The 57671-nt window shown below is 43.3% G+C and carries 46 protein-coding genes, 1 tRNA gene and 1 other RNA gene (1 of these 48 running past the window's edge); 39 read left to right on the top strand and 9 right to left on the bottom strand.

The genetic code is table 11. The features are described 5' to 3' along the window. The 6 genes from ACI2IW_RS06050 to ACI2IW_RS06025 form a co-directional block, all read left to right on the top strand. Nucleotides 1-1144, top strand: partial view of an AMP-binding protein gene (locus tag ACI2IW_RS06050; protein WP_404693318.1) — the 3' portion only. It extends 557 nt beyond the left edge of the window; only the last 1144 of its 1701 coding nucleotides appear in the window; the start codon falls outside the window, past its left edge; the stop codon is at nucleotides 1142-1144. A 239-nt stretch (nucleotides 1145-1383) separates the two neighbouring features. Continuing rightward, complete coding sequence (locus ACI2IW_RS06045; RefSeq protein WP_404693032.1) at nucleotides 1384-2994, top strand: carboxyl transferase domain-containing protein; 1611 nt, start codon at nucleotides 1384-1386, stop codon at nucleotides 2992-2994. 165 nt (nucleotides 2995-3159) lie between these two features. Continuing rightward, a complete protein-coding gene (locus ACI2IW_RS06040) occupies nucleotides 3160-3969 on the top strand; it encodes an enoyl-CoA hydratase/isomerase family protein (RefSeq protein WP_404693031.1) in 810 nt (269 codons plus the stop codon). Between the two features lie 77 nt (nucleotides 3970-4046). After that, nucleotides 4047-6143, top strand: a complete 2097-nt coding sequence (locus ACI2IW_RS06035) for an acetyl-CoA carboxylase biotin carboxylase subunit (protein WP_404693030.1) — start codon at nucleotides 4047-4049, stop codon at nucleotides 6141-6143. A gap of 45 nt (nucleotides 6144-6188) precedes the next feature. Continuing rightward, entirely contained in the window at nucleotides 6189-7109 is a 921-nt protein-coding gene (locus tag ACI2IW_RS06030; protein WP_404693029.1) for a hydroxymethylglutaryl-CoA lyase, read from the top strand. Between the two features lie 41 nt (nucleotides 7110-7150). After that, nucleotides 7151-8338 (top strand): isovaleryl-CoA dehydrogenase, encoded by a 1188-nt coding sequence (locus ACI2IW_RS06025; protein WP_404693028.1) that lies wholly within the window; start codon nucleotides 7151-7153, stop codon nucleotides 8336-8338. A gap of 123 nt (nucleotides 8339-8461) precedes the next feature. Here ACI2IW_RS06025 and ACI2IW_RS06020 read toward each other — a convergent pair whose 3' ends face one another. After that, a complete protein-coding gene (locus tag ACI2IW_RS06020; RefSeq protein WP_404693027.1) occupies nucleotides 8462-9190 on the bottom strand; it encodes a pantothenate kinase in 729 nt (242 codons plus the stop codon). Between the two features lie 59 nt (nucleotides 9191-9249). Further along, nucleotides 9250-10239: a biotin--[acetyl-CoA-carboxylase] ligase gene (locus ACI2IW_RS06015; RefSeq protein WP_404693026.1), complete on the bottom strand. Its 990-nt coding sequence runs from the start codon at nucleotides 10237-10239 to the stop codon at nucleotides 9250-9252. Nucleotides 10240-10414: 175 nt separating this feature from the next. On the opposite strand from ACI2IW_RS06015, the gene ACI2IW_RS06010 reads away from it, so the two are divergent. From ACI2IW_RS06010 to ACI2IW_RS05975, 8 genes are all read left to right on the top strand, one after another. Further along, a complete protein-coding gene (locus ACI2IW_RS06010; RefSeq protein ID WP_379544928.1) occupies nucleotides 10415-11218 on the top strand; it encodes a sulfite exporter TauE/SafE family protein in 804 nt (267 codons plus the stop codon). A 51-nt stretch (nucleotides 11219-11269) separates the two neighbouring features. Then, complete coding sequence (locus ACI2IW_RS06005; RefSeq protein ID WP_404693025.1) at nucleotides 11270-12211, top strand: hypothetical protein; 942 nt, start codon at nucleotides 11270-11272, stop codon at nucleotides 12209-12211. 66 nt (nucleotides 12212-12277) lie between these two features. Then, nucleotides 12278-16222 (top strand): AAA family ATPase, encoded by a 3945-nt coding sequence (locus ACI2IW_RS06000; RefSeq protein ID WP_404693024.1) that lies wholly within the window; start codon nucleotides 12278-12280, stop codon nucleotides 16220-16222. A 215-nt stretch (nucleotides 16223-16437) separates the two neighbouring features. Then, nucleotides 16438-17454 (top strand): cell division protein ZipA C-terminal FtsZ-binding domain-containing protein, encoded by a 1017-nt coding sequence (locus tag ACI2IW_RS05995; RefSeq protein WP_404693023.1) that lies wholly within the window; start codon nucleotides 16438-16440, stop codon nucleotides 17452-17454. Between the two features lie 370 nt (nucleotides 17455-17824). Continuing rightward, nucleotides 17825-19816 (top strand): NAD-dependent DNA ligase LigA, encoded by a 1992-nt coding sequence (gene ligA / locus ACI2IW_RS05990; RefSeq protein ID WP_404693317.1) that lies wholly within the window; start codon nucleotides 17825-17827, stop codon nucleotides 19814-19816. Between the two features lie 3 nt (nucleotides 19817-19819). Further along, nucleotides 19820-20131, top strand: coding sequence for a hypothetical protein (locus ACI2IW_RS05985; RefSeq protein ID WP_404693022.1), 312 nt, complete (start codon nucleotides 19820-19822; stop codon nucleotides 20129-20131). Nucleotides 20132-20135: 4 nt separating this feature from the next. Continuing rightward, nucleotides 20136-20960: a hypothetical protein gene (locus tag ACI2IW_RS05980; protein WP_404693021.1), complete on the top strand. Its 825-nt coding sequence runs from the start codon at nucleotides 20136-20138 to the stop codon at nucleotides 20958-20960. 37 nt (nucleotides 20961-20997) lie between these two features. Further along, nucleotides 20998-21450: a hypothetical protein gene (locus ACI2IW_RS05975; RefSeq protein WP_404693020.1), complete on the top strand. Its 453-nt coding sequence runs from the start codon at nucleotides 20998-21000 to the stop codon at nucleotides 21448-21450. Nucleotides 21451-21500: 50 nt separating this feature from the next. Here the strand turns inward: ACI2IW_RS05975 and ACI2IW_RS05970 are convergent, their stop codons facing one another. From ACI2IW_RS05970 to ACI2IW_RS05960, 3 genes are all read right to left on the bottom strand, one after another. Beyond that, complete coding sequence (locus ACI2IW_RS05970; RefSeq protein WP_404693019.1) at nucleotides 21501-22064, bottom strand: hypothetical protein; 564 nt, start codon at nucleotides 22062-22064, stop codon at nucleotides 21501-21503. A 427-nt stretch (nucleotides 22065-22491) separates the two neighbouring features. Further along, on the bottom strand, nucleotides 22492-22902 hold the full coding sequence (locus tag ACI2IW_RS05965; protein WP_134292608.1) for a hypothetical protein: 411 nt from the start codon (nucleotides 22900-22902) through the stop codon (nucleotides 22492-22494). Nucleotides 22903-23230: 328 nt separating this feature from the next. After that, complete coding sequence (locus tag ACI2IW_RS05960) at nucleotides 23231-25690, bottom strand: YgiQ family radical SAM protein (RefSeq protein WP_404693018.1); 2460 nt, start codon at nucleotides 25688-25690, stop codon at nucleotides 23231-23233. Between the two features lie 612 nt (nucleotides 25691-26302). Between ACI2IW_RS05960 and ACI2IW_RS05955 the strand changes: the two genes are divergently transcribed. Beyond that, nucleotides 26303-27589, top strand: coding sequence for an ammonium transporter (locus ACI2IW_RS05955; RefSeq protein ID WP_404693316.1), 1287 nt, complete (start codon nucleotides 26303-26305; stop codon nucleotides 27587-27589). Between the two features lie 10 nt (nucleotides 27590-27599). Continuing rightward, the gene (locus ACI2IW_RS05950; protein WP_404693017.1) at nucleotides 27600-28241 is read left to right on the top strand and encodes a hypothetical protein; all 642 of its coding nucleotides are present in this window, start codon (nucleotides 27600-27602) and stop codon (nucleotides 28239-28241) included. 168 nt (nucleotides 28242-28409) lie between these two features. On the opposite strand, the gene ACI2IW_RS05945 is transcribed toward ACI2IW_RS05950, so the two are convergent. Beyond that, a complete protein-coding gene (locus ACI2IW_RS05945; protein ID WP_404693016.1) occupies nucleotides 28410-29174 on the bottom strand; it encodes a hypothetical protein in 765 nt (254 codons plus the stop codon). 162 nt (nucleotides 29175-29336) lie between these two features. Then, on the bottom strand, nucleotides 29337-29804 hold the full coding sequence (locus ACI2IW_RS05940) for an Lrp/AsnC family transcriptional regulator (protein WP_404693015.1): 468 nt from the start codon (nucleotides 29802-29804) through the stop codon (nucleotides 29337-29339). Between the two features lie 242 nt (nucleotides 29805-30046). Here ACI2IW_RS05940 and rarD point away from each other — a divergent pair, with 242 nt between their 5' ends. After that, nucleotides 30047-31069, top strand: coding sequence for an EamA family transporter RarD (gene rarD / locus ACI2IW_RS05935; RefSeq protein ID WP_404693014.1), 1023 nt, complete (start codon nucleotides 30047-30049; stop codon nucleotides 31067-31069). Between the two features lie 140 nt (nucleotides 31070-31209). On the opposite strand, the gene smpB is transcribed toward rarD, so the two are convergent. Beyond that, entirely contained in the window at nucleotides 31210-31686 is a 477-nt protein-coding gene (gene smpB / locus ACI2IW_RS05930) for an SsrA-binding protein SmpB (RefSeq protein WP_057758370.1), read from the bottom strand. 251 nt (nucleotides 31687-31937) lie between these two features. Between smpB and coaD the strand changes: the two genes are divergently transcribed. The 19 genes from coaD to ACI2IW_RS05835 all read left to right on the top strand — a co-directional run bounded on the left by coaD (nucleotide 31938) and on the right by ACI2IW_RS05835 (nucleotide 52026). Then, complete coding sequence (gene coaD, locus ACI2IW_RS05925) at nucleotides 31938-32456, top strand: pantetheine-phosphate adenylyltransferase (RefSeq protein WP_102078894.1); 519 nt, start codon at nucleotides 31938-31940, stop codon at nucleotides 32454-32456. Between the two features lie 267 nt (nucleotides 32457-32723). Then, complete coding sequence (locus ACI2IW_RS05920; protein WP_021814308.1) at nucleotides 32724-32972, top strand: YfhL family 4Fe-4S dicluster ferredoxin; 249 nt, start codon at nucleotides 32724-32726, stop codon at nucleotides 32970-32972. A 55-nt stretch (nucleotides 32973-33027) separates the two neighbouring features. Further along, nucleotides 33028-34353 (top strand): adenosylmethionine--8-amino-7-oxononanoate transaminase, encoded by a 1326-nt coding sequence (gene bioA / locus ACI2IW_RS05915; protein ID WP_404693013.1) that lies wholly within the window; start codon nucleotides 33028-33030, stop codon nucleotides 34351-34353. Further along, entirely contained in the window at nucleotides 34350-35066 is a 717-nt protein-coding gene (gene bioD, locus ACI2IW_RS05910) for a dethiobiotin synthase (RefSeq protein ID WP_404693012.1), read from the top strand. Before bioA ends, bioD begins: the two co-directional genes overlap by 4 nt. Nucleotides 35067-35140: 74 nt before the next feature. Then, nucleotides 35141-35507: RNase P RNA component class A (gene rnpB, locus ACI2IW_RS05905), an RNA gene on the top strand. Nucleotides 35508-35628: 121 nt separating this feature from the next. Further along, a tRNA-Met gene (locus ACI2IW_RS05900) sits at nucleotides 35629-35705 on the top strand. A 225-nt stretch (nucleotides 35706-35930) separates the two neighbouring features. Further along, entirely contained in the window at nucleotides 35931-36743 is an 813-nt protein-coding gene (locus ACI2IW_RS05895) for an ABC transporter permease (protein WP_404693011.1), read from the top strand. Between the two features lie 46 nt (nucleotides 36744-36789). After that, a complete protein-coding gene (locus ACI2IW_RS05890) occupies nucleotides 36790-37461 on the top strand; it encodes an ABC transporter ATP-binding protein (RefSeq protein WP_201568459.1) in 672 nt (223 codons plus the stop codon). Continuing rightward, nucleotides 37430-38545 (top strand): capsule biosynthesis protein, encoded by a 1116-nt coding sequence (locus tag ACI2IW_RS05885; protein ID WP_404693010.1) that lies wholly within the window; start codon nucleotides 37430-37432, stop codon nucleotides 38543-38545. The genes ACI2IW_RS05890 and ACI2IW_RS05885 overlap by 32 nt, the downstream gene beginning before the upstream one ends. A 55-nt stretch (nucleotides 38546-38600) precedes the next feature. Further along, nucleotides 38601-40373: a polysaccharide biosynthesis/export family protein gene (locus tag ACI2IW_RS05880; RefSeq protein WP_404693009.1), complete on the top strand. Its 1773-nt coding sequence runs from the start codon at nucleotides 38601-38603 to the stop codon at nucleotides 40371-40373. A gap of 75 nt (nucleotides 40374-40448) precedes the next feature. Next, entirely contained in the window at nucleotides 40449-42986 is a 2538-nt protein-coding gene (locus ACI2IW_RS05875) for a capsular polysaccharide biosynthesis protein (RefSeq protein WP_404693008.1), read from the top strand. Nucleotides 42987-43131: 145 nt separating this feature from the next. Then, entirely contained in the window at nucleotides 43132-44373 is a 1242-nt protein-coding gene (locus ACI2IW_RS05870) for a capsule biosynthesis protein (RefSeq protein WP_404693007.1), read from the top strand. Between the two features lie 363 nt (nucleotides 44374-44736). After that, entirely contained in the window at nucleotides 44737-46536 is a 1800-nt protein-coding gene (gene lepA / locus ACI2IW_RS05865) for a translation elongation factor 4 (RefSeq protein ID WP_101204270.1), read from the top strand. Nucleotides 46537-46631: 95 nt separating this feature from the next. After that, the gene (gene lepB, locus ACI2IW_RS05860; protein ID WP_404693006.1) at nucleotides 46632-47534 is read left to right on the top strand and encodes a signal peptidase I; all 903 of its coding nucleotides are present in this window, start codon (nucleotides 46632-46634) and stop codon (nucleotides 47532-47534) included. 191 nt (nucleotides 47535-47725) lie between these two features. Beyond that, nucleotides 47726-48118, top strand: coding sequence for a DUF4845 domain-containing protein (locus ACI2IW_RS05855; RefSeq protein ID WP_404693005.1), 393 nt, complete (start codon nucleotides 47726-47728; stop codon nucleotides 48116-48118). 102 nt (nucleotides 48119-48220) lie between these two features. Beyond that, nucleotides 48221-49018 (top strand): ribonuclease III, encoded by a 798-nt coding sequence (gene rnc / locus ACI2IW_RS05850; RefSeq protein WP_057758394.1) that lies wholly within the window; start codon nucleotides 48221-48223, stop codon nucleotides 49016-49018. Between the two features lie 196 nt (nucleotides 49019-49214). Continuing rightward, the gene (gene era, locus ACI2IW_RS05845; RefSeq protein ID WP_404693004.1) at nucleotides 49215-50330 is read left to right on the top strand and encodes a GTPase Era; all 1116 of its coding nucleotides are present in this window, start codon (nucleotides 49215-49217) and stop codon (nucleotides 50328-50330) included. 63 nt (nucleotides 50331-50393) lie between these two features. Continuing rightward, entirely contained in the window at nucleotides 50394-51185 is a 792-nt protein-coding gene (locus ACI2IW_RS05840) for a DNA repair protein RecO (protein ID WP_404693003.1), read from the top strand. 67 nt (nucleotides 51186-51252) lie between these two features. Continuing rightward, nucleotides 51253-52026: a pyridoxine 5'-phosphate synthase gene (locus tag ACI2IW_RS05835; protein WP_404693002.1), complete on the top strand. Its 774-nt coding sequence runs from the start codon at nucleotides 51253-51255 to the stop codon at nucleotides 52024-52026. Nucleotides 52027-52046: 20 nt separating this feature from the next. Here ACI2IW_RS05835 and ACI2IW_RS05830 read toward each other — a convergent pair whose 3' ends face one another. Further along, complete coding sequence (locus ACI2IW_RS05830; RefSeq protein ID WP_404693001.1) at nucleotides 52047-52775, bottom strand: prepilin-type N-terminal cleavage/methylation domain-containing protein; 729 nt, start codon at nucleotides 52773-52775, stop codon at nucleotides 52047-52049. A 584-nt stretch (nucleotides 52776-53359) separates the two neighbouring features. Here ACI2IW_RS05830 and ACI2IW_RS05825 point away from each other — a divergent pair. The 3 genes from ACI2IW_RS05825 to mscL all read left to right on the top strand — a co-directional run bounded on the left by ACI2IW_RS05825 (nucleotide 53360) and on the right by mscL (nucleotide 57570). Beyond that, the gene (locus ACI2IW_RS05825; protein WP_404693000.1) at nucleotides 53360-54634 is read left to right on the top strand and encodes an OmpA family protein; all 1275 of its coding nucleotides are present in this window, start codon (nucleotides 53360-53362) and stop codon (nucleotides 54632-54634) included. 349 nt (nucleotides 54635-54983) lie between these two features. Beyond that, nucleotides 54984-56834: a translational GTPase TypA gene (gene typA / locus ACI2IW_RS05820; RefSeq protein WP_057758402.1), complete on the top strand. Its 1851-nt coding sequence runs from the start codon at nucleotides 54984-54986 to the stop codon at nucleotides 56832-56834. Between the two features lie 280 nt (nucleotides 56835-57114). Beyond that, complete coding sequence (gene mscL / locus ACI2IW_RS05815) at nucleotides 57115-57570, top strand: large conductance mechanosensitive channel protein MscL (protein WP_261870450.1); 456 nt, start codon at nucleotides 57115-57117, stop codon at nucleotides 57568-57570. The last annotated feature ends 101 nt before the right edge of the window (nucleotides 57571-57671 follow it).

Below are 57671 nucleotides of genomic sequence, written 5' to 3'. Positions count from 1 at the left end.
ATTCTCTGCGTGGATGAGCGAGGGCGATGCCAATGATCCGCGTGTTGCCGAGCGTCAAGCCCAGCTTAAAAACACCGATGCTATCAATGTACAGTTCACCAGTGGTACGACAGGTACACCAAAAGGTGCAACCTTAAGTCATCGCAATATCTTAAATAATGGCTATTTCATCGGTGAGGCCATGAACCTCACTGAAGAGGATAGGCTGTGTATTCCAGTACCTCTGTATCATTGCTTTGGTATGGTGCTTGGTAATCTAGCGATTCTCACGCATGGCGGTTGTATCGTATATCCAAACGACGGCTTTGAGCCATTGACCGTCTTACAGGCAGTCGAAGAAGAGAAGTGTACAGGTCTACACGGCGTGCCAACGATGTTTATCGCCGAGCTTGACCATCCTGAATTTGAAAATTTTGATTTGTCTACCTTACGTACTGGCATCATGGCTGGCTCTAGCTGTCCGATTGAGGTCATGCGCCGTGTCATCGATAAGATGCATATGAGCGAAGTCACTATTGCTTATGGTATGACAGAGACCAGTCCTGTATCTTGCCAGACCAATGAGCACACACCACTTGATAAACAGGTCTCGACAGTAGGACTGGTGCAGCCTGCGCTTGAGGTCAAAGTCGTCGATACAGAAACAGGTGAAATTGTCCCGTTAGGTGAGACAGGTGAGTTGCTTACACGAGGCTATTCCGTGATGAAAGGCTATTGGGGCAGTCGTTTTAAAACGCGTGAGGCGATCCAAGATGGTTGGATGCATACGGGTGACTTGGCCACAATGGATGAAGACGGCTATGTCAAAATCGTCGGCCGTAGTAAAGATATGGTGATTCGCGGCGGCGAAAATATCTATCCAGTAGAAATTGAAAATTATCTCTATCGTCATCCAAAGATTCGTGATGTGCAAATCGTGGGTATACCCGACGAGCGTTATGGTGAAGTACTGGCAGCGTGGATTATTCCGAAAGAGCCTGGCTGCTTGACCGAACAAGAAGTACGCGAGTTCTGTAGTGAGCATATCGCTCATTATAAAGTGCCGACTTACTATCGCTTTGTGACTGAATATCCAATGACTATCACTGGAAAAATTCAAAAATATAAAATCATTGAGCAAATGAAAGAAGAGTTGGGTTTGTAGTAAGCTTACTTATCTGCTCTAAAAAACAAAAGACTAACCATATTCATTTCACTATAAAAGTATTACAGCGTTAACCTCGCTTGAAGTATCACACATACATCTGCACTCGGTTGCCTTGTACTACTTTTAAATTGAATCGACTATATGTGAGCAACGCTTAAAAATAGTAGTTAGTATAATTTATATAAAAAGCTACTCACATCTACGTATCTATCTATGTATAAGAAAAAAGGGATATCATGAGCGCTATCATAACCAGTAAACTGAGTCCAAACTCAAGCGATTTTCAGCAAAACAGTGCCGCGATGCAAGAGATAGTCGATGACCTGTATGTACACTTGCGTAAAGTTGCCCAAGGTGGCTCAGAGCGCGCACGAGCCAAGCATTTAGCGCGTGGCAAGTTGTTACCACGTGAGCGCGTCGAGCGTTTATTGGATGTAGGTACACCGTTCCTAGAAGTGGCACCAATGGCCGCACATGATATGTATGGCGAAGAGATTCCAGCGGCTGGCGTAATTGCAGGTATTGGTCGTATCAATGGCATCGAATGTATGATTGTCTGTAATGATGCCACGGTAAAAGGCGGCACGTACTACCCAATGACGGTCAAAAAACACCTACGAGCTCAAGAGATTGCGCAAGAAAACCATCTACCATGCGTTTATCTGGTTGATTCAGGTGGGGCTAATTTACCGAACCAAGATGATGTATTCCCTGATAAAGAGCATTTCGGCCGTATCTTTTTTAATCAAGCCAATCTCAGTGCGGCAGGTATTCCGCAGATTGCTGTGGTCATGGGCAGCTGTACGGCTGGCGGTGCGTATGTGCCTGCCATGAGCGATGAGTCTATTATCGTCAAAGAGCAAGGTACGATCTTTTTGGGTGGTCCGCCACTAGTCAAAGCAGCAACTGGTGAAGAGGTCACGGCAGAAGACTTGGGTGGTGGCGATGTACATACCCGACTGTCAGGTGTAGTCGATCATCTAGCGCAGAATGATACCCACGCGTTATCGATTGCCCGTAATATCGTCAGTCACCTAAATCGCCCTGCAAAAAATATTCCTAATCAAATCACACCGCGTCCGCCACGTTACGATGCCAAAGAACTCTATGGTGTGATTCCAACGGACAAGCGCAAGCCATTTGATATCAGAGAAATCATCGCGCGTGTCGTTGATGATAGTGCCTTTGATGAGTTCAAATCACGCTTTGGTACGACATTGGTTTGTGGATTTGCTCATATCGAAGGGATGCCTGTTGGTATTATCGCCAACAACGGTATCTTGTTCAGTGAATCAGCACAAAAAGGTACGCACTTCATTGAGCTGTGCTGTAAGCGCAAAATCCCATTAGTATTTCTCCAGAACATTACTGGCTTTATGGTGGGTCGCAAATACGAAAACGAAGGGATCGCTCGTCATGGCGCCAAGATGGTAATGGCAGTGGCCAATGCAAAAGTGCCAAAATTCACGGTCATCGTCGGTGGTTCGTTTGGCGCTGGTAACTACGGTATGTGTGGTCGCGCTTACAGCCCGCGTTTCTTATGGATGTGGCCAAATGCCCGTATTTCTGTCATGGGCGGTGAGCAGGCAGCGTCAGTACTGGCAACGGTCAAACGTGATAATTTCGATCGTAAGGGTGAAGCGTGGAGTGATGAAGACGAAGCCGCATTTAAAGCGCCGATTCGCGAGATGTATGAAGAGCAAGGTCATCCGTATTATGCTACCGCACGTATGTGGGATGACGGCGTAATTGACCCTGCTGATACGCGTAATGTATTAGCATTAGGATTAAGCGCTGCGTATAACGCGCCGATTGAAGAGACAAAGTTTGGTGTCTTTAGAATGTAAGCATTCTAAGGTGTTCTCATAATAAGCGACTACTGCGTTAACCTCATTTGAAGTACGATTTGTACATCTACGCTTAGTCTTTGCACTTGGTTTCCTTGTATTAATATTATTATGGATTGACCAAGAGTTTGTTTAAATATTTATATAAAAAATATAGAGAAAGTTATGCAAAAAGACAGTGATAAAAATTATAAAAGCCTATTGGTTAACGTTGAGCAGCACGTGGCGACAGTGACATTAAACCGCCCTGAGATACGTAATGCCTTTAACGATGAAATGATTGCTGAGCTAACCGATGCATTCAGTACGCTTGGTGCTGATGATGAGGTACGTGTCATTGTGCTAGCCGCTGCTGGCAAAGCGTTTTGTGCAGGTGCTGACCTCAATTGGATGCGTGCCATGGCAGATTATAGCTATGAAGAGAATCTAGCGGATGCTGATAAATTGGCGCAAATGCTTAAGACTATTTATGAATGTCCTAAGCCGACAGTTGCGGCTATTCAAGGCGATGTGTACGCAGGTGGCATGGGTCTGGTCGCTGCTTGTGACGTAGCCATCGCTGTTAAAATTGCTAACTTTTGCCTGAGCGAAGTGCGTTTAGGGTTGGCACCTGCCACTATCAGTCCTTATGTTATCCGAGCGCTAGGCGCTAGAGCATCGCAGCGTTATTTTTTAAGTGCTGAAGTATTTGATGCCAAAAAGGCACGTCAGCTTGGTTTTATCCATGAGCGTGTTAGCGAAGAGTGGCTAAGCGATGAAGTGGCTGCGTTCTGTAATAAGGTCGTCAAAAATAGCCCTGACGCGGTAAAAACCTGCAAACAGCTATTACACGATGTCGCTGGTGCACCTATTACAGATGAGCTGATTGGTGACACGGTCAAAGGTATTGCTGATATCCGCTCATCAAGACAAGGCAAAGAGGGTGTACAAGCATTTTTGCAAAAGCGTAAACCTGATTGGCTGACAGTAGACTAACTAGTAGCAGAACAATGATAGGCAAATGGGTAAATAGACAAGACGTCAAATAATAACGACAAGACACAGGGATAGTTATGTTTTCTAAAATTCTAATCGCCAACCGTGGTGAAATTGCTTGCCGAGTGGCCGCGACTGCTAAGCGTCTTGGCGTCATTACCGTTGCTGTTTATTCTGATGCGGATCGTGAGGCCAAGCATGTGGCTGTCTGTGATGAGGCTATCTATTTGGGTGGTTCGGCACCGAAAGACAGTTATCTAAAAGGCGATGCTATTATTGCTATCGCTAAGCAAACGGGTGCTCAGGCGATTCACCCAGGATATGGGTTTTTAAGCGAAAATGCAGACTTTGCGCAGGCTTGCCAAGATGCTGGCTTGGTGTTTATTGGCCCATCGGCGGATGCTATTCGTGCTATGGGCGGCAAGTCTGAGTCTAAGCGCTTGATGGAATCGGCTGGCGTGCCGCTGATACCGGGCTATCATGGTGATAACCAAGATGCACAGTTTTTGCAACAGCAGGCAGATGACATTGGCTATCCTGTCTTGATCAAAGCCAGTGCAGGTGGCGGCGGTAAAGGCATGCGTATCGTTGAAAAAAGTAGCGATTTTATTGATTTGTTAGACTCATGTCGTCGTGAAGCGATTACCAGTTTTGGCAATGATCAAGTGTTGGTCGAAAAATATGCGCTAAAACCACGTCATATCGAAATCCAAGTATTCGGTGATACGCATGGTAATTATGTGCACCTGTTTGAACGTGATTGCTCAGTACAGCGTCGCCATCAAAAAGTACTAGAAGAAGCGCCAGCGCCAGGTGTCGATACTGCCATGCGTGAAGCGATGGGCACAGCGGCAATCGAAGCTGCACGTGCAGTTGATTACGTGGGTGCAGGTACGGTCGAGTTTATCGTTGAGCAGCGTGAAGACTCTATGAATTTTTATTTCATGGAAATGAACACGCGCTTGCAGGTTGAGCATCCAGTCAGTGAAGCCATTACGGGTGTCGATTTGGTTGAGTGGCAGCTGTTGGTTGCTGCAGGTCAGCCATTGCCAAAATCGCAAGATGATCTAGCTATTAATGGTCATGCTATTGAGGCGCGTATCTGTGCTGAAAACCCTGACAATAACTTCTTGCCAGCGACAGGAACTTTATTCACTTATCAAAAGCCTGAGCATAGTACCTTTAACATTACTGATGTACGTATCGATGATGGCGTACGTGAGGGTGATGTGATCAGTCCTTTTTACGACTCTATGATTGCCAAGCTTATCGTCCATGCGCCTACGCGCGAGCAAGCGTTGGCGAGACTAGATCGTGCATTGGCACAGACGCGTATCGTTGGTCTACCAAATAACGTGGCATTCTTACGTTATATTCTAAATACCGAGTCATTTAGCCAAGCCAATCTTGATACGGCATTGATAGAGCGTGAGCAGGATAAGCTTTTTGATCAGCATCCTCTTGAACTATCGACACTTGTGGTGACAGCTATTGCGCAGCAGCTTGCAAGCGAGGCGACCATGCAGGGCTCAGATCCATTTAGCAAGCTAACGGGTTTCCGTGCTTATAGCGATTATACTCGTTCATTTAACTTGGTTTATGATGAGCAGGCTTATAGCGCTCGCATCAGTAATTGGCATAGTGCGAGTTGTGCTGATAGCAAAAAAGGCGGCGATAATCTCAGTAGTTTTACAATCGTCATTGGTAAAAAAGTCGCGAATACGCAGGATGATAGCAATATCAATGTGGCTGCTCAGACCGAAACGGTTTATGAAGGTCAGATCAGCTATGACAGCAGTGACGCGCACAATCATACCTTGTGGTTAGAAGGTGCACGTATCAGTGCCCAAAGCTGGGTAAATAACGAGACAGTCTACGTATTCACAGATAGCGGACGTGATGAAATTAGGCTTGTCGACGTAATGGCACATGTGGGAGAAGACACAGCAGCAGTTGGCAGTTTAAAGTCACCAATGCCAGGACAAGTGGTTGCATTCAAAGTAGCTGTTGGCGATACTGTGAAAAAAGGCGAGCCACTTGCCGTCATCGAAGCCATGAAAATCGAACATACCATTACCGCACCGACGGATGGAGTGGTAGCAGAGCTATTATTTGCAGCAGGTGACTTGGTCGCTGATGGTGATGAGCTATTGCGCATCGATGCTGAAGGTTGATAAAGGCTGACAATTAGCAGCCGAGTAATAAGAAGGATGACAAGTATGAGCCATTCGTATCCAAGCCATGTCACCATCGTTGATGTCAGTCCGCGTGATGGACTACAAAACGAATCCATGACGGTGCCGACTGAGGTTAAGCAAACGCTTATCAATGATTTGATTGTGGCGGGTGTCAAAAAACTAGAAGCGACCAGTTTTGTTTCGCCAAAGTGGGTGCCACAAATGGGCGATAACAGGGCGTTGCTCGACGCACTAGCACCGACGCGGCAAACGGACGTCTGCTACTCGGTACTGGTACCCAATATGCGCGGCTTTGAAAATGCTATTTTGCATTGCCCAGATGAAATCGTCATCTTTGGCTCAGCCAGCGAAACCTTTAGTCAAAAAAATATCAATTGTAGTATCGATGAGAGTATCGAACGTTTTGCACCAGTGGCTGCGGCAACAAAAGCACAAGGCATCAAGGTACGCGGCGTGATCTCTTGTACGGTTGGCTGTCCCTATGAAGGCGAGATTGACCCTAGCCAAGTAGCGTATGTCACCAAGCGATTGATTGAGATTGGTTCAGAGCAAATTGGTATTGCAGATACGATCGGTATGGGTACGCCGCTCAAAGTACAACGAGCGTTGCAAGCTGCACTTGAGTATGCTGATATCTCTATGCTATCGGGTCATTTTCATGATACTTATGGTCAAGCGCTCAGCAATACTTTGGCTGCCTTGCAGATGGGTGTGAGTGAGTTTGATACCTCTGTCGCTGGCTTGGGCGGTTGTCCTTATGCTAAAGGCGCAACGGGCAATGTCGCGACCGAAGATGTGGTGTATATGCTGCATGGCATGGGTATTAGCACGGGTATCGATTTGGATAAATTGGTCGTGGCAGGCGAGCGTATCAGCGAGTTCTTAAAGCGTCCTAACGGCTCAAACGTCGCACGTGCTCTAATCAATAAACGTCAGTCTTAAAAATTATCGTAAAAATTAAATACTAAAAACAAGGAATGGTTATGAGTTTACCTGGATTAAATTTTCAACTTGGCGAAGATATTGACGCCCTACGTGATGTCGTACAGCAGTTTGCAGCAAACGAGATCGCTCCACGTGCTGCTGAGATTGATAGCAGCGATGAATTCCCAATGGATTTATGGCAGAAGATGGGTGACCTCGGTCTACATGGTATTACCGTTCCTGAAGAATACGGCGGCTCTAACATGGGTTATGTCGCCCATATGGTTGCGATGGAAGAGATTAGCCGAGCTTCGGCATCGGTAGCGCTTAGCTATGGCGCACACTCAAACCTATGTATTAACCAAATCAAACGTAATGGCTCTGAGGAACAAAAGCAGAAATATCTGCCAAAACTAATCAGCGGCGAGTTCATCGGTGCCTTGGCAATGAGTGAGACAGGCGCTGGTTCAGATGTGGTCAGTATGAAGCTCAAAGCCGAAGAAAAAGCTGGCAGCTATGTGTTGAACGGTAGCAAAATGTGGATCACCAATGGTCCTGATGCTGACGTGATGGTGGTCTATGCCAAGACCAATCCTGAATTGGGTGCAAAAGGCATGACGGCCTTTATCGTTGAAAAAGGTATGGAAGGCTTTGGTACAGCGCAAAAGCTAGACAAGCTCGGCATGCGTGGTAGCCATACTGGTGAGATGACCTTTAATAATGTAAAAGTACCAAGCGAAAATATCTTGGGCGGTCTAAATGAGGGCGTTAAGGTACTGATGAGTGGCCTAGATTACGAGCGCGCTGTACTGGCTGCAGGTCCTATTGGCATCATGCAAGCGGTGATGGACAATGTTGTGCCTTATATCCATGATCGTAAACAGTTTGGTCAAGCGATCGGTGAGTTCCAGCTTATCCAAGGTAAAGTTGCGGACATGTATACGATACTGCAAGCAGGTCGTAGCTTCTTATATACCGTTGGCAAGAATTTGGACATGTTGGACGCGCGCGGTGCGGGTCATAGTCGAGAAGTGCGCAAAGATTGCGCCAGTGTGATTCTATGGTGTGCCGAAAAGGCCACATGGATGGCAGGCGAAGGTATTCAAATATTTGGCGGCAACGGCTATACCAATGAGTATCCACTTGGTCGCTACTGGCGCGATGCTAAGCTGTATGAAATTGGCGCAGGTACCAGTGAAATCCGCCGTATGCTAGTTGGTCGTGAGCTGTTTAACGAGACCAAATAAGAAAGTATTAGGGCAATAACTAGCAATACGTTAGCTATTTTCTGATAGTAAAATAAAAAAGCAGCACGCTTAAAACGTGCTGCTTTTTTTATATCAACGTCAAACCGAATTATCTATAAGCGGTTAAGACTTATTGCGATAATCAAAATATCTTGCCAAACCATTTAATAATAAATCATCACGTAAGCGCACTGGGCGATTAACATGCTGGGAGATAATGGCTGCATCTCCACCTGTCATAATCAATTCAAAGTTGGGGTGACGATGGCTAATCTCATTGATCGCGCCGACGATAGAGAGCAAGATACCGCGATGTACTGCATCTTGAGTGGTCAAGCCTTGACTGACGCTATCAAAAGTACCGTTCGAGATGGTGATTTGCTTAGTACCAGAGAACAGTGACTCACGTTGCAGGTAGGTACTGGGGAAAATATAACCGCCCAGATGCTCAGCATGATCAATCAAATCAATGGTCACCGCTGTGCCACAACCAATCACACACTGGCGTTTTTTCTTATCGACCGCACCCAGCATCTGTAGCCAACGATCACAGCCGAGCTGCTGATCATTGTAAGCACTTTTCATCAGCGCGTGCGCCGCATCGACATGGACAAACTCAAACGGAATATTCAAACGACTGAGCGTCTCTGATACTTTGGCATTGAGATTGTCACCCAATACTGATGAGATACCAATAAAGTCAGGCGCATAACGCTCAAAGCGATCCGTCAGACCCATAAGTAATTCGGCAGGCGCTTGCAGGTGCTGCTTAGCATCATGCGCGACTATTTGTCCGATATCATCGGTTAGCCAGTATTTTAGGCGGGTATTTCCAAGATCAAGCCAGAGCATAAAAGTCCCTTTATATAGTGCTCGTTAATGATGGTGTTCATCAATATAGTTGTCTAAGCCTAATAAATAACGTCGATGCGTCCAGTAAAAAGCGTAGAAATCTTACCGCTATCTTGGCGCAATTGCAAACAGCCATGTGTGTCGACACCGCAAGCGATTCCCGTTATGACTTTTTCTTCGTTATTATAGTCTTGCGTGACGCGTAAGCGCAGACCTGACAGTGCATCCATCGTCGCGAACTGCTCCAAAAAACTATCTAAGTAATAAGTATGACCCGTTGGCTGCTCTGTGCCCAAATGCTCAAAGCGTGTCATCGCCGCCATCAATGCTTTGCACATCTGCTGATAGAGCATTGGTAGGTCTGATAGGCTCGCAGATCGTGTCTCTAAAGGCAGCCTCTCATTAATATCTTGTAAGCTAACCGCTTGGTAGCTCATGCCCTCAGAAGTTTGCGTGGTGAGCTTTGGTGCTGCCTGTACGTTTAAGCCAATGCCTAGCACCACACCGACCAGCCTGCCAGCTTTAGTCACTGGCTCTATCAAAATCCCAGCCAGTTTATTAAAGGGTAGGGTACGCTGATTTGCTACATTACTATTCAATACGGAATCTAATACTGAGCTGTCCGTTATAGATTGTTCTTTAGGTAGCTCTTCAGATTGGCTCTGAGCTTGCTGATAAAACCCCAAGTCATTTGCCCATTTCACCCCAATTGGAGTAAGTCCCTGCGCTTGCAGTTGCTCGTTCAGTGTTTGAATGATAGGCATCTTCGCCAGCTCAAGACCAATGATGAGCGATAGCAAGCCACTGATTGGCATATGCACAGGATGATATAGCGACAGATAGACATTACCACGTGGTGATTGCCACGAGCGTCCGTGCTGTCCTCGACCTGCGCTTTGGGCTTCCGCGGTTAAAACGTGTACGGTGGCGACATCTAACGACCCGTTTTGCAAGGCTTCTATCAGCTCGCTATTGGTCGAGGCACTACTAGCCACATGACGGTGATTGAGCTCGGATAAATAGGTAGAAAAACTAGTGAGTGGCGGCATAAGTTTAGTCGATGTGGTTAAAGGAAACTTTGATATACTGAGCGATTGTTGCGGTCAGACAGTACCGAGTAAACAGCATAAAGGTCGCGTTGAGATTTGGCAAATACAATTAAGCACGCCTAAGCGCTAGTAAGTACTATAGTGCCAGTCAGTATTATAAAAGGTTCGTTCTATGATGTTATATGTGTGGTTTGTGATTGCAGGCGCGTTTGCAGGTGTTAGCGCGGGCTTGTTTGGCGTCGGCGGTGGCATGATTATCGTGCCCGCCTTGGTCTGGATTTTTACCGCTTATGACTTTTCGCCAGAAGTAATCACCCATTTGGCCATTGGGACGTCACTGGCGACCATCGTTGTGACCTCGATCAGCTCACTGACCGCACATAACAAGCGCGGCGGCGTGCGCTGGGAAGTATGGCGCAAGATGGCGCTTGGATTGGTCATCGGTAGTTTGGTCGGTGCTGGTATCGCGGATATGATTGATGGACAAGCACTACAGGCTATTATTGGTTTCGGTGCGCTATTGGTCGCTCTAAAAATGCTGTTCTTTTCGAATAAAGAGCAGGTGGGCAAACCGTTACCATCGGCCGGTGTCCAGTTTGGTGCAGGTACTGGCATTGGTATGGCGTCCTCTATTTTTGGCATTGGCGGCGGCAGCTTGACCGTGCCGTTCTTGAACTGGGCAGGGCTTCCGATGAAACAATCGGTCGGCACGTCAGCAGCATGCGGTCTACCAATTGCCTTGGCTGGAGCAGCAGGCTTTGCTTGGTTCGGTCAAGACGTGGTCAACCTACCTGAGGGCACAATAGGATTTGTCCATGTCACAGGATTCTTGTTTATTTCAGTCGCCAGTTTTGCAATGGCAAAAGTGGGCGCCAAGCTCGCTCATATCTTACCTGCGCTGATGCTTAAGCGCGCATTTGGCGTATTATTGATATTTGCTGGAGGACAGTTGTTATTGAGTGGATTGGGTGTTTTATAGCAATAATGAGTTTTTATAAAATTAGTAAGCAAACCGTGAGACATTATTAGTATGAAAGCTGCAGAAAAATACCGCCGTGTTTTCGGCTCAATGAATCATCTAAAAGACCAGCTATCATGGACGACTGGTCTCTCTAATATGGTAGAGTTTTTGGCATGGGAGCCGCAGCGTATTTTAGGCATCACTAAAAAGCAATACGTACGCCAAATCATTGAATGGGCGGCTCACCCAGAGTTAAAGGACAGAAATATAGAAGAGATTGAGCAATCAGTCATCAAAAAGCTCAATACAAAAATGAATGAAACTGAGCAGCTAGAGACGTATTCAACGCAGACGATGGGTATCTGTAATGCGAGAGAAGCCGTGCGCCGCGTAACATTCTTTTCTGAAGACTATCTTAATAAAGAATTCGATATTTTTTTGAGTTTGTGCAGTGATGTTTATCTGAACTTATTTTATCAGCAATTTATTAGCTTCGAGCCAAGTGGGTCATGGTCGACACATGGTAATAGCGGTATGTTTGAAAACAGTACAGAGCTAAAAGCAATGTATATGGACAACCTAGCCTATAACCATCAGGCGAATGTGCTGATAGCCAATGAGTTAAAACTCGCTGGTCGGAAAAACCCAGACCCAATCCTAAAGTACTGCTTGATGTATGAGCAATTATTAGAAAAAGGCTTTATCGATAAAGGGGCAAAGTTTTTGCTGTTATTTATCGGTGGTGACGCGCTAAAGCAAAACAAGCAAATGCTCGTAGATCGGGAGCTGGCTCTGTGTCATAAACGGCCAAGGAAGTATCAGCATTTGCTAAGACCAGAGCTGTTAGAGATAGTCGATCATTTAGAAGTGGCAAGTATCTCTTGGTCAGCCTTTATCGAGTTTAATAATCGCTACTTAGCAGAAAATAGCGTCTGCCAAGTGGAGCAAAAACTGCTACGAGGGTTCCATCAAAGCCTTGAATCAAAATCGTTTATGCAGTTAGCAGTTTAACCCTAAAAACCCACTACAATTTCAGGTAGAATAGCCGCCTGTTTTTGCTAAGTTTATTGACTCTTCATGCGTTTAAAATCTCTAAAGCTGGCAGGCTTCAAATCCTTTGCCAATCCAACCACTTTTACTTTTCGTCATGGTATCACCGCCATCGTCGGGCCGAACGGCTGTGGCAAATCGAATGTGATTGATGCTATCCGCTGGGTGCTAGGCGAAACCTCTGCCAAGCAGTTACGCGGCGGGGCGATGAGTGATGTTATCTTTGCCGGTACGCAAGATAAAACAGCCAAAAGCGTCGCCAGTGTCGAGCTAACCTTCGAGCATACCCAAGATGAGCAGACTGGTATTCGCCACGAGTTTAACTTGTACCAAGAGCTATCGGTTCGCCGTCAGGTAAATAAGGATGGCCGCTCAGATTATTTTATCAATGGTACGCGTTGCCGTCGCCGTGATGTGGTCGATGTGTTTTTAGGTACAGGGCTGGGTGCACGTAGCTATGCGGTGATTGAGCAAGGCATGATTGGGCGCATTGTTGAGTCTAGCCCCGTACAGCTGCGTGAATTTATCGAAGAAGCCGCAGGGGTGTCTCGTTATCAAGCGCGCCGTGAAGAAACGCAAAAGAAGTTAGAGAAAACAAAAGACAATTTAGCGCGTCTGCACGATATGCAAAGCGAATTACTACGCCAACAGAAAACACTGTCTAAACAGGCAGCTAGCGCGCAGCGTTACGAAGAGTTGGCATTAACACTAGCTGATATCGAACAGCAGCTCGCCATTCAACAGCTGTATCAAGCCAAGCAAACGCATCAACAGCAGAAAGTAGCGCATGAGCGTAGTGCTGCTGAAGTATCGACGCTACAGGCCGATTATGACACGCTCAAAGCTCAGCAAGATAAGCTCATTGCTCGCATCAATCAAGAGCAATGGCTCAAAGACGATGCCCAAAGCGCTCACTATCAGCAGCAGCTCGGCTATCAACAAGCGGAACATCAATTGAGCGATGCTAAGTCACAGCTGACTACTATCGAGCAGCAACTGTCTGGCTTGGCTCAGCAGCGTGTGCAATCACTCGCTGATATCGAACGGCTCAACGCTGAACAAGCTGAGCAGAATCAAGCGCTAGAAACGTTACGTCCGCAGCTGACTGAGCTAACAGATAAACGCGACAACTATAAGCGTAATGAGCAGCCACTACAGCGCGCGTGGCATGAAGCGCAAAACAATCTGTCACGCTTACAAGATAAAACCCGTTCGCTTGAGCAGCAGCAGGCCATTAACGCTCAAGCACAGAAACGCCATCAGCAAAGCTATGATAAATGGCAGTGCCGCGAGCAAAACTGGCAAAACCTGTGGCAACAATTACAGCAGTCTATAGCGCCATCTGCATCTGACAGTACTGATGTGAGTAAGACGGATGGTGTGCAAGATTTAAGTCAACTGCTAGAACAGCAAGTCACTGAGCTAAACATACAGTTGCAGCAGGTTGAGCGTCAACGCGATGCCGTCGATGAACGCTTGTCCGAGATACAACCGCAAGCGCATAGTTTGCAGCAGAGACTAAACGCACAGCAGAGCGAGTTGAGCGATTATGAAAAGCGTCATGCGCTGTTAGCAGGCGAATACGATACCCTGCATCAGATATTGCATCCAAAACCTACACAACAGCAATCAGCAAATACAAAAGCTACCGTGACAGATAAGACGGATAGCGATGGCATGCATCATCAGCCGTTGGCGATTGCAACATTGCGTGAGCAGATTGAGCTAAGTACGAAAGGGCAGGAGTATGCGCCGCTACTCGATAGTATCTTGGCATTATGGCTAGACAGCCATGTGCTGGCTGCTAATCAACAAGCCAATCAAATCAAGCAATCAAACGTTAATAACGCTAACGGTATTTCTCAAAGTGCTGATAGCTTGTGGCAAGCGCTTGAGCATGACGTTGCAGATTTACTGACTTATCAAACGGCACAAAATACGTCTTCCACTGCAAAGGATAAAGCTCTAGTAGAGACGGGTCATAGCTTATGGTTGCCCGCGGCGCAAAGTAATATTAGCGACCAAGAGTTTGTCAGCGAATTGCCAGACAATTTGATTGATAAAGTATTGCCATTATCGCAGTTGATTAAACAGCCTGCATTAGCGCTTTGGCAGCAATGTTATATATATACAGCGCAGCTTGAAACCATTGAACAGCATGAAATTGACTCACTTACTGATGTATTAAAGTCATTACCACCGTTCGCTATTTTGCTTACCACAGATGGTTGGCTGATCAGTCGTCATGGAACGATTAATTTAAGCAAATTCGCTGGTGCACAGGATGAGAAGAGTGATAGCAATAGCCAATTCCTCACACAGCGTCTGCAACAGCGTACGCGTATACAAGCGTTAGAAGACTTACTTGATGAGTTTGAAACCAAAATACAAGATCAGCAAAAGTCTATCGCCAAAAATCAGCGTGACTATGATGCGTTAATGGTTAGCTTAGAAGAAACGCGCGCGCAAGCTGAGCAGTTAACCCGTGATAAGCATAAATACCAGCAGCAACTGACGATCGAGCGAGCCAATGCCGAGCGTTTACAAGCGGATAGCCAACGCCTAAACGCTGATAAAGCAACGCTTGAGCAAGAAAAGCAAGAACTGGCGCAAGAGCAGCAGACGCTTGAGCAAGAACAGCAGTACATCGAAAGCGAGATCGCCACGCTCACGCCGCAAATAGCAGAGGCACGGGCGACAACTCAGCAATTGCAAGCTGAGCGCAGCGAGCTAAACCGCGCGCGTCAAGCTGATGAGGATGCCTGGCAAGCATTGCAGCTGCGTATTCAGCAATACGAGATGCGTTTAGAACATAGTGTTAGCAGTCTGGCTCGTGCAACTGAACAACATGATAAATCGTTAGAGAATGAGCAAAGTTTACAGACGCGTCACGAGCAGCAGCAGGCCAAGTTGCCAGAGCTACAAGCAGCGCTACAGTCTGCACAGGTAACGCGCGATGAGCAGCAAGTGCTATTGAACGAGCGTGATACTGCGCTAACAGCACTAAAACAAACGTACGCTGAGCAGCAGACAGCATTTGATACATTGCAAAATATGTTACAAACGCAGCAAAGCGAGTTTGCCCATCATGCTACTGAGTTGGCATTAAGCGCGGCACGGTTAGAGGATGCTAGCGCACACACGCAGAGCGCTTTAGATGCTTATTATCGTGTAAGTCATAAATATAAAGCGCAAGCTGAGCAACCTCAACAAAGCATGAGCGTCTCAAACCTGCTAGCAGATTTCATCGCTCATAATCGCCGCGTCCGTCCAGACAAAATCGCTGAGCTAGAGTCCGAGCGAGCCAAGTTGACCCAGCAGTTGAGCAAGATTGGGCCAGTCAATTTGGCAGCGGTCGCAGAGTTGGCCGAAGTGAACGAACGACTAGAGCCACTCGCACAGCAGACGGCAGATATCGCAGCCAGTATGCAGACATTGACTGAAGCGATTGCCTCTATTGATGAGACGACCAAGACACTGTTTATGCAGACGCTTGATGAGGTCAATAATGAGCTGGCCAATTTATTTGCCAAAGTCTTTGGCGGTGGACAGGCTAGCCTGACGTTGAACACTGACGAGATGCCAGCCAATACGCCAAAGTCGGAACAATGGCGCGCAGGGCTTACCTTAATGGCGCAGCCGAAGGGTAAACGTAATAGTCGCTTAGCGGTATTATCGGGTGGTGAAAAAACCCTTACCGCGCTGAGTTTGATTTTTGCGATATTTAAGCAGCATCCTGCACCGTTCTGTGTGCTTGATGAGGTAGATGCACCGCTTGATGATGCCAACGTTGCGCGCTTCACCAGTCTCATTCATGAGCTAGCAGATGATTTACAGTTTATCTTTATCAGCCATAATAAATTAACGATGCAAATTGCTGATGAGCTAAAGGGTATTACCATGCCAAGTGCAGGCATTTCTACACTAGTCAGTGTGTCGCTCGACGAAGCCGCGCGTTACGTAGAGAGCTAAGCGTGAAATAGCCGGCATTAAAAGTGCTATGAGAATCAGCGCGATGCAAATATAATCAATCAATTGGCATAAATGCAAATAAGCTTGACCTCAGTCCAGCATACTGGTTATAAAGTACACAATGTGGTGACGATATAGGTCAGCCATGCTAGAATATTGCCATTTATGCTCGTTTGTGTATTCCCTTTTGTTATATATACTAGGATGTATTTATCATGACCGTTATTCAGTTTATATTGATTGCCATTGCCGCGTTTATCGTGCTCGCAGGGCTGTTTATGGTCATTCGTAGCTTTAAGCGCCGCGGTGCTACCGAAGCTGCTGCGGTCAATTATGATAAAAATGGTATTCCGATCATACCGCGTCACGAGCGCAATATCGTCGATCAGCCAGATCTTGATGATACGGTCGCAGGCGAGACGAGCATCGGTCCAGATCGTAGCTACTTGGATGCCGTTGTTGAAGAAGAGCCACTGACGCAAGCGCATACCAACGTTGACGCTCAACTAACGGCTGAGCGTGACCATGTAGCAGCTGACGATCATGACGTCATCGATGAAGCAGACTACGCGCGCTGGCAAGAAGAGCAACGCCGTGTCGATAGTGCTGAGTTTGTAGAAGTCGCCGATCAGATGCATATCGAGCAAGAGCCTGATGCGTTCTCTAGCCTAATGTCAGCGACCGATAGCCTGATGCCAACCATCGATACCGCAGAAGAGCCAAGCTTCGATGATAACAGCCCGATACTGGATCAGCATCTATCAGAGTCAGGTGATGATGCGCAAAACGGTCCGTTGATTAATGCCAAAGACAATATCAATATCACCATCTTGCCGCACCAATATCGTGACCGTCCAGCGGCGATTATCCGTGGTCGTGACTTGTTAGCGTTGATTGATAAATACGGTCTACGCTATGGCGCGATGAATATGTTCCATCGCTACGAGCAAAAAGACGGCACAGGTATGTTGTGGTTTAGCATGATGGGCATCACCGATAGTGGTATCGCACCATTTGATCCGCATAGTGTCGCGACCAACACCTATAACGGTGTCGTCGTGTTCTTGTCATTGCCGCATCCACAAGCCGTGCGCAGCTTCGATAGCATGATGAGCATTGCTTATATGATGGCAAGTGACCTTGACGCGATTATGCTTGATGAAGAGAACGAACCAATCACGCCTGAATACAAGCAGCAGCTGCGTAATCAAGTTCGTGATTATGAGGGTTAGCAGCGCGAAGGCTAAGCTAAGAAAGTTAAAAGCTGCTTAATAGCAGAAATCATAAAAAAGGCAAATAGCGATTAACGTTATTTGCCTTTTTTAATGGGCTGTAGTTTCTGCAAAGTGCTAACCACAGTAGACTGAGCAAGCCTGATATGGTATTTGATTTATATAGGATTGACTATACCGAGCTTCCTACAAACTTGTTATCATATCGACATCTTGAATTGCAAAAAAGACGCCAACTATGACTGACTCTATCTCATCAAATAATTCTAAAAACCTATCTGCTCAAGTAGAAAACCAAGCACCTGCCAAATCTAATGTACCTAGTTCGACCGACAGTAGTACCAATAATAGTGCAGAGATTGTCTCAAAAATGCGTGCGCTTATTGAAGCGATTAAGACGCATAACTATGCCTATTATGTGCTCGACAATCCAATTTTAGAAGACAGCGAGTACGATCAATTGCGTCGATCGTTGCTTGAGATCGAAGAAGAATATCCAGATCTGGTGCAGCCAGATAGCCCAATCAATCAAGTCGGCGATATGCCGTTATCGGCCTTTACCCAAGTCACGCATGATATTCCGATGCTGTCGCTAGGCAATGTCTTTGAATATGATGATTTGCGCGATTTTATGCGCCGTGTCAACGATCGTCTCAGCGACTCACAGCAAAACCCTGAATACGAGATGGAGCTAAAGCTCGATGGACTGGCTGTCTCACTGAAGTATGAGCACGGAAAATTTGTCCAAGCAGTCACGCGCGGTGATGGGCAGACAGGTGAAGATATTACTCAAAATGCCAAGACCATTCGTAATTTGCCACTATGGATAGCCGATGCTGCTGATATCGAGCTGTTAGAAGTGCGCGGTGAAGTGTTGATGCCCAAGGCAGGCTTTGAGCGTCTTAATCGATTGGCAGAAGAGAAAGAAGGTAAAACTTTTGCCAATCCGCGCAATGCCGCCGCTGGTAGCTTACGTCAGTTAGATCCAGCGATAGCAGCCAGTCGTCCATTGGCATTCTATGGCTATTCGGTCAATCAAGGTTTGCCAGATACTATCGATACCCAATCAGGGGCGCTGGCATGGCTTACCGAGCTTGGATTTACCGTCAGCGCCGTAGAAGTGGTGGCAAATCCACGCGCCGCGCAGACCTATTATGAGTCAGTGATAGAAGGACGTAGCGATCTGCCATTTGAAATCGATGGCATGGTGATTAAGGTCAACAGCCTTGCGTTACAGCAGCAACTTGGCTACCTATCACGTGAGCCACGCTGGGCGACTGCCTATAAATTCCCTGCCGAAACGGTAATGACACGTCTCAATGATATCGAATGGCAAGTTGGCCGTACGGGTCAAATCACACCAGTCGGCAAGCTCGAACCTGTAAAAGTTGGCGGCGTCACCGTCAGCAATGTCACCTTGCATAATTTTGGCGAGATTCAGCGGTTAGATGTGCGCGCAGGCGATACGGTCAGCGTTCATCGGGCAGGCGATGTCATCCCAAAAGTCACTCGTGTCTGGCACGATCAGCGCCCAGCCGATAGCGAGCCAGTCACACTACCCTCTACTTGCCCTGTCTGCGACTCTCCTGTCGTCTTGCCAGAAGACGAAGCATTGGCACGCTGTACGGGTGGACTGTTTTGCCCAGCGCAGCAGCAAGAAGCGCTTATTCACTTTGTCTCGCGTCGTGCCATGGATATCGATGGACTTGGCGCAAGTTGGTTGATTAGCTTCTTTGAGCATGGTCTGGTCAAGACTGTCGCTGATATCTATCAGTTGCACAATCATGCGGATGAGATGGTCACCTTTGAGAAATTGGGTGAAAAATCGGTACAAAATATCATCAACGCTATCGAAGCCAGCAAACAGACAACATTGGCTCGCTTTATTTACGCACTAGGTATTCGCGGTGTCGGTGAAGGCACAGCACAGAACTTTGCCCAGCAATTTGGTGACTTAGACAGCCTGATGTCGGCCAGTATTGAGACCTTGATAAAAACGCCAGATGTCGGAGAAATCACTGCCGAGCTGACCTACAAATTCTTCCGTGCACCGCATAATATCGAAGTCATCACCGCACTACGTGAAGCTGGCGTGCATTGGGATAAGGTCGAGCAAATCGCATCAGAAGGGCTGCCACTCGATGGGCAAACATGGGTTATCACGGGTGCGCTCGATAGCATGGCGCGTGATGAAGCCAAAGCCAAACTACAAGCGTTGGGTGCAAAAGTCTCGGGCAGCATCTCGGCAAAAACCACCGCGCTACTGGCAGGGGATAAGGCTGGCTCTAAACTGACCAAAGCAGAAAAATTGGGCGTTAAGATAGTAGGTGAGGAAGAGTTTTTGGCGATGGTTGGGGAATAGGGTATGAATATTGATGACATGGAAGGTCTGGACGAAGAAACTCGCAAAAAAGTTGAAGAGTTGCTGAAAGTGTCACGTGAGAAGGATGGAGATGTAGAGTATATATCTTCTAGATTTCATATATTTCATGAAACTCGAGAATTGGATGGCTATAACATAGGAATAAATGCGTTAAAAGATATACGAATAACGGATGAGGATTATGAACTTGCACAACGCTATATAGTTGGTGATTATTTTTTTGTAAAGAGGGATAGAGAGTTAGCTTTTGAGGCGTTAAAAAATATTCGAGATATAGCAGGCGAGAGATTATAACTTTGTGTTTCTTGCGATTGCTAAATCATATATAACAAAAGTTTTTTTTGAAGATATTTCTTTTAGAGATATTTCTAAGGCTAAATTTGTATTAAATTTATGTAAAAATACGCATTCTTATGAAGTAAATTGCTATAGAAAAATATGTGAGTTCTTGGAGGATTCTAGTTTTGAGGAAATAGGGAGTAGATGCTTAGAATTAATAGAATGGACTCTAACAATAGTAAGTGTACTGAAAATAAATTTTGGAGAAGAAGTTAAGGAGAGGAAGAACCCCGAGAGAAAGCTTGCTCACTATACAAACACCAGTGTTGCTAACCTTTTATTAGAAAAAAATAAAGGTAGTATTCTGTCAAGTTTTTTTCGTCTTAATACTATTAATAATGTCAATGATCCAAGCGAAGGTCATTTATTAGTTAACTACCTAGAAGGTATAAAAGAAAACTATTTTTATGCTCCAGATTTTGATAAGAGCTTACATGCTTTTGTTAGCTGCTTCACTTTCAATCATGACAGTCTTAACCAATTTCGTCTATATGGTAAGGAAGCCGACAAAGAAGCTTCAGGTGTTAGCCTTGTATTTGAAAAAGAATTCTTTCAATCAGATAATTCTTTAGAGGGTTTATCCTTTTTATCGCTCAAAAACAATAGTCAAAATTCAGACGAAACTATCTTTCCATTAGAATTGAATCAGCAATTGAATGCAGAAAAGAGTGTTGATGGTAAGTTTAGAATTAATAAACAGCCAGTTATGAGATGTGTGTACATCGACCCAACTTCTGACTATATTCAATTAGCTCATCGCAATCGACTAACATTTTTTTCGTGAATTTGGTGATGAAACGATAGCAGTAAAAGATAAAATATTGAGTAAGGCTGAACATGAATGGGAAAATTATAAAAAATATATAGATGAGAAAACTATTGATTTTAGTGATGCTTTTCGTGCTCTAAAAAATAATTATGAATTGATAATAGAGGAAAAAAAAGGGATAACAAATAGTGACTTGGAATCATCCAATAAAATTGATACTTTGATAAACGAAATTCTTCTACCGTTAAAGTACTTAATCAAGCACTCTGCTTTTCAGGAAGAGCAAGAGTGCCGCATGATATATGTAACTTCTTTGAATGCACCTGAAGTTAAGATGGTAAATAAGAAGTTTTTATTTATTGAGTATGAAGCAGATGTAAAAGAAAGCCTTGATAAAGTTTATATTGCACCTGCCGCGCGAGATTATCAAATGTATTTAGCTTGGCTACTTAGAGATAAAGATATTAAAATCGAACTTTCTAACAATCCTTACCGTCAAACTTAATATCTTTTAGTAGCATGTGTGATACAGGCCAAAACACACGCTATTAACTTCTACTCCGCCATCTCACCATGCGCCTTTGCGTCACCTTTCTTACCATCTGGCTGAATCACGATAGGCAGCACCAGTCCTTTGGCAAAGTCATCAGACAGCACATAGTCATAGCGACTGGCAGCGACATCGGGCGTGGTATGAATGATAAGCGTCATCTCATTACCATCGGTTAGCTCATGTGAGACATAGGTTTCGCTCAGCTGATCCAAGGCTTTCGATAGTGCTTCATTACTTGCCATGCTCACCGTCAGATTATGCTGAGCGGTTGCAGCGTCCACTTTGAAGTAATCTGCATAGTCTCGGACGTTTTGACTATCGATCGCAAACGGGTACTTATAGTTGGTAGGGTCAGCAGGCTTTTCACCACTATCTACCAGTGACCAGTCGATGGTGTCGGCTGCTGGTGCGGATGGATCTGCTGCTGTCTCCGCATTTTGCTCAGTGGCCTCGACGGAATCGGTAGCGTTATCGCAGCCTGTCAGCGCCCACATACTTGCCGTTGCAATTACCATCATATTTATCAGACGCTTTGCCATCGAGTTACCCTTTTGATTGTTGGTCATGATTGATTTGCTATTTTGACAGCTTTCTTTGTGCTTCTCTAGCGAAATACATCAGATGGTAAGTTTTGATATAGTCTAATCCTCTATAAAAGAATGATAGCGTTAGCCTCGCTTGCAGTATCACAGTTATATCTGCACTCGGCTGCCTTATACCACTTTTAAATTGAATCAACTATATAGTCAAGTCTATATAAATCCGCTATATCGTCATCCTCGCTAAGCATACTAATGTATAACTTGCACTCGGTTTCTTTGTGTCGAAATTATATTGAACTGACTATACAACTATCTATCTGATACTATTTTTTATAGCCGTCTTTATACACGTATCAAACAAACACGCATAAAAAAGCAGCCACTATATAATGACTGCTTTTTGTCTATTACAACTATTTGTCTATTACGATATGAGCGTATCTCTAACTGATTAGATTTGGCAATTTACTTGGTATTCCTTACCGTCAGCCCATTTCATCGCAAAGATACCTTTGTCACCTTTCATGTGCCATGCATAGACGACTTCTGGGTTTGAATCATTTACATAGCTTGCAACTTCGCCTTTCACTTTACCGTTTAGGATGATTGGCTGCTCAGCCCATTTTACTTTTGGCAAGGTAGCGTTGAGCATCACTTGTTCTTTGTTGATAGATTGCTTTGCCATGATTTTGCTGTCATCGGTACAGGTGTATGGTGCTGGTGCCATACGATCATAGGCAGCGGTTACTTTCTCTGGAACTGGCGTATCAGTTGCATCTGGGGTAGTTGGTGCGGTAGTGGCACAAGCGCTCAATAGGGCAAGGACTGGTAGGGTAGTCGCAATTTTAGTTATCATTTTCATAGTGCTCTCCAAAGCTTTTCGCTGATGTCATTTACTTGTTCTTAATGATGCGTTTAGCATATGAGGGTTATAGTAGCGAAAACGAACCATTTCAATGTTAGAAATTGTTCGTTACCTGTTAGCTTCGTTACCCAACCGCTGTCTAATGTAACTTGTAATCTGCGACATGCTGAAAAGTAAGCCGTATTAATTCTGAGATGCGCAACTATAAAATCAGCGCATAAAAAAGCGTCTATCAACGAGTGGCTGATAGACGCTTTTTTGTTTTACTTAACACGCTCTATATTGAGCATGCACTTTTATACTATAAACACTACCTGCTATGACACTACTTGGTTTTACGTGGTGGCAGACCAGTATGCTGAGTCTGGAAATTGCCTTTGCTAACTTTCTTCTTACTGTTTTTACCGACAGCATTTTTACCTGCTGCACCTTTAGCTGACACACTGTTGTTTGACGAGCCATTACTGCGCTTCACTGAGTCATTGCCAACACGGCTATTCTTTTTGCGCGCTGATTGATAAGTATCTTGCGCGGCATCACGCCCTTCTAAACTGGCGTTAAATGGTGGAATCAAACAACCACGGTTTTTACCAATCAAGTCACTACGACCCATGTCTTGTAAGGCTTTACGTAGTAGTACCCAGTTTTTTGGATCATGATAGCGTAAGAACGCTTTATGCAATTTGCGCTGCTTGCCAGACTTGACGATATCCATGTCACCTTCATCACGGCTGACCTTATGTAGCGGATCTTTATGCGTATGGTACATGGTGGTCGCGGTCGCCATTGGACTTGGATAAAACGCCTGTACTTGGTCAGCACGGTAGCCATTACTTTTGAGCCAAAGCGCAAGGTTCATCATATCTTCATCTTTGGTTCCCGGATGGGCAGCGATAAAGTAAGGAATCAGATATTGCTCTTTACCTGCTTCTTGGCTGAATTGCTCGAACATGGCTTTAAATTGATCATAGCTGCCCATGCCAGGTTTCATCATCTTCGATAGCACGCCTTCTTCAGAGTGCTCAGGCGCAATCTTGAGGTAACCACCGACGTGATGACTGACCAATTCTTTCACATATTCAGGATCTTTTACTGCCAAGTCATAACGTAAGCCTGAAGCAATCAGGATTTTTTTCACGCCTTTGATATCACGTGCCTTGCGATATAGCTTGGTCAAATTACTGTGATCGGTAATCAGGTTTTCACAGACATCAGGATAGACACAAGATGGCTTACGGCAGTTCTTCTCAATGGTCTCATCTTTACAGCTGAGGCGATACATATTGGCAGTCGGGCCACCAAGGTCAGATATCACTCCAGTAAAGTTCGGTGCGGTATCGCGAATCGCTTCTACTTCACGCAAGATTGAATCTTCTGAACGGCTCTGGATAATACGGCCTTCATGCTCAGTGATCGAACAGAATGTACAACCACCAAAACAGCCGCGCATGATATTGACCGAAAATTTAATCATGTCATAAGCAGGGATACGCGCATCGCCATAGCTTGGATGCGGCAGGCGTGCATATGGCAAATCAAACACATAATCCATCTCTTCAGTTGAGAGTGGCACTGGTGGCGGATTGAGCCAAACGTCGATAGAGGTATGCGAGTTACCAGCACCGCTACTATGACGCTGTACGAGCGCACGGGCATTACCTGGATTGGTCTCTAGATGCAGGATACGACTCGCATGAGCATAAAGCACAGGGTCAGATTTGACATGCTCATAGTCAGGTAAACGAATGACGGTTTTTTCACGTGGTGGCATTTTTAGCTTATGCTTACGTGCGGTCATTGGCTTATCAAAGCCGCGCATTTGCACCACTTGCGTTTCTTCGTCGACTTGCTCAGCGTTGATAACTTTATTGGCAACTGGTTCTGCGACAAAGCCTTTATACTGCGACGACATTGATGACATGGCTTGGCCAACAGGCGAGTCCGATGGTTTGCTCTGCTCAATTGAACAGCTATCAACGTCTTCGGTCATCACATAAGGGTTGATGATTGGATCGACACGGCCGACGGTATCGACATCATTACTCGCAACCTCAGTCATATCTTCTTGCCAGTGGCGACGAGTCGGGGTCAATAAGTAAGCAGTACCGCGCAATTTGCTCATTTGCTCAAAGCTATAGCCTTTAGACAGACCATGTACCACATCGACGATCGCACGCTCAGCATTACCATACAGTAAGACATCAGCACGCGCATCCAGTAAGATACTACGGCGCACTTTGTCTGACCAATAATCATAATGAGCAATACGGCGTAAGCTACCTTCGATACCGCCTAAAATAATAGGCACATCAGGATAGGCTTCACGGCAGCGCTGGCTATAGACGATAGCTGCGCGGTCAGGGCGTTTGTTTGCCACGTTGCCTGGAGAGTAGGCATCATCGCTACGGATTTTGCGATCGGCGGTATAGCGGTTGATCATGCTGTCCATGTTGCCCGCGGTCACACCGTACGCATAGACAGGTTTGCCCAGTTCCATAAAGGCGTCTTTGCTCTTCCAATCTGGCTGAGCGATGATACCAACACGGAAACCTTGCGACTCTAATAGACGACCGATAATCGCCATACCAAAGCTTGGATGATCGACATAGGCATCACCTGAGATGATAATGACATCACAAGCATCCCAGCCCAGATCGTCCATCTCTTTGCGGCTCATCGGTAGATAAGGCGCTGGCTCGTAGCAGCTCGCCCAGTGTTTGTCATAATCATAAAGTGGCTTGGTGCCTTGTTTAAAGGCAGTGCGGGCGATGGTATCGGCAGACATGGGCGGACCTGTTAATTAGAAAAATGGCACTAAAAACACAGCCCTTATTACCCAATGATAATAAAGGCGAATTTAAAAGCGCTCATTTTAACATGAATCGCCTTCACTATGCGACCTATTCTATGAGGGACGATTGCCGATAAGTTATTGATAGCGCGAGATAAACTGCTCATGCAAAGTAAGCTATCCGCACAGCAAAATAATGGCAAAAACAGTCTAGACAGAACAGTCACATTATCAGTTCAATCAAACTTACTTCCAACAATCATTCTTTATCTTAGTTCAACTTTTAACCACGTCCACGCAAGCATAATTATCAAAATACCGACTTAGCTGATACTGGTCATTTGTTTTCTTATATTTATGACTTTCTTTAATTTCTAATAGTGGATTTTGGCACAAGTTTTGCTCCACCCCTGTTAGGGCTTATTTGTGTGCATCAATGAGTAAAAATAGTGCACAGATAACATTTGAACGGATAGATAAGTGTTTGGAGATAAAATGAGAACATCCTCTGGTGGACTGGACACGATAAAGACATTATTAAAACTATTAAAATCATTAAAACTATTGCTAAGCAATAGGCTGGTGCTAAGTACATTATCGTTTGCAATGATGGGTAGCGCCCAAGCCGCTGAGACTGACACATTGACCGTGGCGCAGCTGCTCGAATATCAAAATATCGCTTGGATTATCTGGGGCGGGGTATTGGTGTTCTTTATGCAGGCAGGTTTTGCGCTACTTGAGAGCGGTTCAGTACGCGCAAAGAATGCGGTAAACGTGATGATGAAAAATTATACTGACATGTGTATCGGCGGTCTGGCGTTCTACTTGGTTGGTTTTGGGCTGATGATGGGTACCAATCACTCCGGATTTGTCGGCACGGATCACTTTATGCCAGTCGCCTTATCTAATATGGATTGGGCACTGATGTTCTTTCAGATGATGTTTGCAGCGACAGCGGTGACGATTGCTAGTGGTGCAATGGCAGAGCGCGTTTCCTTTATAGGTTATGCAGTGGCGGCATGTTTGATTTGTTTGTTTATCTATCCTGTGTTTGCCAGTTGGGTGTGGGGTGGTTACTTCGGCGGGACAGGCTGGCTAGCTGAGCTTGGTTTTATTGATTTTGCTGGTTCTACTGTCGTGCATTCTATCGGTGGCTGGTTGGCCTTGGCAGGTATCTTGGTCATTGGTCCAAGGTTAGGCCGCTTCGCACCTGATGGTACGCCAAGACTCATCGCAGGGCATAACATGACGTTGTTAGCGCTTGGTGGATTTATCTTATGGTTCGGCTGGTTCGGCTTCAATGCTGGATCGACATTGTCTATCACTGGCAATATTGGTTTGATCGCAGTCAATACTTTTGTCGCAGCAGTCAGTGCGGTGGTGAGCTACATGCTGATCTCTCGATCGCTTAATAAAGCTATTTTGCTGAGCGATAGTGTCAATGCCAGTTTGATTGGTTTGGTATCTATTACCGCAGGCTGTGCGACCACAACACCTATATTTGCCATTCTCATCGGTGCGGTTGCTTCCGTGGTTTATATCTTATCGTCGCAAGCGTTATTAAAATTCAAAGTAGACGATGTAGTCTCGGCAGTGGCAGTACATGGCTTTGGCGGGGCATGGGGTACGCTCGCTGCAGGATTGTTTTATACAGGAGATTTGTTTAACTTATCACGGCTTGGTGTACAAGCGCTGGGTGTCGGCGTGGCGTTAGGCTGGGGATTGGGATTGGGTCTAGTGATGTATAAGCTGATCGATTTAAGCTTTGGGTTAAAAGCTAGCCGCTTACATGAGCAGCGCGGCCTTGATTATACCGAGCACGCAGAGCTTGGTTACCCTGAATTTCAAAAGCAAATGTTTGATTCCAAGAGTTTAACCGAGCGGCATTTATAGGAGAGAGCTGATGAATATTGATACTCAATCCGTAGACCAAGCTGTGACTGCGATGGCAGAGGTGCTTGCCGACTATCTACACCCTGAAGAGGTGCGGCTGCTCAAATCACAGTGGCAGCGATATTCGACAGTCTCTGTGAAAATGATGCAGCAGTGCGTCTTAGATGCGACACGGCGCTATCCTGAGCTGCAAGCTTATAAGTCTGATATTAGGAAAGGCTTTTGGGCTACGTTGCAAGCGGATAGTCAGCAGACAGTCGAGGCTGATAATCACAATGGTTATAATAGCCATAATGAAACAGTCAAAGCGTCAGTCCCTGTCTCTGAGTTGGTTTTGGCGTTTTATACTGTCATAGAAGCGCTGCGCAGTCAGCTATCAGAAACAGAAAGTCGCAACTTATTTCTGACCATGCACCAAACTGTTTCGCAAGAGCGCACCTTCAAAGGGCATAGTCTTAACATCAGTCAATTTTTGGAAAGCAATCGCCCGTCCGTACCTGATAACGAGCACCTATTAAATAATTTGATGCAGCTGGCTTATGTGTGTTTATGCGATGTTGCAGGTCCTGTCGAAGCAGATGAGATGATGTTTCGAGCGGCAGAAACAGCGAAACAAAACCACTCGAAAATATTGGTCGAGAAGTTATTTTAAAATATTAAGCTGGCACGTTACGATTGAGAATAGAATACCTTTCGATAACGTGCCTTATATAAAGGAGCTTTTATAACGTAGATTTCATAATGTAGCTTTCATGACATAGCTTTCATAACGTACCTTGAAACTTGATACTAGGCGATGAGCGGTCTAATAGTTAACTATCTAGTCCAATAACTGAAGCGGGAAAGTAACCACGTCAAAGGCGAGGGCAAAGGGTAGTAAGACCAGTTTTTGTACGCCATTTGGACCGCTACGAGTGACGACATCCTGCTGAGTTTGTGTATAAAAACTCACCGTATATGGTTTAGTCAGTGCGCGATAGTTTGACTGAATCAAACCTAAGTTACTAACTTGCGGATAGATAGCGCCTTTGACAGGAACGCTAAAACAAAAGCGCTGAGCATTGATACGTTGATCACTCGCTGAGGTGCACTCTTTACCATTATTTTGCAAAAAGAACTGATAGTCTGAACGCCCAAACTCATCTTTTAATTTAGCATAAGACAATTTCATCTCACCTTGGAAGTACCCATCATTATTGGGTACATGAAAGCTCATGTCGTTATCCACTTGAATGTTTTTTTGAGACAGATTACTCAGTAAGTTCACCATTTCTGTCCCACCTTGGGTGAGAACGTAGCTGTTCTTCTCTCCTACGATAACCATTGACGCGTTTGGCATTTTTGGTAACGCCTGCGCAGGACGACCAAAAGCAACAATTTGATCTTCAGACAGTATTTGCTTTGTTGTGTTCGTGGTGACATGTCCACTATTGTCTAACAATGAGCTGGTCGCACAGCCTGAGCTGGCTAGTACCGTAGCAAACAGAGCGCCTGCTATTGCCGTTTTTGAATTTAATGGTTTTGGGTTTAACGATTTTAGTAACTCTTGCATATTCTTCTGAGTAGCATTTGTGTGGTCAGTCATGATTAGGCTTCCTTGTCTAAAAAATGGGCTTACGAAATGAGTGATTAAAGCTTAATTTCCATCAAATATTTGGTGATATCGTACAGGGTTTAGAGGCAACTTAGCTACTCATCATCCATTGTCATATGATAGGCAACTTCAGCTTAGACTGATTAATTATAATTAATCTAGCGTGATTTTGGTTCCACTCTTAGTAAAGTTCATCACAAACTGGCTTTTGAAATTGCGTACGTTATTTTCGTAAGTCAGTAAGCTGCGAGTGAACTGATGATAGTCGCTCATATTCTTGGCATTGACCATCAACATAAAATCAAAATCGCCCGATACTTCATAGCAGCTCATGATTCGTGATTGCGCATCCATCAGGCGCTCAAATCGATGCTGCATTGAGGTATTAGAGCGCTCCATTTCTATCATTACCACTGCTGTCAGACCGTAGCCCACTTTGTCAGGATTGACGATGGCGACTTGTTTGGTAATCACGTCACTATCTATCAGCGCCTGTATACGTCGCTGCACCGTCGCAATAGATACATGCACCCGCTCTGCGACAGTTTTAAGCGGTAATGTCGCATCATCTTGTAGCAAGTTCAAGATAGCTTTATCAATATTATCTAAAGTATGGCTCATATCAGGACATCCTTAACAGCAGAGTTTTCTATTGTTTTTTATAAATATTATCACTAACAATACTAATATAAGAAAATAATGATTTATACGATAATTATTTGAAATTTTTATTCATCAATGAACTTATATAGAGATAATATATCAAAGCATCCTAGTAAAATAGACCATACCAATTAGAGCCACTTTAAAATAAGAGCTAGCAATTGGTTTTTTATAATCTATTAATAGCTACGGTGCTTATCATGTCTATCTCAATGCTCTCCAATGTATTCGCTAATACGCTAGCAACGACTGTTGCACGTTTGCCACTACCTGCGATTTGGACGACAGGTAGCGCACAACAACGCACTCTAATACTAGGAGTGTCTTTTGCCATATTATCCAATGTGCTATTTGGCGTACTCTATGCGTATAGCAGTTTTTTGTCGCCATTATCAGGGACGCAAGTTTTTATCTGGCGCATGCTCGCGATGTGGGCAGCGTTGGTCGGATACCTGATGGTAAGTGGGCGTCTGGGATTGCACATTGATAAATTGAAAGTGTTAAAAGGCGCTAAGCAGTGGGCTTGGCTGCTATTACCTACACCGATATTCCTTAGCCAGTTTTGGTTATTTATGTGGGCGCCAGTTAATGGGCAAGGTGTGCAAACCGCGATGGGATACTTCTTATTCCCGTTAATGATGGTGGTGTTTGGTTGTGTCCTCTTTGGCGAAAAACTAAGCCGTTTGCAATGGTTGGCAGTGGCCTTTGCCGCACTGGGCGTTGGTAGCGAAGTTATCCGTACGCAAAGTGTCTCTTGGGCGACGCTATGGGTATGCGGTACGTATCCTGTTTACTACATTTTACGCCGACTACAGGGTATCGGTGCAGTAACTGGTTTATTGGTTGATTTAACGATATTTGCGCCCTTTGCGCTGGCTTACTTGTTCTTCTTTGCCCCAAGCAGTTTGGTATTGGTTAGCGGCTCTGGGTTCTTTATCATAATGCTAATAGGTTTGGGTGTGCTCAGTGTCTTGGCGATGAAGACTAATATTGATGCCAGTCAAATGCTACCAGTCAACGTGTATGGAATGATGAGCTATTTGGAACCTGCGTTGCTATTTATCTTGGCAGTAACTGTACTAGGCAACCCATTTGAGTCAGCGATGATCTATAGCTATGGTATGATTTGGTTAGGTATTGCGTGTTTGATTGCTCATGGTGTTAGGCAATTACGTCAGGCTAGTAGAAAGACAGCAGCGTCTCTAGAAGAGCAAATGGCATAGTAGAATGGATTGCTAAATGCTTGTATGAGTTGTTATTGGTAGCTAAAGCTGGACGGTAATATTTATAGATATCGTAGACAACAAAAAAGGACGGCTCAGTAAACATTGAGTCGTCCTTTTTTATATAGATTAAATAACGCTTAATCTAAATGCTGTTTGAAACCGCGCTGCTTATCACGTTCCCAGTCACGATCTTTTAGCGTTTTACGTTTGTCATGTTGCTTTTTACCCAGTGCTAGGCCAATTTGGCATTTCACCAATGAGTTTTTCCAGTAACAAGACAGCGGTACACAAGCGTAGCCTTTCTGGTTGATTGCCCCAGATAGTTTTTCGATCTCACGACGGTTCAGCAGCAGTTTACGGGTACGAATACTGTCTGGACTAACGTGTGTTGAGCTTGATAGCAATGGCTGAATGTGCGCACCAAACAAGAAGGCTTCATTGTTGCGGAATATGACGTACGCTTCAGTAATCGTCATTTTTCCTGCGCGAATGGCTTTGACTTCCCAGCCTTGTAATGCCAGTCCTGCCTCAAAGGTTTCTTCGATAAAATACTCATGACGCGCCTTTTTATTGGCGCAAATCTGATTATCTGGCTTTTTTGATTTTTTTGACATAATTTCTCCATAAGGATGACCTAAAAAACAGGCTCCTTATTTAATCAGTCCCACTAATTCCTCATCCTAATCCAATAACTAGTATTGTTTTTTATTTCGATTATGAGATGGATGAGTCGAACTGCCTATTGTATCAAAGCCTCTGATGAAAAGGTAAATCGGCTGTTAGGACAAATGTAGCAGATAAGTATTAAGTTTGAGCAAAATTTGCTAGCATATGGCCTAATATCACCGATTATATCAGTCATGCTATGAGCCACTCTATTTCTCCCAATTCCTCAAAGCTACATACCAAAATTCTATACCCTGGTACCTTTGATCCTATTACTAATGGTCATGTAGATTTGGTCACACGCGCCGTCAAGCTATTTGATGAGGTTGTTATCGCGGTTGCCTCAGGCCATCATAAAAAACCCTTGTTCAATTTTGAAGAGCGCGTTGCTTTGGTCGAAACCGTATTTGCAGATTTACCGCAGGTATCTGTCATTGGTTTTGAAGGGCTGCTTGTTGACTTTATGCGTGAGAAAAATGCCACGGCAGTTTTGCGTGGCTTGCGTGCAATGTCAGATTTTGAGTACGAGTTTCAGCTAGCCAATATGAATCGTGAGCTTGATGAAAACTTTGAGGCAGTATTTTTGACCCCATCTCAAAATTACTCATTTATCTCATCTACCATGATTCGCGAAATTGCTAAGCTTGGCGGTGACGTCAATAAATTCGTTCCACCTTGTGTTTTGCAAGCATTCGACAAAAAGTTAAATATTAAATAAAAAATGTTGCATCAAAGATATGCTGCTAGCACTTGCTAAAATAGCAAGGAGCAGCCATATAGGAATAGGGCATGTCCCTATTTTAAAAATAGTGATAAAAATTAGATAAATCGCAGGCAAACAAGAAAAATAGTGCAGACAATATCGAGATATTGAGCAGTTATTTGTCCCCGTTTGTCAAAGATTTAGCCATTTTTAGCCCATTTATTGATAAACGTTTGAATTAGGGACAAGCCCTAATACGAGTAAAAATATAAGGAACAGTTCATGGCACTATTAATCACTGATGAGTGCATCAACTGTGATGTGTGCGAGCCTGCTTGCCCCAATGAAGCCATCTCAGAAGGGGATGATATCTATGTCATCGACCCTGATCTATGTACAGAATGTGTCGGACATTTTGACGAGCCACAATGCGTTGTGATTTGTCCAGTCGACTGTATTCCTCACGATCCCAATCATGTTGAGACTGAAAGCGACCTGCTATCTAAATACAAACGTATTACGGGTCAATAAAGTATTTATAAGTGATTGATGACGTTTGGTTTTACAACGTTTTAGGGACAACACGATGACCATGGAAACAATAACCACGCAATCTATCCAAGTTACAAACGACTTTGATCAGCAACACCTTTGGCACCCATATGCCAGCCTGCCACCCACTTATTCTAATATCGTAATCGATCGCGCTGAAGGTATTTATATCATCACCGAAGATGGCACGCGCCTGATAGACGGTATGTCGTCATGGTGGGCGAGCGTACATGGTTACAACCATCCAAAACTGAATGACGCACTGACCCAGCAATTGGGTAAAATGGCGCATGTCATGTTTGGTGGGTTAACCCATCAGCCAGCGATAGATTTGGGTAAAAAGCTACTAGATATTGTACCTGCTGGACTTGATGCAATTTTTTATGCTGACAGTGGCAGTATTGCGGTAGAAGTAGCACTGAAAATGGCGCTGCAATATCAAGTGGCTGCCAAGCGTCCAAACAAGCAGCAGTTTGCATCAACCCATTCAGGGTATTATGGAGACACATGGCATGCCATGAGTGTCTGTGATCCTGTTAATGGTATGCACAGCCTATATGGCAAGCAATTACCGATGCAGCATTTTGTCCCTGCGCCGCCACTTGGCTTTGATCGCGCATTGACAGTAGATAAGCGTGAATCATTAGCTCAGTTTTTTGTAGAGCATGGCGAGCAGCTGGCAGGTTTTATTATTGAGCCAATTATTCAGGGCGCAGGCGGGATGCGTTTTTATAGTCCTGAATATCTACAATTGCTGCGTCAACTATGTGATGAGCATGATGTACTATTGATTGCGGATGAAATCGCCACTGGTTTTGGGCGTAGTGGTAAATTATTTGCGTGTGAACATGCAGCTATTAGCCCTGATATCATGACCATTGGCAAGGCGCTAACGGGTGGCTATATGACTTTTGCTGCAACGCTATGTACCCGCAAAATTGCCGATACCATCCATAATAGTGACTATCCAGCGTTGATGCATGGCCCAACTTTTATGGGCAATCCACTGGCTTGTGCAGTTGCGTGTGCATCGATTGATTTGATTATGTCTTATGATATCGAAGCGCGTACCGCAAACATGCAGAATATTATGGAACAGCAGTTAGCGCCTGCTGCGTTATTAGACGGTGTTGCCGAGGTGCGCTGCTTGGGTGCAGTCGCTGTAATTGAGCTGGACGAAGCGGTCGATATGCCCATTTTTCAGTCTTTGTTGATTGATAATGGTATCTGGGTCAGACCATTTGGGAAGCTAGTGTATATTATGCCGCCATACGTGATTACTGATGATGAGCTAACTACCTTATGCCAATCACTGCTAAAAGTAGTGCGTACGTATTTAGAAAACCGAGGTCAATCATGAGTGTTTTATTTGTTTCTGGTATCGATACCGATATCGGTAAAACTTATGCTACTGGACTGCTTGCAAAAGCACTTATGCAGCAAGGCTTAAATGTCATTACTCAAAAGCTAGTACAGACGGGCGTATCGATAAATCCAAATAATGGTGAGATGAATATCGCTGATGATATCATTACTCATCGTCAATTAATGGACATTTCTTTACAGCCATGTGACCTCGATTTTACGACTTGTGCTCATCGTTATAAGAAGCCAGCGTCTCCTCATTTGGCTACTAAATTATCAGGGGAAACACTTGATCCTGATATGATTACTAACGCCACCAAGCGATTGCAGGTACAGTATGATGCGATACTACTAGAAGGTGCAGGTGGCTTACTTGTTCCGATTACAGAGAATCTACTGATATTAGATTATATTGCCGAGCAAGGCTATCCTATTGTCTTGGTCACGTCTGGTCGATTGGGCAGCATCAATCACACTTTACTGAGTTTAGAAGCTATAAAATCGCGTGGATTAATAGTACATAGTGTAATTTATAATCATATTCATGATGATGCTGAGCAAACGGATACTGAGATCGCAAATAGCACTATTGACTTTCTACGAAAATATTTGGACAATCATTATCCCGCAGCGCATTGGTTACAGATACCGTATTTGAAGGACAAAGTGGTCGGTAATATTGAAATACTACCAGAAAATTTTGTTTAGCTTATTTGTATTGTCTTTAAAAATAAATCCAAAAGACATGCGCAGGCAGTCATAAGTTTGCTATACTAGCGCGCTTGGTAGACTAGGCGATCGCCGCTGCACACTGGCAACAGATGAGCAGGGGAGGAAAGTCCGGGCTACATAGGGCAGCGTGCCAGCTAACGGCTGGGCAGGGTAACTTGACGACCAGTGCAGCAGAGAGTAGACCGCCTTTAGTATCTTAGGGTACTATCGGTAAGGGTGAAAGGGTGTGGTAAGAGCGCACCGCGTGGCTGGTAACAGTTCACGGCATGGTAAACTCCACGCGTAGCAAGACCAAATAGGCATCGGTATGGCGCGGCCCGCGTTCGATGCGGGTAGGTTGCTTGAGCGTATTAGCGATGATACGCCTAGAGGAATGATCGTCCACGACAGAACCCGGCTTATCGGTTTACCAAACCTTTTTTATTGTTTGTTGTAGTAATAGTTGCAATTAATCTGAATTAAATTCGTTTTTTTGCAAAAAATGCTTATTAGGGGTTGACGGCAGTCAACAGCTTGGGCATAATGTGCAGCCTAAAACGGCGATGTAGCTCAGCTGGTTAGAGCGCATGACTCATAATCGTGAGGTCAAGAGTTCAAGTCTCTTCATCGCCACCATATATAGCAGTACTAAAAAACCAATCTATCGAGATTGGTTTTTTTTTGCTCGAAATAAATGGTCTTATAAACTAGGAGCAACTGATAGATAGCGTTTTAGATGTGATTTACTTACAGGTTTCTTACTAAATCATAGGTTTATCTGTCTGTATATAGATTAAATCTTGTAACTTATGTCGCGCTTACTTATCATAGGGGCTGTTTTCGGTAAAGTCCTGTAACGCCATGTCTGTACAACTACCTCCTTATCGTCCTATCAAGCATCGCAGCGGCCTTAAAGTCATGGGTGCAGCCTTTCATGCTTTGCTAATGCGTGAATTACAGACTCGCTTCGGTGGATATCGTTTAGGTTATCTTTGGGCACCGCTTGAAGTTATATTCCAAATAGCTATTATTTTGATACTTGTCGGCAATTTCCGTGAAAGAATAGTGCCAGGAATGGATATAATGTTGTTTCTGGTAGTTGGAATGGTCCCTTTTCGCATGTTTCAAAGAATCGCAACAAGAGCATTAGGAGCTGCTCAGGCAAACAAAGGGTTGTTAATGTATCGTTCGATTCGGCATATCGATGTCATTATTGCGCGCTCATTTCTAGAATTGATGATCTATTTTGTTACGTCAGTATTATTATTATTTGTGCTTTTTTTCTTCAACATATACGCTAACTTAGAGAATATTCATATTGTATTATTTTGTTGGGTAACTCTTTTTATATTTAGTTTTGGTGTTGCTTTAATCATGATGGTCATTGGTTATTATGGTGGCGAAATTAGTAAAATAATTACTATATTTTTTACGATACTGTACTTTACTTCTGGTATTGTGTATCCGATTCATATTATCCCTGAACCTTATTTTAGCTATTTGTTGTACAATCCTTTCATTCATAACATCGAACTAATCAGGCATGCTTTTGCCCCAAATTATCCTGCCTACCACATTGATATAATATATTTCCTGAAATGGATGTTTGCAGTCAATTTCTTAGGGTTGCTACTTTACAAGTTTGCTGAGCGAGATATGATCCGTTCAAAATAATAGAATAGTTATCATTTAAGCAATGCTAACACTAATAGGTAATGTGATGATTGAAGTTAGAAATGTCTCTAAGTCATTTATGACAAAGAAAGGGCGTCACTATTTGTTTAAAGACCTTAATCTTACAATTGGTGATAGACAGAGTGTCGGCTTATTGGGACGTAATGGCGCTGGTAAATCAACATTACTACGCATTATCTGTGGACTTGATGAACCGGATCATGGAGATATTATCACTGACTCGACTATTTCATGGCCTGTCGGAGTCGCAGGTGGTTTTCAAGGTAGTCTAACAGGTCGTCAAAATGTCCGTTTTGTTTGTCGCTTATATTCAAGTGGCCCTTATATTGATGAAAAAATTCGTTTTGTCGAAGAGTTTGCTGATATTGGTAACTACTTTGATATGCCAGTTAAAAGCTATTCATCAGGAATGAGAGCCCGCTTAACGTTTGGTTTAAGCTTGGCCTTTGATTTTGATTACTATATGCTCGATGAAGCAGGTGCCGTTGGTGATGCAGCATTCCGTAAGCGTAGTGAAGAGATTTTAGCGGCCCGCCGCGCACAAGCAGGATTTTTAATAGTGTCGCACAATATTGGTGATATCAAACGAAACTGCGATATTGGTATTGTACTAATGGATCAAACAGCACACGTGTTTGACGATACAACAGAAGCGATTGAGGTTTATGAAAAGCATATCCACAAAGCAAAAAAGTAAGATAATTAACTTCTCGCTGTTTATTGGCTTGGTCATCCTTCCTTGGTTGCTCGTTATATACTATGTAATGACACTGGCGCATCCGCGTTTCGTTTCGACTGCTGATGTGGTAGTGAAACAAGTCAGTGATTCGAACATGCCATCCGGTGGTGGATTATCAGCGCTATTGGGCGTAAATAGTACCAGTAAAGAAGATGCAACTTATTTGACAGAGTATATTTTGTCGAATGATATGGTGAAGCGACTCGATAATAAGTTTAAGTTCCGAGACGCTTACTATGTTGACGGTTCAGACCCTATTTATGAAATCGATCCTGATGCGACGCAAGAAGATCTACTTGAGTACTTCAAAAAACGGGTTCACATTGATCTCGATGAGCAGAGCTATGTGCTTTCGGTATCAACAGAAGGTTTTGACTCAAAGTATGCTTTTGAGCTGAACAAAGCTATCTTAGGAGAGTCTGAGCGTTTTGTTAACCGCATTTCACAAGAAGTGGCTCGTGATCAATTGGCGTTTGCAGAAACTCAGTTAGACGAATCAGAAGAGCGTTTAAACGATGCCAAAGAGCAGTTATTAAACTATCAGAATGAAAACGAAATCTATGACCCACAAGCCAATGCGCAAATCGTCAATCAGTTAATTGGCAGCCTTCAAGCACAATTAAGCTCATTGCGTACAGAAGAGCGTCAGTTACTCAGTTATCTAAATCCAGATGCGCCGCAAGTAGTTTCATTAAGAAGCCAGATAAAGGCCGTTGAAGAGCAAATCACTCAAGAACAAACCAAATTGACATCACCAAATACAACCAAGTTGAACCGTCAAGCGGTACAGTTTGAGACCATCAAGGCAGATGTGGATTTTGCTACCGAGTTGTATAAATTGTCGTTGTCATCGCTTGAAAAATCAAGACTAGAAGCATTCAAGAAAATGAAAAATTTGATTGTGATCTCTACGCCCTATGAAGCTGAAGATGCAACATATCCGCGCCAAGCGTATCTTATTTGGACATCGCTTGCACTGCTCTTAATGCTCTACGGATTTGTACGTTTGGTAATGGCAGTTGTCCGTGATCACCGTAGCTAATCTTGAAAAACCAGATATCAGTAATGATCGATAGATCAGGAAAGGAATATAACTCATGAATATGAAACCACGTTCTATCGTGATAGCGACAAGCTTGGCAATGGCGGCGACTAGTATGTCTGCAATAGCTGCAAGCAGTTATGCAGATCAAATATCAGGTTCGGGCTTTGGTACAAGCAGCAATAACATGAGTCAATCTCAGAACCAGAGCAATATTAACGTGTCTACCCAAGCATTTGCTGGGGCAGTGCCAGGGCAAGCAACGACTCAAGAAGCGGTCAATGCAGCGAGCTTACCAAGCCAGTCGGTCATTAATACCACGCGTCCTTATCAAGATATTAAAACTCAAGATATGATGTTCGGTGAGCAATTATTCCGTGGAGCATTTTCGACGACTTCAGGCTCTACCTTTAATGACAGCTATGTGATTAACCCTGGTGATAACGTCCAAGTAAGAATGTGGGGCGCTTACCAATATGCTGCTACCATGACCGTCGATCCACAAGGTAATATTTTCTTACCGAACGTTGGACCAGTTCGCGTCTCTGGTGTGCAAAATGGCAGCTTACAAAACGTGGTCAAAAATGCTGTTAGTCGTATTTATCGCTCGAATGTAGGGGTTTATGCTTCATTAGAGCAGGCGCAGCCAGTTAAAGTATTCGTCACAGGTTTTGTTAAGCAGCCAGGCTATTACGGTGGTCTAGCAGCAGACTCGGTATTGTCTTATTTAGATAGAGCAGGCGGCGTTGACCCAACGCGCGGTAGTTATATCGACATTCAAATCAAACGTAACGGTCAAATGCTACAGCAAGTCAATTTATATGACTTTTTGCTAGCAGGTAAATTACAGGCATTTTCATTCCGTGATGGTGATGTCATCACCGTGGCACCGCAGAAAAAGACATTTGTGGTAAGCGGTCAAGTTCAAAACGAATATACCTTTGAGTTTGATGTGAATGATCTGACTATTGGTGATGTGTTGCAAGTGTCTAATCCGGCAGCCAATGCTACTAATGTCAGTATCACTCGCAGTGCAGGACGTGCACAAACGGCAGAGTACTACTCATTAAGTGAAGCCCAAAACGTTCCTGTCTATAACGGCGACCAAATGGTAGTAACATCAGATCGTTACGCAGGCACCATCGCTGTGCAGGTAAAAGGTGCACATACTGGTAATGGCGCAATGGTTGTGCCATATGGTGCGCGTCTAAAAGATATCGTGCCACAATTACAGCCAAGTCCGCTGGCAAAATTAACGCATCTAACCATCTATCGTGAATCTGTTGCTGAGCAACAAAAACGTATGATTAACGAATCGCTCGACCGTCTAGAAGAGCTAACGCTTGCTACCCAGTCAACGACTCGTGAAGAAGCCGCATTGCGTCAAGATGATGCAGCATTGGTTAAACAGTTCGTCGCTAAAGCTCGTAATGTTCAGACGGATGGTCAAATCGTCGTTGTGCCAAATTCGTGGCAGGACATCATTTTGCAACAAGGCGACATCATTGAAATACCAGCACAAACGTCAGTCATTACAGTCAATGGTCAAGTACGAGCACAAGGGGCACTTACCTTTAATCCAGACTATACCGTTGGCGATTATGTGGCTAATTCTGGTGGTTTCTCTGATAACGCCGATACAAAAGATATCTTAATTATTCATCAAAATGGGGCGAGCCAAGTGGTCAATACTGCGTATCGTATCCAGCAGGGTGACGAAATTATGGTATTACCAAAAGTTAAAACTAAGCGTGTGGAGATTGCGCGCGGTCTATCACAGATTGTTTATCAGTTAGCAATTGCTGCCAAGGTTGTTTTAGATCTATAACGGTTAGCTGGTCATGACTTAACGATGTCGGCTGAACGAATTTAACCAAAACTAATAAGTAAAGGTATCAAAGATATGGCAAAAGAAGTAGCGAATGAAGTCAAGGTATCTGATGTGTCTACCTCTGATCATGCGCTACTTTCGCCATCGTCACAGTACCAATCACCAAAGCAACTGGCAGTAGTTGGTAAAGGTATGTGTCGCAATAACTTGCTACTCTCGCAAGTGTTGCAAGCTGATATCCAGCGCTGGTATCCGTGGTCAGGTTTGCAGCAAAGTGTAGTAAATCGCAAGAAAAAACCACAACCTGAGGCATTTATTGGATGGGGGCATAAGAAAAGCTTTCAACGAGCTGATAAAGCTGCCACTCGTCAGGACGTGAATACCTTAAGTATCGAAGATGGATTTTTGCGTTCATTGGATTCAGGTATTAGTAGTCGCCATGGCTTAAGCGTGGTTGTCGATGACATTGGCATCTACTTTGACATGACGCACCACTCACGCCTCGAGCAGTTGATTGTTGAGCGTACCAAGAGTGCTAGCAGTAATCGCGCAGCAGGCAGTGCTAGCAGTAATCGCGCAGCAGGCAGTGCTAGCAGTAATCGCGCAGCAGGCGAGGCACGTGCTCGTCATCTGATGGCACGTATATGCGAAGAAAAACTGAGTAAATATAATTCCATAATCGATTGTCCGTCGTTGGATAAATTGATTAATGAAGAAAATATTAACGAAAAAGAAAACGCTTCACAATCACATATCCTGTTGATTGACCAAGTAGCGGGCGATGCCTCTGTTAAAGGTGCTGGTGCGAATAAACGTCAATTTAAGAAAATGCTAAAATCTGCATGTCGCAACCATCCTAACGCCCATATTTGGATAAAGGCTCATCCTGCGTCAAAATTAGGCTATTTATCCAACTTAAGACTACCTAAAAACGTTAGGTTATTAACAGAGTCTCTCAATCCTATTGAACTGCTTAAACAAGTAAGTGATGTCTATACCGTCAGCTCACATATGGGCTTTGAAGCATTAATGCTAGGTAAAAGAGTACATTGCTTCGGGGTCAGCTGGTACAGTGGCTGGGGGCTGACCAATGATACTAACGCACCTAAAAACCTATTTAAATCAGTTCACAAACGTCGTTTAGAATCAGCTGAGATATTCCTCAATAACAGAGATTTGTCAAACTCAGCAGTGTTTCCTGCCACGTCACATAAGACGATTGAAACGTCATTAGAAACATTATTTTATAGTGCTTATATTGATTACAGTCGTTATGTAGATCCAGCAACGAAACAAGCTTGTGATATCGATACAGCCATTGAGTGGTTGGTGACCAATCGGCGGTGGCAAGCGCGTCTTGAAGGCGATTTAACGGTATATGAATTTAGTCGTTGGAAGCTGCCATTTGTCAAAGCTTTCACGGACCTACCACGTACGACATTATTCGTTAAACCAAAACCGCGTCTAAAAAATCTTCTACATCCAGACCATTTCCGTGTCAATTTCAGCCAGCCTTTACTGGTATGGGGTTTGGCCAAACGTCAGCAAGTACAGAAGAAGCTACAGAGTAAACTTGCTGAACAAAGCTCGGATATGCCAGCTATTTATTGTATGGAAGATGGTTTTATCCGATCAAATGGTTTAGGTGCTACTTTACTGGCGCCACTGTCTGTTGTCATAGATAAACAAGGTATTTATTACGATGCGACCCAGCCTTCAGACTTAGAAACATTGCTGCAAAATTGTCAGCCATTAAGTTCTGGACAGCGTCTTCGCGTAAACAAACTGCAAGACAAACTGCTGAATCAGCGGGTAAGTAAATACAATGTTGGGGTTGGTATAGATGTTTCTAGTATTCAAAATAACTCGTGGATGCAGGATGCCAAAATATCTGGGAGACGACGCGTTCTTATTATCGGTCAGGTAGAGGACGATTTGTCAGTACAGTACTGCGGCTCCATAATAAAGACAAACAGTGGTTTGATCGAACGTGTACGACAAGATAACCCAGACGCTTATTTGATTTATAAGCCGCATCCTGATGTTGAAGCGGGACTGCGAGCAGGTAAAGTATCAGAAGCTCATCTACGACAAGTTCAAGCGGTTGCCTACGAGACTGCAATGCCTGATTGTTTAGAATGGGTGGATGAGGTTCATACGATCAGCTCACTGACTGGTTTTGAAGCGTTGCTGCGTGGATTGGACGTCACCTGCTATGGATTGCCGTTTTATGCAGGTTGGGGATTGACCACAGATATTGACGAGAAGTCATTACCGAAAGCTACCTACCTAAAAAGACGTCAACGAGACATGTCTTTGTCTCTTGAACAGCTAATATATGGCGCGCTTATATGTTACCCACTGTATCGTCTACCTGATGGCTATGGGCTAGCACAAGTAGAGCAGGTGATCGATTATTTGTATCCTCCTAAAGATTTACAGCTGCTTGAGAATAGTGAAAAATCGCAGTCTGAAATGGCTAGTACTTTAAATAGTTCATTTAAGACTGTGACCTCGTCTTTATCTACAAAGTTAAGACGTCACGCGACTACACGTTTTATGCAGCAACGTCATCGATGGCAACAGAAACTGCGTAAAACGTCTCGTTGATTTATTAGAGTAGCACCATATAATTGCATTGCGACAAATAGGTGCTTTTTCGGTATAATCAATTTTACGCTATGTGTTTTTACACGGTTGTACGACCTTTCTCATTTTTATTTCTTATTTTCTCATTTAATGGTAGCCCTGTATTATGGCAGCTTCGATGTCTCACTTGCTTACTCATCGACACGTCTTGCTACTACAAGGGAAAATGGGTGGGTTTTTTAATCGCTTTTCGTCATTTTTGCAAACTCAAGATATTAAAGTAAGTAAAATCAATTTTAATGCAGGCGATGCCTTTTTTTACCATCACGACAATACCTACGAATATACCAATACATTAGCGCAATTTTCCTCTTGGTTGCAGGCGTTCATTAAAGAAAATGCCATTGATGCGATTGTGTGCTTTGGCGATTGTCGACCGCATCATACTCAAGCAGCGTGTGTTAGTGAGAAGCTGGGTATTTCATTCTTTGTCTTTGAAGAGGGGTACTTGCGTCCTGATTATATTACCTTGCAAGAACATGGAATCAACGGTTATTCACGCCTAAACACTGCTGAGATTAAAGCGCTTAAGAAAGCCAATGATCAACCTCTATACACACATAATCGATTTTATCGGCTAAGTATCGCAGCTATCGTCTATTACATTATTGCTTGGCTTTATAAAAGCCGTTATCCACATTATTCGCATTATCGTGGTATGACCGCTTGGCAAGAGGCTATCGCTTGGTTAAAGGCACCGTGGCGGAAGCTACGAGGGTATTTACCAGACAAGCACTTGCAAAATAGACTGACCAAGCAAGAAAGTAACAATTACTTTTTGATCAGTTTACAAGTACATAATGACTCACAGATTACCCATCATAGTGATTATCGTGATGTGGTACAGTTCATTGACGAGTCTATCGCAAGCTTTGCAAAATTTGCTAAGCAAGAACAGTTACTCGTGTTTAAGCATCATCCATTAGATCGTGGTCATAGAGACTATCGGGAGCTGGTAGCTAGCCTAGCTGAGCGCTATCAAGTGTCTCATCGTGTTTTCTATGGTTGTGATATGCACCTGCCAACTTTGATGAAATATAGTATTGGCATGGTGACTATTAACAGTACAACAGGCTTGCAGTCGGTTTATCATAAGAAACCCACTAAGGTTATGGGTCGTGCAATTTATAATATTCCTAAGCTAACAGATCAAAAGCCGCTTGATGATTTTTGGCAGCAGCCTAAGGGCCCAGATAATGAATTTTATTTGAGATTTCGTGAGTACCTGATAGAGCAAACTCAAATAAATGGTGCTTTTTATGGCAGGTCACCATGGATGTATAAATATTTGTGCCAAACTGGCAGCGAAACGACAGATGTAGATATGTCTAAAATAAATTTACCCTAGTCATTTATTTTCTTTTCTTTCTAAGAAGTCATAGTAACTATAATGGTATCTATATAAAGAAATGAAGTTCAACAAGTGTAAAGATTGTTGCGTTATCCTTTTTTAGCTTGTCATTTCATCTGTAAGTCACATCTCTTCTAACAAAATCGCCTTACTTTGCAGTGGAAAACTGCTAGAATACTCTTTTATGTCTGCCCATAAGAGTTAATGTGCTTGGCTATGGATTTTAGACGGTAGTATTAGCCAAATCGACTTGTTATAACGGTTAACCTTCAAAGAAGTACAAGCATCTTATCAATTGCATCTGACAATATTTATTTTTTAGTTTTATTATTCTATCACCCTTAATTTAGTAGGCGCTTTGTGACTGCATTAGCCAATATTCGTAACTTTTCAATCATTGCCCACATTGATCACGGTAAGTCGACCCTTGCCGATCGTTTTATTCAAATGTGCGGTGCCTTGCAAGATCGCGAGATGCAGGCGCAGGTGCTCGACTCAATGGATATTGAGCGTGAGCGCGGTATCACTATTAAAGCACAGTCAGTAACACTGTTTTATGATCATCCAAATGGTGAGCGCTATCAGCTTAACTTTATTGATACCCCTGGTCACGTCGATTTTTCATATGAAGTGTCGCGTTCATTAGCAGCTTGTGAAGGTGCGCTATTGGTTGTCGATGCCGCTCAAGGCGTAGAAGCGCAGTCAGTAGCCAATTGCTACACAGCCGTTGATCAAGGCTTAGAAGTCATGGCGGTCTTAAATAAAATTGACTTGCCACAAGTTGAGCCTGAACGCGTCATTCAAGAAATTGAAGATATTATCGGTATCGATGCCGTTGACGCACCGCGTGTATCAGCCAAATCTGGTCTTGGTGTTGATAAGCTGCTAGAAGCATTGGTGGAGTTTATTCCGGCACCAACTGGTGACCGTGAAGCACCACTCCAAGCGCTAATTATTGACTCTTGGTTCGATAATTATTTGGGCGTGGTTTCATTGGTACGGGTGCGTGAAGGTACTATACGTAAAGGTGACAAGTTATACATCAAATCGACTCAAGAGGCACATCTAGTTGGCTCGATTGGTGTCTTTACCCCTAAACCTGTAGATACGGGTGTTTTAGAGGCAGGGGAAGTCGGCTTTGTTATTGCGGGTATTAAGGATATTGCCGGAGCACCAGTAGGCGACACGATCACTCATGCTAAAACCCCTGATGTCGACCGTATCCCAGGCTTTAAACAAGTCACGCCACAAGTCTATTCTGGTATGTTCCCAGTAGATTCGAGTGATTTTGAAAAATTCCGTGAAGCTTTGCAAAAACTGCAAATTAACGATGCGTCACTGTTTTTTGAGCCAGATACGTCGGATGCGCTTGGCTTCGGTTTCCGCTGTGGCTTCTTGGGTATGCTGCACATGGAAATTATCCAAGAGCGTTTAGAGCGTGAATATGATTTAGATTTGATTACTACGGCGCCCTCAGTTATTTATGAAATTGAGAAAAAGAATGGTGATGTAATTTATGTAGATAATCCATCACATCTACCTGAGCCAAACAACATAGAAGAATTCCGTGAGCCAATTGCACGCTGTCAGATTTTAGTACCGCAAGAATTCTTAGGCAATGTGATGACGCTATGTATTGAGCGTCGCGGCGTTCAGGTTGATATGCGTTTTATGGGTCGCCAAGTACAGCTTATATTCGATATCCCAATGGGCGAAGTGGTCATGGATTTCTTTGATCGCCTAAAGTCGGTCTCACGTGGTTTTGCGTCACTAGACTATAACTTTGAGCGCTATCAAGCCGATAAGCTGGTGAGAGTTGATGTACTAATCAATGGCGATAAAGTCGATGCCTTAGCGATGATCGTGCACGAAACCCAATCACGTTATCGTGGTAATGCCCTAGTTACTAAGATGAAAGAGTTGATTCCACGTCAAATGTTTGATGTCGCCATTCAAGCGGCTATCGGTAGCCAAATCATTGGTCGTAGTACGGTAAAAGCTATGCGTAAAGACGTATTAGCAAAATGCTATGGCGGCGATGTGTCACGTAAGAAAAAGCTATTGTCTAAGCAAAAGGCTGGTAAAAAACGTATGAAGCAAGTAGGTAACGTGGAAATTCCACAAGAAGCCTTCTTAGCTGTGTTGCAAGTTGATAGCTAAACGTAACCTAAGATAGTCATTGTAGATAACAGTCAAATGTAGTGAGTCTTATCGTAAAGGTGTTAGATAAGCCGCTCGTTAATAGGCAATTTGGTATGGATTTTGATTTTAATTTAATTTTAGTGCCGTTAACTATAGTCCTAGGAATTGTTTGGCTGTTAGATAAGCTAGCGCTCAAACAGCGTAAAACTCGTGGTCGAGGTCAAGAAGGCTTACTAGTGCGCTGGGCTTATGACTTTTTTCCTGTGTTAGCAGTGGTATTGATAGTACGCTCATTTTTAATTGAGCCATTTAATATTCCATCATCTTCTATGGTGCCTACGCTATATACGGGTGACTTTATTGCTGTCAATAAGTATGCATATGGCGTGCGCCTGCCGTTAACTTACAATAAGGTGCTAGATACTGGTGAACCTGAGCATGGTGATGTGGCAGTGTTTCGCTATCCTGAAAACCCGAGCATTTATTATATTAAACGCGTTATCGGTTTGCCTGGTGACACCGTAAGCTACAGTCAAGGCACGTTATCTATCAATGATGTACCTGTTGAGACTAAGTCTGTAGATTTCGCGGCAAATGCTGAGTTGACTTCACAGCTATACTTACCAGGCCAGGTTGGTCCAGGTCAAGTGCTGACGGAAGAGAGTGCTTCTGCAATGGGTCAGCAAGAAGAAGATGCTGCACAATATTTTGAAGAAGTACAAGGTGACAATAAGCACCTCGTACGCTATTTAGACGGTATAAACAGTTCACAGTACGCGCCATTTTTGCAGCAACAATCGTCAGAAGTGGTTGAGTCAGAAGGTACTGAGTGGCGCATTAGAGTGCCAGAAGGTCAGTATTTTGTAATGGGTGATAACCGAGATCGCAGTGCAGACGGTAGATTTTGGGGATTCGTTCCTGATGAAAACCTAGCAGGTAAGGCAGTTTATATTTGGATGCATAAACCACCTGGTCTTAACCTACCGACCTTTGAACGTAATGGTACTATCAATTAAGGCAATATGATTGTCTAGTGGTTAGTTGGTTAGTTGGTTAGTTGGTTAGTTGGTTAGTTGGTTAGTTGATTGGTTGATTGGTTGATTGGTTGATAATGGTTTTATGCTAATATCGTTGCTAAATAATTAATAGCTATTTATTATTTATACACTTATTCGAAATAGTTGTTTATCTTTAGAAGGATATCATAATGCAGCAATTATCTGGTTTGGCTATGCAGCGCGGCGCCAGTGTGACAAATGTTGTTCTTATTATTATACTTTTGGGTATTGCGACTAAGTTGACAGTAGCTATCGTACCGGCTCAGATTGGAGACTATCAATTAACCAAGGTGTTAAGTGCACAGCTAAAAGAAGCCAATAGTAATAACGAAACATCCAAGCAGTTTGTTGAACGTGTCAACAAACAGTTATCAATTAACGCAGATTACGATACTAAAGCGGAAGACGTATTTACCTTTACTGATAAAAAAACAGGTCAGTTGGCTATCTATAAAGAATATGCAGTAACTAATAACTTTTTTAGCAATGTCGACATCGTAAACCGTTTCGAAGGTAACATCGAGATGGCGACAGCAGAGTAAGCCATCATAGTACGACATAGCGCTTTCATTATTTTATAAAATATATCAAATAATATTATTAAACTAAATCTGTCAAGCAGAAGGGATAACCATAAACCACGCATGAAACCAACTTCGCACCATTCCCAAGCGGTTCCTACTTCCCAAAAAAATAGTACGTCTGTTGACACGCTTGTTGTTAGCTCAGAATTTATTCAGCGGTTAGCAGTATTAACGCGTAAGTTAGGCTATGAGTTCAATGACTTGAGCCTACCTAAACTTGCGTTAACGCATCGCTCATTTGATAGCAAAAAAAACTATGAGCGCCTAGAGTTTTTAGGTGATGCACTTTTAGGGATGATTGTGGGTGAAGCTTTATATCATCGTTATCCTAGTCAAAATGAAGGACGCTTAACGCGTATGCGTGCGACATTGGTGCGCCAAGAATCATTGGTTATTATCGCTCAAAACTTAGAGCTGTCTAACCATCTTATATTAGGAGTAGGTGAGCGCAAAGGTGGCGGTCGCAATCGTGCGTCTATACTGGCCGATGCCGTAGAGTCTCTGATTGGTGCTATCTATTTAGACAGTCAGGATATGGATATTACTCGTAAATGTGTTCTCTCTTGGTATGGTGATCTGATTGATAATGTCAATGATCAAAAAGCGCTGAAGGACGCCAAGAGTCGGCTGCAAGAGTGGCTACAATCGAAGCAGTTTGACTTGCCCAACTACGAACTCATGGAAACGCGTGGTAATGCACCGCATCAAATTTTCGTTGTACGTTGCCATGTTAATATCAATAACTGTCCTGATATTACTGAATCTGGTGAGAGCCGCCGTATTGCTGAACAAAAAGCAGCTGAGCTTATGATTAACCAATTACATAAATTGCCAGGATCTGCCAAAAAACGTGTATAGCCGATGTCTATTAATGCATTTTTAGATGCAGAATATTAGCTTAGATTGGTTTATAGCTTGCAAAACATACATTAAAACTACCTCACATATTATTTATTTTAAAACTTTAAATGTTTGTAGCCCGTTTTTAATGGGGACTAAATAAACTTACCATCAAAGACTGTTCGGCTAGTCACAAACCCTATAGGATTAACTTATGAGCAATCATACTGATTTGCCATCAAACAATGAAGACAGCACCCAAAATTTGGGTGAGAATACAGATATTAATTTAAACCAAAATAATATCGAAGTTACTGAAGAGATTCATGGTATTGATGCAGAAGGTATTGCATTAGACAATGATGTGGCTATTGAAGAATTTTTTGCGCCAAGTGGCAATGCTCGTATGGCTGATGATTTTAGAGCAGGTTATGTGGCCATTGTTGGACGACCAAATGTGGGCAAGTCAACTTTGATGAATCACTTATTAGGTCAAAAGCTGTCTATTACTTCACGCAAACCACAAACTACCCGTCATCGTATTCATGGCATTTTGTCAAACCATGAAATGCAAGCGGTGTTTGTTGATACACCAGGTATTCACCGTAACGAAGTACGTGCTATTAACGAACGTATGAATAAAGCGGCGGTATCGGCGTTAGTAGATGTAGATTTAGTACTGTTTGTTGTCGATTCAGATCAATGGCGTGACGATGATTTATTGACCTTGCAAAAGCTTGGCGAGACCAATCTAACGGTCGTATTGGTTATCAATAAGTCAGACACTCTAAAAGATAAAGGCAGCGTGCTACCACTTATCGAAACTTTCAACGATAGTTTCGATTTTGCAGATATCGTTCCTGTATCTGCACTAAAAAATCAAAACTTAGATCGTTTGCAAGAAGTGATTGCCTCACATTTACCAGTTGCTGCGCCTATTTATGATACAGAGCAAATCACAGATCGCTCTGAGCGATTTTTGGCCAGTGAAATCATTCGCGAAAAAATCATGCGTAGTGCGGGTGATGAAGTACCATATGATTTAACCGTACAGATTGATGAGTTTAAAGACGAACCTGCACATACTGATCCAAAAACAGGGCGTCCGCGCAAAGCTTGTACTTTCATCGATGCGACTATCTATGTTGAACGTGGTGGTCAAAAAGCCATCGTTATCGGTGATAAAGGCCAGCGTATCAAACAAGTTGGTATGGATGCCCGTAAAGATATGGAGCAGTTGTTTGGTAAGAAAATCATGTTAACTTTGTGGGTCAAAGTGAAACGTGGCTGGTCTGATGACGAGCGTGCGTTGACCAGTTTGGGCTATTGATAGCGGTTAAGAACGAACGCTTCAAAAGCACTATCTGCCTTTTAGCTATTTAGGTAATAAAAAATGCGTAATGAAGCGCTCGTCGGGTATTTATTGCATCAGCGTCCTTATCAAGAAAAGCGCGCTTTGTATTATCTTTTTTCTCAACAACATGGTGTGATACATGGTGTTGGGAAAAAAGGCGCGCCACTATTTATGCCATTGCAACTTTTTGCTACTGGTAAACGCGACCTAAAAACCTTTAGTCAAATTAATATTGCCTCGCAAGATACAACTCAAGCTGACAGTGTTCAAAAAGAAGGTGTTCAAAAAGATAGTGCACCTGCTGTCTTAGAAGCCGTACCTTACGCTAATATCAGCGGTCAACATCAGTATGCCGCACTATATATAAACGAGATTCTGTGGCGGCTGTTACCTACTGAAGACCCAATGCCAATATTGTGGCAGCATTATCAAAGCAGTCTACAACAACTCAAGCAGCCCTTAAGTAATAGCGAGCTTCGTCTCTGTCTACGTCAGTTTGAACAGTATCTATTTACCGAATTAGGATTCACTTTAACGTTAACGCATGACAACGTTGAAGACCCTATCGAGTCTGATTGTACTTACCGCTTTTTACCGGATGTAGGTTTACTCCCTGTATTGGTACATAATGAAGAGTCTGAGCATTTAACCAGTGAGTCTGGACAGACTGTTTTTAAGGGTGCGGATATTATAGAAATGGCACGCTTAGGGATTACTGAGCAGACGTTGAACCATTGGTCAAAACTACATCGACATCTTATTGATCATTTGCTTGACTATCAGCCGCTCCAAAGCCGTCTGTTATGGCAGCAGCAGCAGCGCTATCAATAACTGCATTCTCAAATATCATCGTAGTATCAACTATATAAGTTAGGCTTAATTGTCCAAAGGATTTTTTATGAGTATCTCTGTATCTACCTCATCTGAAAGCAATTCAAAAAAACCTTTGTTAGGCGTGAATATTGATCACGTGGCAACATTGCGTCAAGCGCGCGGTGTGAGTTATCCAAGTCCTCTAGTTGCTGCATTGCTGTGCGAAAAGGCAGGGGCAGATGGTATCACTATACATTTACGTGAAGATCGTCGTCATATACAAGATGCTGATGTTTATGAAATGGCAGGGCAGTTGTCGACGAGAATGAACCTAGAGATGGCTGCAACGGATGAGATGCTTGCCATTGCCTGCGAAGTTAAACCTTTTTGGGTATGTCTAGTACCTGAAAAGCGGGCAGAGTTAACGACAGAAGGTGGTCTTGACGTTGCAGGGCAAGTCATATATCTAAAAAAGTATATTCATAAACTGCAAGCTTCTAATATTAAGGTTTCTTTGTTTATTGATCCTGATGACAAGCAGATTGCAGCCGCGATAGAGTGTGGTGCAGACGCAATAGAGTTGCATACGGGTGCTTATGCTGAAGCAGGTTTAGCAAATGATACTGCCGCACAGTTAGCTGAACTTAAAAGAATCGAACATGCAGTAGTTACAGCACAGAGCCTAGATGATAAATTGCTTATTAACGCAGGTCATGGCTTAACGTGTGACAATGTGAATGCCATTGCAAAGATTGATGGTATATATGAGTTGAATATTGGTCACGCACTTATTGCAGATGCGGTGTTTGTAGGGTTAGAAAGCGCTGTGGCAATGATGAAAGAGGCCATGTATAAATAGGTTTGCATATACGGCATCTATTACCCATTACATTTCGTAGGGTGGTCTGCATTAAGTTTATGTTTGACGATGCCGGATTGGTTAAAAGAGATTTGGTACATTGACTTGTTATAAGAAGAGGTAGGGCAGTATTTTATATGGCCGAAGTGTCCTCGCGGTCTGCCGCTATCACCCCAAAATTTAGTATAGTGACGCCTACCGCCAACTCTTAATTTCACTGTACTATATCTTAGGTTTAAAGATTGCTGAGTTAATAAGGTATCTACTTTAGAATCAAAATGCTTATTGTTATTTTTATCTATGAATAGCAGAAGTGTTTTATCACTATTCCTATGGCACTGCTGTGCATCATTCGATAAACAAACCAAGACATCCTGCCGACTTATATAACTTTCGGCCTTTGCTAAGGATAAGGTGTTCTCTAGTTGATGCTTGACGCGTTGGGCTTCCATTCGTGCTAAGTGCGTTAAGATGCTTGGCGCTGCAATAGCTACAATAATCCCCAATACCATTGTCGTCACAGTTAGCTCAACGAGAGTAAAGCCGTTTGATTGCTTAGCACTGAGAATATTATTATTCTGAAGGGATAATTTCCTATAACTGACTAACTTCAACAGTTTATTGAATAACCTAGCTACAGTAGTTAAAAGCTTCTCAACTCTATATTTGCCTTTTTTGTGAATAGATATGTAAGGAACAAAAATGAATATTCTTCTATAACTGGCCAATACCTTGTTAAGTAAGTTCATAATGCGCTACATCCTATAGCTATTTGTCATTCAAGTAAAAAACAACGTCTCACACATCCTTGTGTTGACTATCTCTTAAGCAAACCAATTGTCCAAATTCCTTAGACTTTCTCTTATTCCACTGTATATAAAACACATACAACACCTAATCATTTGATTTTCAGAAGAATATTGGTTTTTTACAATATATATGTAATATATAGCGACTGTCAAAAAATGTTTCAATTAGTGAAAGAACGACATTAGCAATAGAGAAAAAATTCTAATTGTAATAAAATGCTTCAAGAAAATAGCTATCAATGGACTATTCATCTATCGCAAACTAAGATGTAAAAGATAAGAAGCGTAAGGTGTGTTAGTTCTGGGTAACTTAGACTGTTTATTGTGTTTTGGTTACAACATTATCGTGTAATAATGTGTAGCTCGTTAACGAAAAAAGTTGTAAACTGAATTAATAATCGCTAAGCTACTCCTTAATTGGTTTTGCTTTGTAACTTAAAATGCGTAAGAGATATCTATCTTAGTACGTCTTGAGAATCGGTTTTGCTTAATGCATCACTAAAATTATCCTTTGGAGGAAGTCCATGAAATTGAATAAAATAGCTCTAGCCCTTGTTGCTGTAGCGGCTGCACCGATGGCAGCTAATGCTGGCGTTACTATCAGCCCATTGTTACTTGGTTATCACATGACTGAAGAATTCAGTGATACCTCTGACAAACAGCGTGAAGTTCTTACCACTGGTAAGAACCTGCAAAACAATACAGATCGTGCCGGTAACGACAACGGTGGCGTAGCTAAAGAAAGTAGCTTATACACTGGTGCAGCACTAGGTATCGAACTTACTCCTTCTACTCAGTTCCAAGTAGAATATGGTGTATCTGATGCTAATGGTGAAGCTTCTGAAGATTCAGCGAAGTCTGGCGCTAACCGCTTTGATATCGAACAAGAAATGATTTCTGGTAACTTCTTGATCGGTACTGAAGAATTCACTGGTTATACTGATAGCGCACTTAAGCCATATGTACTAATAGGTGCTGGTCAGTCTAAGATTAAAGTAGAAAACCAAGAGCAATACACTAATTCTGATAACGAAGTAGTTGCTGCTGGTACTGAAGTATCAAACTCTAAAGACACTATCGGTAACCTAGGTCTAGGTGCTATGTATCGCATCAATGACGCACTAAGCCTACGTGGTGAAGCTCGTGCGATTCATAACTTTGACAACAACTGGTGGGAAGGCATGGCTTTGGCCGGTCTAGAAGTAGTACTAGGTGGCCATCTAGCACCTACGGTAGCAGTACCACCTATGCAAGAGCCAGTAGTTGACAACACTCCAGTAGTTGTTGTTGAAGCTGATCTTGATTCTGACGGTGATGGCGTACCTGATAGTATCGATGCATGCCCAGGCACTCCAATGAACGTTGTAGTTGATGAGCGCGGTTGCCCAGTACCAGTAGACATTACTGACGAACTGAAAATGGAACTACGTGTATTCTTTGATAACGACAAGTCAGCTATCAAAAACCAGTACAAGCCAGAAATCGCTAAAGTAGCAGAGAAGATGCGTGAGTATCCTAACTCTACCGCTCGTGTAGAAGGTCATGCTTCTAAGACTGGTCCTTCAGCACGTTATAACCAACGTCTATCTGAAGCTCGTGCCGTTGCTGTTAAATCTATGCTAACTAACGAATTCGGTATCGCTCCAAACCGTCTATCAACTGTAGGCTATGGTTACAACAACCCAATCGCTTCAAACGACACTGAAGAAGGTCGTGCTATGAACCGTCGTGTTTATGCCATCATCACTGGTGACAAAACAATGACTGTTGAACAAACTAAAGATATGGTTGTTCAGTAAGTATTAGCAAAATAACCGTATAGTAAAATATACAGTTACAAAAAAAGCCACCCAATGGGTGGCTTTTTTTTATTTATGTATTGAGAAAAGTGAGTTATTACATAAATTTATGAATCAATAATGTTATACTAGCCACCCAAACATTCTGTAAATTAACAGTATGTACATTAGCATAGCAATCTGTATGATGAATTCGTCAGTATAGATATTTGATTGTATTGAACTTTTTTATTTGATAGCATTCTTTTCTGCGTCATCTTAGATTCAATATCTATCTGATTGATGATGAAAGTTTATTCAGCAGCGCTTACTGCTACTGCATTTTTTTAAGACGAAACGAGCATTTTATATGGCGAACGATATCAAACACCTGCGTAACATTGCAATTATTGCCCACGTTGACCACGGTAAGACAACTTTGGTTGATAAGTTATTACATCAGTCTGGTACTTTTGGCGACCGTGCAAACATTGCTGAGCGTGCAATGGACTCAGGTGATATTGAGCAAGAACGTGGTATTACCATTTTGGCTAAAAACACAGCTATCCGCTGGACAGATAAAACTTCAGAAACTGAATACCGTATCAACATTGTTGATACCCCAGGTCACGCCGATTTCGGTGGTGAAGTTGAGCGTGTAATGTCTATGGTTGACTGCGTACTTTTGGTTGTTGACGCTGTTGATGGCCCAATGCCTCAGACTCGTTTTGTGACGCAAAAAGCATTCGAACAAGGTCTAAAGCCGATCGTTGTTATTAACAAAATCGATCGTCCTGGCTCACGTCCTGATTGGGTAATGGATCAAATCTTTGATTTGTTTGACAACCTAGGTGCAAACGATGAGCAGCTTGATTTTCCAGTTGTTTATGCTTCAGCATTGAATGGTATTGCAGGTCTAGAAGCAGATGATTTAGCTGATGATATGACGCCATTGTTCAAAACTATCGTTGACGTTGTTCAGCCACCACAGGTTGATGCTGACGCTCCGTTCCGTATGCAAATCTCAAGCCTTGACTACAACAGCTTTGTTGGTGTAATCGGTATTGGTCGTATTCAACGTGGTAAAGTTAAACTTAACACGCCAGTGACTGTTATTGATAAGCATGGTAAGACGCGTAACGGCCGTATTCTAAAAATCATGGGTTACCATGGTCTTGATCGTATTGACGTTGAAGATGCACAAGCCGGTGATATCGTTTGTATCACAGGTATCGATGCGCTAAATATCTCTGATACTATTTGTGATCCTAACAACGTTGAAGCACTACCAGCACTAACGGTAGATCAACCTACAGTATCTATGAACTTCCAAGTAAACAATTCACCATTTGCTGGTCGTGAAGGTAAGTTCGTGACTTCACGTAACATTCGTGAGCGTCTTGAGCGTGAGTTGATTCATAACGTAGCATTGCGTGTAGAAGACACTGAGTCTCCTGACAAATTTAAAGTATCAGGCCGTGGTGAGCTTCATTTATCAGTACTTATCGAAAACATGCGCCGTGAAGGTTTTGAGCTAGGTGTTTCTGGTCCAGAAGTTATCGTTAAAGAAGTTGATGGTAAGCTACAAGAGCCGTATGAAAACGTTGTCTTCGATATCGAAGAAGAGCATCAAGGTTCTATCATGGAGCAAGTTGGTCTACGCAAAGGCGAGATGACTAACATGGAGCTAGACGGTAAAGGCCGTATGCGTATTGAGGCAACCATACCAGCGCGTGGCTTGATCGGTTTCCGTTCTGAGTTCCTAACCCTGACTTCAGGTAGTGGCATCATGACCTCGAGCTTCTCACATTACGGTCCACAGAAGATTGGTGATGTTGGTGGTCGTTCTAACGGCGTATTGGTTTCTATGGCAAATGGTACTTGCCTAGGTTTTGCTCTATTTAACCTACAGAAACGTGGTAAGTTGTTTGCTGAGCCACAGCTTGAAGTTTATGAAGGTATGATTGTTGGTCTTAACTCTCGTAACGATGATATGACTGTTAACCCAACGACTGCTAAACAGCTAACCAACGTACGTGCTAGTGGTACTGACGAAGCATTGACGTTGACGCCAGCAGTGAAGTTCACTCTTGAGCAAGCGCTTGAATTTATTCAAGACGATGAGCTAGTTGAAGTAACACCAAAAGCGGTACGTATTCGTAAACGCTACTTAACTGAAAGTGAGCGTAAGCGTCACGGCCGTGGTAAGAAAGGTGCTTAATATCAATAAGTGAGTTACTTAGTAATTCATAGTATTGATGTTTGACGCGAACACTTAGTGTCAGTAGTTTCTACGGGCACTGAGTGATTCAAAAATGAGCAGTATAAGGTGAGCTATTAGTGGTTCACTTTATACTGCTTTTTTTTGTGTTGTAATCTTGGAAAAATACAGACAGAATGAATAGTGGCATTAATGTATTCAATTATTAACATGAAAGCTAGATGTGACACTTATTATATAAATATCTATTTGCTTATAGATAAATTTTGAGGAAAAAACAATGAGTATGGTTTCAGAGTTTAGAGAGTTCGCTGTCAAAGGTAATGTGATGGATTTGGCAGTCGGTGTCATCATCGGCGGGGCTTTTGCTACCATCACAAAATCTTTGGTAGATGATATTATTATGCCTATTGTCGCTTTTATTTTTGGCGGCGAAATTAATTTTGAAAACATGTTCTTAGTTTTAGGCGATGCACCTGACGGTATTGCTATGACTTATGATGCGCTCAAAGAAGCAGGCGTTCCTGTATTGGCTTATGGTAGTTTTATTACCGTACTTATTAACTTCCTAATCTTAGCTTTCATCATCTTTATGATGGTTAGAGGTGTCAATAAAATGCGCCGTGCTGAAGAGGTAGAGGAAGTTATTGAAGAAGCAGTAGAGGAGCCATCAGAAGAAGTGAAGTTGCTGCGCGAAATCAGTGCCAAATTAAGTAATACTAGTATTACGAAATAAATTATTGAGACCATCCCAGATTCTGTGTAACTGCCATTTAGATTAAATGCCTGCTTATACGATCATCAAACATAATCATAAAGCGATTCAAAGCAGACGTC

Origin of the sequence: Psychrobacter sp. NPDC078501 (genome assembly GCF_044900935.1) — a bacterium.
In the GTDB taxonomy this organism is placed as follows: Bacteria; Pseudomonadota; Gammaproteobacteria; order Pseudomonadales; family Moraxellaceae; genus Psychrobacter.
The sequence above is the reverse complement of the archived record's forward strand: the minus strand, read 5'-3'. Positions and strand labels throughout refer to the sequence as shown.

What these genes read in the sequence shown, in the direction of transcription:
- ACI2IW_RS06045 (WP_404693032.1), top strand. Translation starts at nt 1,384, where the DNA reads ATGAGCGCTATCATAACCAGTAAACTGAGTCCAAACTCAAGCGATTTT.
- ACI2IW_RS06040 (WP_404693031.1), top strand. Translation starts at nt 3,160, where the DNA reads ATGCAAAAAGACAGTGATAAAAATTATAAAAGCCTATTGGTTAACGTT.
- ACI2IW_RS06035 (WP_404693030.1), top strand. Translation starts at nt 4,047, where the DNA reads ATGTTTTCTAAAATTCTAATCGCCAACCGTGGTGAAATTGCTTGCCGA.
- ACI2IW_RS06030 (WP_404693029.1), top strand. Translation starts at nt 6,189, where the DNA reads ATGAGCCATTCGTATCCAAGCCATGTCACCATCGTTGATGTCAGTCCG.
- ACI2IW_RS06025 (WP_404693028.1), top strand. Translation starts at nt 7,151, where the DNA reads ATGAGTTTACCTGGATTAAATTTTCAACTTGGCGAAGATATTGACGCC.
- ACI2IW_RS06020 (WP_404693027.1), bottom strand. Translation starts at nt 9,190, where the DNA reads ATGCTCTGGCTTGATCTTGGAAATACCCGCCTAAAATACTGGCTAACC.
- ACI2IW_RS06015 (WP_404693026.1), bottom strand. Translation starts at nt 10,239, where the DNA reads ATGCCGCCACTCACTAGTTTTTCTACCTATTTATCCGAGCTCAATCAC.
- ACI2IW_RS06010 (WP_379544928.1), top strand. Translation starts at nt 10,415, where the DNA reads ATGTTATATGTGTGGTTTGTGATTGCAGGCGCGTTTGCAGGTGTTAGC.
- ACI2IW_RS06005 (WP_404693025.1), top strand. Translation starts at nt 11,270, where the DNA reads ATGAAAGCTGCAGAAAAATACCGCCGTGTTTTCGGCTCAATGAATCAT.
- ACI2IW_RS06000 (WP_404693024.1), top strand. Translation starts at nt 12,278, where the DNA reads ATGCGTTTAAAATCTCTAAAGCTGGCAGGCTTCAAATCCTTTGCCAAT.
- ACI2IW_RS05995 (WP_404693023.1), top strand. Translation starts at nt 16,438, where the DNA reads ATGACCGTTATTCAGTTTATATTGATTGCCATTGCCGCGTTTATCGTG.
- ligA (WP_404693317.1), top strand. Translation starts at nt 17,825, where the DNA reads ATGCGTGCGCTTATTGAAGCGATTAAGACGCATAACTATGCCTATTAT.
- ACI2IW_RS05985 (WP_404693022.1), top strand. Translation starts at nt 19,820, where the DNA reads ATGAATATTGATGACATGGAAGGTCTGGACGAAGAAACTCGCAAAAAA.
- ACI2IW_RS05970 (WP_404693019.1), bottom strand. Translation starts at nt 22,064, where the DNA reads ATGACCAACAATCAAAAGGGTAACTCGATGGCAAAGCGTCTGATAAAT.
- ACI2IW_RS05965 (WP_134292608.1), bottom strand. Translation starts at nt 22,902, where the DNA reads ATGAAAATGATAACTAAAATTGCGACTACCCTACCAGTCCTTGCCCTA.
- ACI2IW_RS05960 (WP_404693018.1), bottom strand. Translation starts at nt 25,690, where the DNA reads ATGTCTGCCGATACCATCGCCCGCACTGCCTTTAAACAAGGCACCAAG.
- ACI2IW_RS05955 (WP_404693316.1), top strand. Translation starts at nt 26,303, where the DNA reads ATGATGGGTAGCGCCCAAGCCGCTGAGACTGACACATTGACCGTGGCG.
- ACI2IW_RS05950 (WP_404693017.1), top strand. Translation starts at nt 27,600, where the DNA reads ATGAATATTGATACTCAATCCGTAGACCAAGCTGTGACTGCGATGGCA.
- ACI2IW_RS05945 (WP_404693016.1), bottom strand. Translation starts at nt 29,174, where the DNA reads ATGACTGACCACACAAATGCTACTCAGAAGAATATGCAAGAGTTACTA.
- ACI2IW_RS05940 (WP_404693015.1), bottom strand. Translation starts at nt 29,804, where the DNA reads ATGAGCCATACTTTAGATAATATTGATAAAGCTATCTTGAACTTGCTA.
- rarD (WP_404693014.1), top strand. Translation starts at nt 30,047, where the DNA reads ATGTCTATCTCAATGCTCTCCAATGTATTCGCTAATACGCTAGCAACG.
- smpB (WP_057758370.1), bottom strand. Translation starts at nt 31,686, where the DNA reads ATGTCAAAAAAATCAAAAAAGCCAGATAATCAGATTTGCGCCAATAAA.
- coaD (WP_102078894.1), top strand. Translation starts at nt 31,938, where the DNA reads ATGAGCCACTCTATTTCTCCCAATTCCTCAAAGCTACATACCAAAATT.
- ACI2IW_RS05920 (WP_021814308.1), top strand. Translation starts at nt 32,724, where the DNA reads ATGGCACTATTAATCACTGATGAGTGCATCAACTGTGATGTGTGCGAG.
- bioA (WP_404693013.1), top strand. Translation starts at nt 33,028, where the DNA reads ATGACCATGGAAACAATAACCACGCAATCTATCCAAGTTACAAACGAC.
- bioD (WP_404693012.1), top strand. Translation starts at nt 34,350, where the DNA reads ATGAGTGTTTTATTTGTTTCTGGTATCGATACCGATATCGGTAAAACT.
- ACI2IW_RS05895 (WP_404693011.1), top strand. Translation starts at nt 35,931, where the DNA reads ATGTCTGTACAACTACCTCCTTATCGTCCTATCAAGCATCGCAGCGGC.
- ACI2IW_RS05890 (WP_201568459.1), top strand. Translation starts at nt 36,790, where the DNA reads ATGATTGAAGTTAGAAATGTCTCTAAGTCATTTATGACAAAGAAAGGG.
- ACI2IW_RS05885 (WP_404693010.1), top strand. Translation starts at nt 37,430, where the DNA reads ATGAAAAGCATATCCACAAAGCAAAAAAGTAAGATAATTAACTTCTCG.
- ACI2IW_RS05880 (WP_404693009.1), top strand. Translation starts at nt 38,601, where the DNA reads ATGAATATGAAACCACGTTCTATCGTGATAGCGACAAGCTTGGCAATG.
- ACI2IW_RS05875 (WP_404693008.1), top strand. Translation starts at nt 40,449, where the DNA reads ATGGCAAAAGAAGTAGCGAATGAAGTCAAGGTATCTGATGTGTCTACC.
- ACI2IW_RS05870 (WP_404693007.1), top strand. Translation starts at nt 43,132, where the DNA reads ATGGCAGCTTCGATGTCTCACTTGCTTACTCATCGACACGTCTTGCTA.
- lepB (WP_404693006.1), top strand. Translation starts at nt 46,632, where the DNA reads ATGGATTTTGATTTTAATTTAATTTTAGTGCCGTTAACTATAGTCCTA.
- ACI2IW_RS05855 (WP_404693005.1), top strand. Translation starts at nt 47,726, where the DNA reads ATGCAGCAATTATCTGGTTTGGCTATGCAGCGCGGCGCCAGTGTGACA.
- rnc (WP_057758394.1), top strand. Translation starts at nt 48,221, where the DNA reads ATGAAACCAACTTCGCACCATTCCCAAGCGGTTCCTACTTCCCAAAAA.
- era (WP_404693004.1), top strand. Translation starts at nt 49,215, where the DNA reads ATGAGCAATCATACTGATTTGCCATCAAACAATGAAGACAGCACCCAA.
- ACI2IW_RS05840 (WP_404693003.1), top strand. Translation starts at nt 50,394, where the DNA reads ATGCGTAATGAAGCGCTCGTCGGGTATTTATTGCATCAGCGTCCTTAT.
- ACI2IW_RS05835 (WP_404693002.1), top strand. Translation starts at nt 51,253, where the DNA reads ATGAGTATCTCTGTATCTACCTCATCTGAAAGCAATTCAAAAAAACCT.
- ACI2IW_RS05830 (WP_404693001.1), bottom strand. Translation starts at nt 52,775, where the DNA reads ATGAACTTACTTAACAAGGTATTGGCCAGTTATAGAAGAATATTCATT.
- ACI2IW_RS05825 (WP_404693000.1), top strand. Translation starts at nt 53,360, where the DNA reads ATGAAATTGAATAAAATAGCTCTAGCCCTTGTTGCTGTAGCGGCTGCA.
- typA (WP_057758402.1), top strand. Translation starts at nt 54,984, where the DNA reads ATGGCGAACGATATCAAACACCTGCGTAACATTGCAATTATTGCCCAC.
- mscL (WP_261870450.1), top strand. Translation starts at nt 57,115, where the DNA reads ATGAGTATGGTTTCAGAGTTTAGAGAGTTCGCTGTCAAAGGTAATGTG.